Here is a 57,671-nt window from a genome sequence, read left to right as displayed (position 1 = left end):
TGACGCTCGACGATCTGCATCTGGCGGACCTCCCCGACCTCGCGGTGCTGTGCGACCTCATCGCCGGCCTCGGCGGTCGCCCGATCCTCTGGCTGCTCGCCTTCACCCGGGACAGCCGCGCCGCGCCGTACGAGTCGGTGCTGAGCTGCCTCGGCAGGCTGCGCGGCAGGCTCCCGGTGGAGCACCTGCGGGAGCTCGGCCCGCTCTCGGGCGACGCGCTGAGCCTGCTCGTCGCCGACTGCGTCGGAGCGGCCCCCGACGCGGCACTGCTCGCGCTGGCGGAGAGTGTCCACGACACTCCCCGGGCGGTGATCGAGCTGGTGCGCGGCCTCGTGGAGGACGGTGACCTCTGTGTGGTCGACGGCACTTCACGGTTGCAGCCCGCGGCGACCGGCGGCGCCTCGGGCAGGACCGATGTGTGTCTGCCGGCACCGGTACCCAAGCGCTTTTCTGCGCTGCTCCAGAACGATCTCCGGTCGCTCTCCGAGATCACCGCCAGGGCACTCAGGCTGGCGGCCGTGCTCGGTTCGCCGTTCGCTCCGGAGGACCTGTCGGCTCTGCTCGGTGAGGCGCCGGTGGGCCTGCTGGCGGCGGTGGACGAAGCGGTCGACCGGGGGCTCCTCGTCTGCGGCGAGCGCGATCTGGCGTTCCGCAGCGAGCCCGTCTGGCGGGTCCTGCTCGACTCCGTGCCGCCGCCCGTGTGCGCGCTGCTGCGCCGGCAGGCGGCGGAGATGCTGCTGTCACGCCCCGGCGGCATCGAGCGCGCCGCGCTCCAGCTGGTGCACGTCGCCCAGCCGGGCAACGCGGAGGCGCTGCGCGTCATCGCCGAGGGGGCCCAGCGGCTCCTGGCCACCGATCCCTCGCTCGCCGCCGCGCTCGCGACCCGCGGCATGGAGCTGCTGTCTCCCGGCCAGGCCGACCGCGTCCGCCTCGCGAAGACCGCGGTCGACGCGCTCACCAGGGCGGGCAGCCTGGACCGGGCCATCGCCCTGGCCAAGGACACGATCGACGAGGCCGCGCGCCTCGCCCTCCCGCTGCCGGTGGAACTCGCCGCGGACGTCGCCTCGTTGCGGGCCTCCATGTCCGCCGCGCTGCTTCTGCTGGGCAACGCGCCACTGGCCTACCAGGCCGCGCGCGACGCGCTCGCGGTGCAACGGGGCGGCCCCCAGCACCGGGACGCCGTGCTCACCCATCTCGCCGCCTCCTATCTGAACGGCGACAGCACCGCGCCGCAGCGGGCCCGGAACATCCTCAGCGCGCCGGACCGGCACGCCTGGGCCGTGCAGATCGGCGCGATGACCTTCCAGGCCTTCACCCAGTGGCGCGACGGCCACGTCGGCGACGCGGTGGGGATACTTCGCCAGGCCGTCGCGCTCGACCACGGGGGCGAGGACGTGCCGTTCCTCGATCCGCGCTGGTTCCTCGCCTTCACCCTCACCAGGATCGACGAGTACGAGGAGGCCACGGCCGTCGTCGAGTCCTTCGCCCGGACGGTCGTCCCGGGGGCGAGGACGCTGGCCGCCACGCTCCCGGCGGTGCTCCGGGCGCCGTTGCACCTCGCCCAGGGCCGGCTGGACGAGGCCGAGGCGGCGGCGAGGGCCGGAGTGAGCCTGGACGGCCCGAGTGTGCCGATGCTCGCCCCGCAGGCCTGGCTGGTGCTGGCCGACGCCGCCCTGCGCCGCGGGGAACTCGCCCAGGCCCAGGGGCACATCGCGACGCTGGAGAAGGACTTCCCGCAGCATCCGCACAGCCCGTGGTGGGCCGCATGCCTGCTGCTGAACGCGCAGGTGGCCGAGGCGCAGGCGGACTCCGCGGTGGCCGCGGACGTCCTGGCCGAGATCGGGGCGCAGCCCGGCGCGTTCCGCGAACTCGTGCTGGAGGACTCGGCCGCCGCGGCGTGGTGCGTGCGCTGTGCGCTGGCGGCGGACCTGCCGGAGTTGGTGCGGACGGTGGTCGAGACGACGGAGTACCTGCGCGCGCACAACCCGCGGGTGCCCTCGGTGGTCGCCGCGGCCACCCATGCCCGCGCCCTCGCCGAGCGCGACGCGGAGGCCCTGGCCCGGGCGGCCCGGCTGCACCGCAGTCCATGGGCGCGCGCCGCCGCGGCCGAGGACCACGCGGGCGTGCTGCTCGATCGCGGCGACCACGAGAGCGCGATCGGCGAGCTGAACCGGGCGATGAGCGCGTACGACGGCCTCGGCGGCGAGCGGGACGCCGCGCGGGTGCGGGCCGGACTGCGCCGGCTCGGCGTCCGGCGCCGCCACTGGACGCAGGCGAAGCGTCCGGTGTCCGGCTGGGAGAGTCTCACCAACACGGAGCGGAAGGTGGCGGAACTGGTGGCCGGCGGCCTCACCAACCGGCAGGCCGCGCGCCATCTGTTCATCTCCCCGCACACGGTCGGCTTCCATCTCCGGCAGATCTACCGCAAGTTGGGGATCCGCTCCCGTACGGCCCTGGTCCAGTTCAAGGAATAGCGGCCCAGGTCAGGACTCCTTGAGCGGTTCCCACCACGCGCGGTGCGTGGCGTACCAGTCGACGGTCTCGGCCAGGCCCCGTTCGAACTCGATCCGGGGTGCGTAGCCGAGGGCCCGCAGCTTGCCGTCGGCCAGGGAGTAGCGGCGGTCATGGCCCTTGCGGTCCGGCACCCGCGCGACGCGCGGCCAGTCGGCTTCGAGGGCGTCGAGCAGCCGGGCGGTCAGTTCGAGGTTGGTCAGCTCGGCGGTTCCGGCGACGTGGTAGACCTCGCCGGGCTCGCCGCGCTCGGCGACCAGCCGCAGGGCCCGGCAGTGGTCGTCGACGTGGAGCCAGTCACGGACGTTGCCGCCGTCACCGTAGAGCGGGACGTCCAGGCCGTCGAGCAGGCGGGTCACGAACAGCGGGACGACCTTCTCCGGGTACTGGTAGGGGCCGTAGTTGTTGCCGCAGCGAGTGATGCTCACCGGGAGTCCGTGGGTGCGTGCGTAGGCGAGGGCGACCAGGTCGCCACCCGCTTTGGCTGCGGCGTACGGGGAGTTGGGGCCGAGCGGGGCCGTCTCGTCCCAGGAGCCTTTCTCGATGCTGCCGTACACCTCGTCGGTGGAGACCTGGACGATCCTCGGGGTGCCCGCGTCCAGGCAGGCCCGCATGAGCGTCTGGACGCCGAGGACATTGGTGCGGACGAACGCGTCGGCGTCGGCGATGGAGCGGTCGACGTGCGACTCGGCGGCGAAGTTGACGACGAGGTCGTGGCCGGGCACCACCTCGGCGAGCAGTCCGGGGTCGCAGATGTCGCCGTGGACGAAGGTGCAACGGCCCCTGACCGGCTCCAGGTTCGCCGGGTTCCCGGCGTAGGTCAGCTTGTCGAGCACGGTCAGCTCGGCCTCTTCGGCATGGGTCCGCACGAAGTGCGAGCCGATGAAGCCGGCGCCGCCGGTCACGAGGATCCTCATGAGGTGACCCGCACCGTGCTGTGGTCGCCGAGGACGAGGCGGTGGGCCCGCAGGATCCGGGGGGTCGAGGTGACCTCGACCTCGCGTCCGATCAGCGAGCGTTCGACGCGCCGCACCCCGACGATGGACGCCCCGCGCAGCACGATGGAGTACTCGACCTCGCTGTCGAGCACCGCGCAGTCCCGGTCGATGGAGGTGAACGGGCCGACGTAGGAGTCACGTATCCGCGCTCCGGCGCCGACGACCGCCGGGCCGACGATCCGCGACCCGGTGACGGTCGCGCCCCGCTCGATCACCACCCGGCCGATCAGCTCGCTGGAGTGGACCTCACCGGCGCACTCGGCCGTGACACCGTCGAGGACGAGGCGGTTGACCTCCAGCATGTCGTCGACGTTGCCGGTGTCCTTCCAGTATCCGGAGACGACGGTGGAGTCGACCCGGCAGCCCGAGTCGATCAGCTCCTGGATGGCGTCGGTGATCTCCAGCTCGCCCCGCCACGACGGCTTGAGCACGGACACCGCGTCGTGCACGCGGGGCGTGAACAGGTAGACGCCGACCAGCGCGAGGTCGCTCTTCGGCTGCTCCGGCTTCTCCTCCAGCCGGACGGCCCGGCCGTGCCGGTCCAGTTCGACCACGCCGAAGGCGCGCGGGTCCGACACCCGGGTCAGCATGATCTGGGCGTCCGGGCGGCGCGCCCGGAACCGGTCCACGATCGCGCTGATGCCGCCGACGATGAAGTTGTCGCCGAGGTACATCACGAAGTCGTCGTCGCCGAGATAGTCGCGGGCGGTGTGCACCGCGTGGGCCAGGCCCAGCGGTGCCTCCTGCGGCAGGTAGGTGACGTCGAGGCCGAAGCGCGAGCCGTCACCGACCGCGGACCCGATCTCGGCGGCCGTGTCGCCGACGACGATGCCGACGTCCCGGATCCCCGTCTCGGCGATCGATTCGAGGCCGTAGAAGAGGACCGGTTTGTTCGCGACCGGTACGAGCTGTTTGGCCGAGGTGTGTGTGATCGGCCGGAGCCGGCGGCCGGACCCGCCGGCGAGCACGAGGGCTTTCATCGGCATCCCGTCATCCGTGGGCGTCCCGTCGTCCGCACTGCGGCGTCCTCACCGCAGCGTCGCGGGCAGGGCGCTGAGCCGGCGGATCATCCACTCCGACTCCCACTCGACGGCCGTGGTGGTGCTGAGGCGCGCCCGCGGGAAGCGGCGCAGGAAGCCGCCCACCGCGATCTTCGCCTCCAGGCGGACCAGCGGAGCACCGATGCAGTAGTGCATGCCGAGGCCGAAGCTGAGGTGCCCCTTGCCCTGCCGGTCCTGCGCGAAGCAGTCGGCCCCCTCGTCCGGTTCGCGGTTGGCCGCCGCGATGCTGACCTGCACGGGCGCGCCCTTGGGGATCAGATAGCCGCCTAGGTCGATGTCGGTGAGCGGGAAGCGCCAGGTGGGGTGCGGGAACGGCGGGTGCACCCGGAGGGTCTCCTCGACCCATGCCCTGATCTCGTCCTCGGTACGCGGGCGTTCCTCGGGCGGCCGGCGCAGTGCCTCGTACAGCGAGGCCGAGATGAGACTCCCGGTCGTCTCGTAGCCGGTGATGATCATCCCCAGCGTCCAGACGACGACCTCGCCCTCGGTGACCGCCGCGTCCACTCCGCCGGAGGAGGCCAGCAGGCCCGTGATGACGCCCTCGTCCAGCGGCTCGGGGTCGCGCACCCAGCCCTCGACCGCCCCGTAGAGCGCCCCGACCGCCTCTTTGCGGGCCGGGTAGTCGGAGGAGTAGAGCATGATGTCGGTGATGCCGCGCAGTTGCCGCTGGGCCTGCGGCGGCAGGCCGAGCATCTCGGAGATGAAGGCCAGCGGGATCCGGTGCGTGTAGTCCGTGACGACGTCGACCTCGGCGTCGGTCCCGGGGGCGGACCGCTCCAGTTCGTCGAGGAAGCCGTCGACCTTGACGGCGACCCGCTCGCCCCACCTCTCGGTGTTGCGCGGGCTCAGCACCGGCGCGTGCATCCGCCGGATCCGGGCGTGGTTCTCGCCGTCGCTCATGATCATGGCACGGGCGTAGTCCGGGTCCGGCTGGGAGCCCACCATCAGGCCGGGCCGGCGCATGAAGTCGGGGACCAGGGTGACGTCCTTGCCCATCTGGGGGTGGGTCAGCGCGACCTTCACCAGCTCCGGGTCGCACACCACCCACGCGTGTTCGCCCAGGTAGGGGATCCGGACGACCGGTGCCACCTTCGCGGCGGCCAGCAGCTCCGGCATGCAGTCGAAGGGTCCCGGGTCCACGGGCATGTTGGTCTCGGGGGCCTCTTTCAGGCCCGCTTTCGTCGTGGTGTTCAACGTGTGACTCCTCCGGTGGAAACCTGGCCCGCGGAATCGGCCAGGGACTCGACAAGGTCGGCGGCCCCGCGCGGGGCGTCGCAGCTGCGGTACTCCTCGGCCAGTTCACGGGCCCGGCGCCGGTATCGGTCGTCGTTCAGTACGGTGGTCACGGCGTCGCGCAGGCCGGTCTCGGAAACGGCCCGCCGGCCGAGCACCACCCCGGTCCCGGCCCACTTGACCCGTGCCGCGACGTCGGGCTTCTCCTCCGAGCCCGGCACGACGACGAGCGGTACTCCTTCGGCGAGAGCCGCGTTGATGCCGTTGTAGCCGCCGTTGCTGACCATCACGTCCACGTGCGGCAGCAGGTGGTGGTAGGGCACGAAGCGCTCCAGGCGGACGTTGTCCGGCAGCGGACCGAGCCGTGCGCGGTCCACGGTGCTGCCGGTGGTGACCACGACCAGGAGGTCCTGGCCGCCCAGTGCGCGCAGGGTGGGCACGAGCAGCCGGTCGACGTCATTGGCCGTGGTGCCCTGCGTGACCAGCACCACCGGCCGCTTGTCGTGCAGTTCCGCCCACCAGCCGGGCGGATCGAAGCGCTCCGGGGGCAGTCCGAGCAGACCGCCCACGAAGTGGGTGCCGGGGTGCAGGTCGCTGCGGGGGAACTCGAAGGACCGTACGGTGCCGAGGAGATAGAGGGCCGGCGGGCGGGCGATGTTCTCCATGGCGCCGGTCCGCAGCCGGGGCAGTTTCACCCGGTCCCGGGTCCGGTCGGCCTCCTTGCGCATGTCCCGCATCACCACGTGGTCGCCGACGAACCTGAGCAGTGCGTTGCGCGCCCGGCCGAGCGGTGACGCACTCGGCAGCAGTCCGCGGCCGAGTGGGGCGGTGTCCCGGCTGCCCAGGATGTAGACGGAATTGCTCAGCCAGGCCAGCGGGATGCCGGTGCGCTCGCAGGCGAAGCAGGCGCCGTAGCACATGTCGTCGGAGAGCAGGCAGTCGGCCGGGAACCGTTCGAGGACCGCAAGCAGGTCGTCCATCTGGGCCGGCGCGGTCCGGTAGAAGATGTCCCGGACACCGATCTTGAAGCTGGCGGTGCCGGTCAGTCCGGCGTGCTCGGGGTAGGCCTCCTCCCGGCTCTTTCCGCTGAAGTCCAGCTGTACTCTCATGGGTTCGAAACGGGCCCCGGCCTGCTCGACCTGTCCTTGGAAGGCCCGCCCGGTGTACCAGCGCACCTCGTGGCCGCGCCGCGCCAGTTCGCGGGCGACCTCGAGAATGCCGACGACGTGTCCTGGTGCCGGGGTGGTAGCGATCAACACACGCATCGACGTCGCCTCCGTGGGGGGTGTGTCTCGGTGCCCGCCGGACGGCCGGGCCTCCCGTGGGCCCGGCCGTCCGGCGACGCCCGCCAGTTTTCCCCCGCCCTGCGCGCACTACTGCGGCGCGGGACAAACCCCGCGCGATCGCGCAGGGTGACGGCTGTCCCGCCGCCCCGAGTGGGTGGGCGCGGTCCTGTCAAACCATCCGTGTCCAGGGCCTGTTGGGGGATATGGGAGCGCTACCACCCCGCAAAGAATGGCCGTTGAGAAATTCCCGGCATGGCCGTTCCGGAACAGGGAAAGGCACCGGATTCATCCAGGACATGCTTCCGGGCCAGGACTTCGCGCACTGGAGAGGAAACCTGTGACGAGACCCTTTCAGGACGTTGCCGGACCGAACGGTGCCATCGGTGGACCGAAGAACATCACTGTCATCGGCGCCGGTATCTCCGGTCTGGTGGCGGCCTATGAACTGGAGCGGCTCGGACATCACGTCCAGGTCATCGAGGGCAGTCAGGAGATCGGCGGCCGTATTCACACCCACCGCTTTCCCGGCGCCGGTCGGATTTCGGGCGACGGCCGGGTTTCCGTCGGCGGTCCGGGCGGGCCGTTCGCGGAGCTGGGGGCGATGCGAATCCCGGCCGGACACCGGCTGACCATGCACTACATCGCCGAAATGGGTTTGCAGAAGCAGGTTTCCGAGTTCCAGACGCTGTTCTCCGACGAGGCCGCATATCTGCCCGGTGCTGCTGGATATCTTCGGGTGCGGGACGCGCATGAGACGCTGGTCGACGAGTTCGCCGCCGGGCTGCCGAGCCGTGATTACCAGGAGAACACCCTGCTGTTCGGCGCCTGGCTGGACGCCAGCCTGCGTGCCGTGGCCCCGCGTGAGTTCTACAGCGCGCTGGGCACCGAAATGGGCGTGGAACTGCTGAACTGCATCGACCACATCGACCTGACGCCCTACCGGTTCGGCAGCACGAAGAACCGCATCGACCTGCACGCCTTCTTCGCCGACCATCCCGAGGTTCGCACGTTCTGCCCGCCGCACCTGGAGCGCTTTCTCGACGACGTGCTGGACGAGACCAGCTCCACCATCGTGCGGCTGCGGGGCGGAATGGACGTACTCCCCCGCCGGCTCGCCGCGCGCGTCCGGGGCCCGATCTCGACCGGCCTGGAGGTCACCGGCATCGACGTCCGCGACGACGCGGTGATTCTGCGCATCCGGCAGGGCGCCGGCACCCTCACCAGGATCTGCGACTACGTGGTGTGCACGATCCCGTTCACGGTGCTGCGGGGGATGCAACTGAGCGGCTTCGACCGGGAGAAGCTCGACATCGTCCGGCAGACGAAGTACTGGGCGGGGACGAAGATAGCCTTCCACTGCCGGGAGGCCTTCTGGGAGAAGGACGGGATCAGCGGGGGAGCCTCCTTCACCGGCGGGCATGTGCGGCAGACCTACTACCCGCCCGTGGACGGCGATCCGGCGCTCGGCGCGGTGCTGCTCGCGAGCTACACCATCGGCCCGGACGCCGAGGCCCTCGCCCGGCTGGGCGAGGCGGAGCGCAACGCGGTCGTCGCCCGCGAACTGACCGCGATGCACCCGGAGTTGTGCGAGCCGGGCATGGTGCTGGGCGTGGCCGCCCGGGCCTGGGGCACGCACCGCTGGTCCAGGGGAGCGGCGACGGTCCGCTGGGGTCAGGCGGCCGCCGTCCGCGAGGCGGAGCGCCGGGAGGCCGCCCGGCCGCAGAAGGGGCTCTTCTTCGCCGGGGAGCACTGCTCGTCCAAGCCCGCATGGATCGAGGGCGCCATCGAGTCGGCGATCGACACCGCCCACGAGATCGAGTGGTACGAGCCGCGGGCCAGCCGGGTGTTCGCCGCCTCTCGGCCGAGCCGCTCGGAGGAGTCGGCGTGAGAGTCCCAAGCCGCTTTGCCCGTAAACCCGTTCGTGATGCGGAAGAGAGGGTGTGCGCATGAGCGTCTTCGACCTGCCCCGACTGCACTTCCGCGGAGTGGCGACGACCCGGCTGCCCACCGGTGCCGGGAGCGGTCTCGTCGATCTGGCGACGAACACGGCTCTGACCGGCGACGGGCGGCCCTTCCCGGCGCACCGTCCGCCCGCCGAGTACCACGCTCATCTGGACCGGCTGGGACCGCGGTTCGACGCGACGGGCCGCCCGGACCCCGCCGGGCCCTTCAGCGCGGCCAAGGGCGTGGACTTCGCGGGCAACGGGCACTTCTCGGTCGACGCCCGCGTCGCCGGTGTCGAGACCGGCGCCGGCGACCTCGACACCGCCGACCCGGTGGTGGGGCGCACGGTCGACATGTGGGGCCACTACAACGAGTACCTCGCCACCACCGTCAACCGCGCCCGTGTCTTCGACGTCGATCCGGCGTCCGACCGGACGACGACGCTCATGGTCGGCCGGTTCTGCTTCGGGCGCGACGGCCGCTCCCACGACGTCGGCTCCATGGTCACCGGCACCGTCCGGGGTTTCCATCCCCCGAGATGGCACAACGCCGGGCATGTCAGCGGCGCCGGCGAGCACGTCCTGGCGGGCCGGCTGCGCCGGTCCGTGCTCCACCAGTTCGTGGTGCCCGAGGACGACGAGCTGACCTGGCTCGGCGAGGCGACCGTGTCCCCGGCCGTACGACGGCTGCGCGCGGTCGTGGCCGCCGAGGAGGCCGGCGGGCTGGTGGTGCAGTTCGCGCTCAGTCACCTGTCCCCGCCGCAGGCCCCCGACCGGCCGAGCCGGTGGCTGCTGCGCGGGACGATCGCGCCCTGGCGCCCGCACGAGCCGCGCACCTATCCGGCCGGCCGTCTGCTCGTCCCGGCCCGCCGCGCACCCGGCCGGGCCCCGAGTCCCCTGCACAACCTCACGGTCGAGCTGACGGACGACCATGTCACCCTCAACATGATCACCGCAATCCCCGCCCACACCGCGGCGTCCTCCGCCGCACCGGCGCCACTCGACGTCGGCGACCTGGAGCTGCGCACGGCGGACAGCGACCGGCTGGTCGCGCGGGTGCCCCGGCAGGCCTACCTCGGCACGCGGTACGCGCTGGGCGGCGGACTGGTGACGGTGCCCGGCGAGATACCGGCGCACGCCGCGGCCGACGAGGCGCTGTGTCTGGTCTCGGCGGGCGCCGGTGCTCCGGTGGTGCACCTGCGCGAGAAGGAGGTCAACGTCCAGGTCGACGACGCCTGCCTCTTCCTGGAGCATCCCCGGGCGCCGGACGACGCGGACCACGACGTCGAGGTGCTCGTGCGGTCCTTCGTGCGCGGGCGGCCGCACGCTGTCGCAGGGATCGGGGTACGGCAGTTCTTCAACCCCCGGGCCCTGCCCCGCGATCCGGCCGCCCGCTCTCCCGAGGCACGCTGCCGCGACCGCGACATCGTCCGGCTGCGCGCGGGCCGGCGGGGCGGGTCCGGCCCCTGGTCGAGCATGTGTGTCCTGGACACCGACGACACGGGCCGCGGCTGGTTCTCCCTGCGGGGCGCCGCGGCCGGCACCGCCCGGATCCTGCTGTCGACCGGCGCCGAGGACCTGCCGTGCGACCCGGACCTGCCCGGGTCCGCGGCCCTCGGGCACGACGCCGACGACGCGCTCGGCTACTGGTCCGGCGCCGGCTACGTGTCCGTACGCGTGCTCCCCGACGACTGGCGGCTGACCGGCACCACCGAGGACGAGGCGACCTTCGAGCTGGTGTACCAGGAGGTCCTCGCGTACTACGAGCACCTCTACTCGTTCATGAAGGCGGAGGTCTTCAGCCTCGCGGACCGGTGCCGGGTGGAGACGTACGCGAAGCTGATCTGGCAGATGTGCGACCCGCGCAACAAGGCGAAGACCTACTACATGCCGCCGACCCGGGACCTGTCCGAACCCAAGGCGCGGCTTCTGCTGACGTTCCTGCGGGCCCGGCAGGCGCCGGACGCGGTTCCCCTCACCGTGCCCGTGGCCCACCGCGCCAGGGCGGGCGTCACCACCCGGGGCCGGCTCCTTCACCTGCTGCGCGAGGCCGCCACGCTCGAACTGGCCGTCATGCTCCAGTACTTGTACGCCGCCTACTCGGTACCCACCCACGGCACCGGCCTGGAGTACGTGCGGCGGGGCCGGTGGACGGACGAGCAGCTCCGGCTCGCCTGCGGCGACGGCGGGCGGAGCGTCGACGAGGGCATCCGCGGCACGCTCGTGACCGTGGCACGCGAGGAGATGATCCACTTCCTCCTCGTCAACAACATCATCACCGCGCTGGGCGAGCCGTTCCACGTGCCCCGGATCGACTTCGCCACCCTCAACCACGCACTTCCGGTCCCGCTCGACCTCTGTCTCGAACGGCTGAGCCCCGGCAGCGTCGAGCGGTTCGCGCTGATCGAGCGCCCGGACGGCCTCGGCGGCGAGGCACGGCGCGGCGGCACCGCCCCGGCTCCCGAGCCGTACGACGCCGGCCGCCCCGCCCGCCGCCCCACCCCCTACGCCTCGCTGAGCGAGCTGTACGCCGACATCCGCGAGGGCCTGGAACGCGTCCCGGATCTCTTCCTCGTGGCGAAGGGCAGGGGAGGCGGGGAGCACCACCTGTTTCTGCGCGAGTCCGTCAACCGGCACCATCCGGACTACCAGTTGGAGGTCGACGACCTCTCCAGCGCGTTGTTCGCGATCGACATCATCACCGAGCAGGGCGAGGGCGGCGTCCTCGGCCCGCGGACCGGGGCGGGGACCGAGAGCGGCGAGGAGTCGCACCACGCCTCGTTCCTGCGGATCGCCGATCTGCTGTCCGGGGCTCCGGGTGCGGTCCATGCGGGCGGCGGGCGCTGGGACCCGGCCCATCCCGTCGTGCGGAACCCGACACTCGCGGGGGGAGATCCGGCCATGGAGACCGTCACGGACCCCGACGCCCGGTCGGTCATGCGGCTGTTCAACCGCTCGTACTTCATGGCGTTGCAGCTCATGGCCCAGCACTTCGGTGAACGCCCGGACGGGAGCCTGCGGCGGTCCGACCTGATGAACGCGGCGATCGATGTGATGGCGGGCATGATGCGCCCCTTGGCGGAGCTGCTGGTGACGCTGCCGTCGGGGCGCCGGGGCAGGACCGCGGGACCGTCCTTCGAGCTGGACGGGCAGCCGGCCCCGGTCTCCCGCCCGGACGTGGCACGGCGCGGCATCGCGCTACGCCTGGACCACCTTGCGGAGGCGTGCGGAAAACACCCCCAAGTGCCGTGCCGAATAGGTGAGTTGAGCCTGTTCTGGGCGGACCACTTCCGGCCACGCCCCTAGCCGACGCCTACGACCGCACCGCCGGCCACCACACCACCGCACCCGTCGCACCGCCGACCCAAGGAGACCGCATGCCCTCGCCCACGCTGCCGCGGTTCGACCTGCAGGGCTGGGACAGCAAGGACATAGCCCACCCGTACCCGGTGTACCGGCGCTACCGGGAGGCCGCGCCCGTCCATCGCCGCCCGTCGGGCACGGGCCGGCCGGACACCTTCCACGTCTTCTCCTACGACGACTGCGTCCGGGTGCTGACCAGCCGGCTCTTCGGCCGGAGCGCGCGCGTGGCGTCCGGCGACGCGTCCACGGTGTCCGTCCCGATTCCCGCCGAGTACCGGGTGCTGCGGACCCTCGTCGAGAACTGGCTGGTGTTCCTGGACCCGCCCCGCCACACCCAGTTGCGCTCCCTGCTCACCACGGAGTTCTCGCCCTCGGTCGTCGCCGGTCTGCGGCCCCGCGTCACCCGCATCGCACAGCAACTGCTGGAGCGGCTGGGGCCGCGGCGTCCGACCGATCTGGTCGAGGCCTTCGCGGCGCCGTTCCCCATCCTCGTCATCTCCGAACTGCTCGGCATCCCGCCGGAGCACCAGAGCTGGCTGCGAGCCAACGCCGTGGCACTCCAGGAGGCGAGCAGCAGCAGATCGGGCGGCGGGACGGACGGTTACGTCCAGGCTCAGGCGGCCGCCCGGGAGTTCGCCCGCTACTTCCGGCGGGAGGTGGAGCGGCGGCGCGGGACGGACCGGGGGGATCTGCTCACGCTCCTCGTCCGGGCCCGGGAGGCCGGCGCCCCGCTGAGCGTGGACGGGATCGTGGGTACGTGTGTCCACCTGCTCACCGCCGGACACGAGACCACCACCAACTTCCTCGCGAAGGCGGTGCTGTCGCTGCGGGCGCATCCGCCGGTGCTCGACGAGCTGTGCGCCCGGCCCGAGTTGACGCCGAGCGCGGTCGAGGAGCTGATGCGCTACGACTCGCCGGTGCAGGCCGTGACCCGGTGGGCGTACGAGGACACCCGGCTCGGGGGGCACGAGGTGCCGTGCGGCAGCCGCGTGGTGGCCCTGCTGGGCTCGGCGAACCGGGACCCGGCGCGCTTCGCGCACCCCGATGCGCTGGACGTGCACCGGACCGCCGACCGGCACCTGGGCTTCGGGCTCGGCATCCACTACTGCCTCGGCGCGACGCTGGCCCGCGCCGAGGCCGAGATCGGCCTGCGGACGCTGCTGGACGGCGTGCCCGGGCTGAGCCGCGGCGGTCAACAGGTCGACTACGCCGACGACATGGTCTTCCACGGCCCGCGGCGGCTGGTCCTGACTCTGGCGTGACCTGCGTCGCGCCGTGCCGACACTCGACGAAAGGAAGGCAACCGTGCCCGAGCAGACCGACACCACCCCCGAGTCCGTGGGCGAGACGTACGACGCGTTCGCCGAGGCGGGCACCACGAACGCCCTGGGCGGCAACATCCACGTGGGCTACTGGAAGGAGGGCCAGGACATCCCGATCACCGAGGCCACCGACCAGCTCACCGACCTCGTGGCCGGCCGTCTCGCCCTCCGGCCGGGGCAGCAGCTGCTCGACGTGGGCTGCGGCAACGGCGTCCCGGCCCTGCGCATCGCGTCGGCGCACGGGGTGCGGGTGACCGGAGTCACCGTCAGCAGCCAACAGGTGGTGCAGGCGACGAGGTCGGCGGAGGACTCCGAGGCGCATGGCCAGGTCTCCTTCCGGCTCGCGGACGCCATGAAGCTCCCGTTCGAGGACGCCTCCTTCGACGGCGCCTTCGCGATCGAGTCGCTGCTGCACATGCCCGACCAGACGGCCGCCCTGACCGAGCTCCACCGGGTCGTCCGCCCCGGGGGCCGGCTGGTGGTCGCCGACCTGTGCCGGCGGCTGCCGTTCACCGGCGACGACAAGGCCGTACTGGACGGCATGCTGGACGTGTACGAGATCGCCAGGATCAGCACGCCCGACGAGCAGCGCGCACAACTGGCCGACTCCGGCTGGCAGTTGCTGGAACTGACGGACATCGGCGAGCAGGTCCGCGCGAGTTACGGGCACGGCGCGGCCGCCTTCCGGGACATCGCCGCGATGCTCGCCGCGCCCGCCGCCGCGCGGCTCGGCGCGGCAGCGGAGCTGCTGGAGGCGTTCGGGAAGCACCCGCACGCCGGTTACCTCCTGATCACCGCGCAGCGGCTCTGACGCGCCGCCGGCCTCTGTCGCCCACACCTGTTCCCCAACCCTGTTGCCCACCTCCATCGCCCGCCTCCATTGCCCGCCTCCGTCGTCCGCAGACTGGGAGTTCTTCGATGTCGTCTTGTCTCGGCCCCCCTGTGGCCTCCCCGGCCGCCGTACGTCCGCGCGAGGACCCGGGGCTCGCCGACCGCATCGCCGCGTCGGCGGCGGCCCACCACGGGGCTCAGCTGCGGACGGACGAGGTGCATGCCTGGCTCGCCGAGCGCCGGACGGCGGGCGAATTCCGGGTGGAGCGGATCCCGTTCGGCGAGCTGGGCGAGTGGCGGTTCGAGCCGGGCACGGGCAATCTCGTGCATCGCAGCGGACGGTTCTTCACCGTCGAGGGCCTGCACGTGGTGGAGCACGACGGGCCCTACGGCGACGGGCCCCGCCGGGAGTGGCAGCAGCCGGTCATCAGACAGCCCGAGGTGGGCATCCTGGGCATCCTCGCCAAGGAGTTCGACGGGGTGCTGCACTTCCTGATGCAGGCCAAGATGGAGCCGGGCAACCGCAATCTGCTCCAGCTGTCCCCCACCGTGCAGGCCACCCGCAGCAACTACACCAGGGCGCACCGGGGCACCGACGTCCGGCTCCTCGACCACTTCGTGCGGCCCGACCCCGACCGGGTCATCGTCGACGTCCTCCAGTCCGAGCAGGGCTCTTGGTTCTTCCACAAGTGCAACCGCAACATGGTCGTGGAGACCACCGGCGAGGTCGCCGAGTCGGCCGACTTTCGCTGGCTCACCCTCGGTCAGATCGCCGCGCTGCTGCACGAGGACGACCTGATCAACATGAACGCCCGGAGCGTGCTGTCCTGCGTCCCGTACCCGGACACAGCGCCCGGTGCGCTGCACTCCGACGGGCAGTTGCTGTCCTGGTTCACCGGCGAGCGCTCCCGGCACGACGTGCACGCGCAGCGCATTCCACTCGCCGCCGTGCGCGGCTGGAAGCACGGGGTGGAGGCGATCGAGCACGAGCACGGCCGCCACTTCAGGGTGGTCGCCGTCTCCGTGCGGGGCAGCAACCGCGAAAACGTCAGCTGGACCCAGCCGTTGCTCGAACCCGTGGGCCTGGGCATCGCGGCGTTCCTCGTCCGCGAGTTCGGCGGGGTGCCGCACGTGCTGGTCAACGCCCGTGCGGAGGGCGGGTTCCTGGACACGGTCGAGCTGGCCCCGACCGTGCAGTGCACGCCGGGCAACTACGCCCACCTGCCGGTGGCGGACCGGCCGCCGTTCCTCGACGCGGTCCTGGGCGCCAACCCGTCGCGCATCCGCTACCAGGCGATCCAGTCGGAGGAGGGCGGCCGTTTCCTGTGCGCCCGCAGCCGCTATCTCGCCGTGGACGCGGGCTCGGCCGAGGCCCCGCTCGTCCCTCCCCCCGGCTTCGTCTGGGCCACCCCCGCCCAGCTCCGGGCGCTGACCCGGCACGGGCACTACCTCAACGTGCAGGCCCGCACCCTGCTGGCCTGCCTCAACGCGGTCGCGGCGCGACCCCGGGAAGGGATGTGACATGACGGGCACCGCACCGGCCCCCGCCCCGCTGATCACCGTGCTCGGCGCCTCGGGCTTCGTGGGTTCCGCCGTCCTGCGCGCGCTAGCGTCGCGCCCGGTCCGGCTGCGGGCCGTGGCGCGCAGACCGAGCCCCGCCGTCCCCGGCCCGGCCGAGCTCACCGTCGTCACCGCCGACCTCACCGACCGCACGGAACTCGCCGGGGCGGTGGCGGGTGCGGACGTGGTGGTGCATCTGCTGCTGGGGGACGGGGGCTGGCGGGCGGCGGAGTCGGATCCGGCGGCCGAACGCGTCAACGTGGTCGTGATGCGGGACCTCGTCGACGTGCTCGGCGTGCGGGGCCCGGGGCGCGCGGGCGGGCCGCCCGCGCTGGTGCTGTACGGCGGTGCCGCCTCACAGGTCGGTGTGCCGCCGCGGGAGCCGCTCGACGGCAGCGAGCCCGATCGTCCGCGGACCGCCTACGACCGGCAGAAGCTGGCCGCCGAGCAGATCCTGCTGAAGGCGACGGCCGAGGGCCGGGTGCGCGGCATCGGGCTGCGGCTGCCCACGGTGTTCGGGGAGGGCACGGCGGGCGGTGCCGGCGACCGCGGCGTCGTGTCGGCCATGGTGCGCCAGGCGCTCGCCGGCCGGCCGCTGACCATGTGGCACGACGGCACGGTCCGGCGCGATCTGGTCCATGTCGAGGATGTCGCCGACGCGTTCACGGCCGCGCTCGACCACCCGGAGACGCTGGTGGGCGGCCACCATCTGATCGGCGCGGGCCGCGGCGACGCACTCGGCGACACGTTCCGGCTCATCGCGCGGACCGTGGCCGAGCGCACCGGGCGGCACGCGGTCGCCGTGGAGTGCGTGGAGCCGCCCGCGCACGCGCCCGTGACGGACTTCCGCAGCGTGACCATCGACTCCACCCCGTTCCGCGCGGCCACCGGCTGGCACCCGCGCATCTCCCTGCCCGAAGGGGTGCGCCGCACGGTCGACGCCCTGGCCCGGCAGCGGGACGAGCAGCACTGACATCCCTCTCCGGAAAGGCTGGCAGGACATGACCACGCGTGTATGGGACTACCTGGCGGAGTACGAGAGCGAGCATCCGGACATCCTCGACGCCGTACGGACGGTCTTCGCCTCCGGGCAGCTCGTGCTCGGCGCGAGCGTGCGCGGCTTCGAGGAGGAGTACGCCGCCTACCACGGGGTGGGCCACTGCGTCGGTGTCGACAACGGCACGAACGCGATCAAGCTCGGGCTCCAGGCGCTGGGCGTCGGACCGGGCGACGAGGTGATCACGGTCTCGAACACGGCGGCGCCGACCGTGGTGGCCATCGACGCCACGGGCGCCACTCCCGTCTTCGTCGACGTCCGCGAGGACGACTTCCTCATGGACACCGCCCAGGTGGCGGACGCGATCACCGAACGCACCCGCTGTCTGCTGCCGGTGCACCTTTACGGCCAGTGCGCCGACCTGGCACCGCTGACGCAGCTCGCCGACCGGCACGGGCTGGCCCTGCTGGAGGACTGCGCCCAGGCCCACGGCGCCCGGCAGGGCGGCACCCTGGCGGGCACGACGGGCACCGTGGCGGCCTTCTCCTTCTATCCGACCAAGGTCCTCGGCGCGTACGGCGACGGCGGCGCGGTGATCACCTCGGACGAGGACGTGGCGGCGCGGCTGCGGCGGCTGCGCCACTACGGCATGGAGGACCGCTACTACACACTGGAGACGCCCGCCCACAACAGCCGCCTGGACGAGGTCCAGGCGGAGATCCTGCGCCGCAAACTGCGTCGGCTCGACTCCTACGTCGCCGGCCGCCGGGCGGTCGCCCGGCGCTACGCCGACGGCCTCGCCGGCACCGGGCTCCGGCTCCCCCGCACCGCCCCGGGCAACGACCACGTGTACTACGTGTACGTCGTGCGGCACCCCCGGCGCGACGACATCGTCGAACGCCTCAAGGCCTACGACATCCACCTCAACATCAGCTATCCGTGGCCGGTGCACACCATGACCGGGTTCGCCCACCTCGGCTACGCCACCGGCTCGCTCCCGGTCACCGAGGCGCTGGCCGGTGAGATCTTCTCGCTGCCGATGTACCCGGCGCTCCCCCAGGACCTCCAGGACAAGGTCATCCACGCGCTGCGCGAGGTGCTGAGCACGCTGTGACTCCCCGCTGAACTCCCCTACTCCGCCGAGCCGTTCACCGATCCGTTCGCCGAGCCATGAGAGAGCGCACATGAAATCACGCGAACTCGCCGTCCAGGGAGCCCTTGAATTCACCCCGCGGGTCTTTCCCGACGACCGGGGGCTGTTCCTCTCGCCGTTCCAGCAGCAGGCGTTCACCGAGGCGCGCGGGGGTCCGCTGTTCCGCGTCGCGCAGTCCAACCACAGTGTGTCCCGGCGCGGTGTGGTGCGCGGGATCCACTACACCGCGACCCCGCCCGGCAGCGCCAAGTACGTCTACTGCGCCCGTGGCCGGGCCCTGGACATCGTGGTCGACATCAGGGTGGGTTCGCCCACGTTCGGCCGCTGGGACGCGGTGCTGATGGACCAGCGCGACCACCGGGCCTCGTATCTGCCCCTGGGTGTGGGGCACGCGTTCGTGGCGCTGGAGGACGACACCGTCATGTCGTACCTGCTCTCCGAGAGCTACGTACCGGAGCACGAACTCGCCCTGTCCGTGCGGGACCCGGCCCTCGCACTGCCCCTGACCGGGGCCGCCGAACCGGTCCTGTCCGACCGGGACCGGGTGGCGCCCACGCTCGCCGAGGCGCACGAGCGGGGCCTGCTGCCGGACTACGCCCGGTGCGCACAGATCGAGGACGCCTGGTCCCACCCGCACGCGGATCACATCCCCCAACCCTCCCGAGCACGCATGGGGTGAGCGAGGTCCGGCTCACCCGGTCGTGGTGGAGCCGGCCCGCGCCCACCGCGTGAATGAGCGGGTTTTCCTCCGCCGTGCCGCCCGGCCGCCCGCGCGGCCCGATGCTGGCGGAGCGCCGATCTCGTGGATCCCGACCAGACCCGACCAGAAAGGCCACTGCCATGACCGATTCCGCCCAGACACTGCCGGTGCCGGGAGCCGTCGGCAAGCTGTACGACCAGCTGACGCTGAACGCGATGAAGGACGGCACCTTCAACACCAATGTGCACATCGGCTACTGGGACTCCCCGGACTCCGACGCCACGATCGAGGAGGCGATGGACCGGCTCACCGACGTGTTCATCGAGCACCTGAAGGTGGACGGCACCTCCCATGTGCTCGACCTGGGCTGCGGGGTGGGCGGCCCCGGTCTGCGGGTGGTGGACCGCACCGGTGCGCGGGTGACCGGTATCAGCATCAGCGAGGAGCAGATCAAGACCGCCAACCGGCTGGCAGCCGAGGCCGGGGTGGCCGACCGGGCCGTGTTCCAGCACGGGGACGCGATGCGACTGCCCTTCCCCGACCGGTCGTTCGACGCCGTGATGGCCCTGGAGTCGCTCTGCCACATGCCCGACCGGCAGCGGGTGCTCACCGAGATCGGCCGCGTGCTGGTCCCCGGCGGCCGGCTCGTCCTGACCGATGTGTTCGACCGCGGCCCGCGCGGACAGGCGCGGCACCCGGGCGTCGAGAAGTTCTGCCGCGACCTCATGGCGACCATGGCGGACCTGGACGACTACATCGGGCTGCTGCGCCGGTCCGGCCTGCGTCCGCGCGCCGTCCTCGACGTCACGGAGCAGACCACCCTGCGCACCGGCCACGAACTGGTGAAGACGGCGCATCCCGACGAGCGTCCCGAGGCCATGGTCGAGAGCAACTTCGCCTTCTCCGAGGACGCGTTCCACCCCGCCGACCTGGCCGGTGTCGACACCTTCGGCTGCCTGCTGGTCAGCGCGGAACGGCCCTGATCCGGGGTGTCGGGTGGCCGGCCCCGGGCCACCCGACGCGCCCGCCCCACCGGGAACGGACCCACGCACGAAAGGCAGGCAGGACATGACGCGTTCCGACGAGCGGACCGACGTGCTGATCGTGGGCGGCGGCCCCGTCGGAATGGCCCTCGCGCTGGACCTGGCGTACCGCGGGATCGACTGCCTGGTCATCGACGCCGGTGACGGACAGGTCCGGCACCCCAAGGTGAGCACGATCGGCCCGCGCTCGATGGAGCTGTTCCGCCGCTGGGGTGTCGCGGACGCCGTCCGGGGCGCCGGCTGGCCGGCCGACCATCCCTTGGATATCGCCTGGGTCACCCGGGTCGGCGGCCACGAGGTCTACCGCTACCGCCGGGGCACCGCCGGGAACCGGCCCGCCTTCACGCACACCCCCGAGCCCGACCAGATGTGCCCGGCCCACTGGCTGAACCCGGTGCTGACAAAGGCCGTGGGCGTCCATCCGGACGGTCCCCTGCGGCTGCGCACGACGGTCGACCGCGTCCGGCAGACCGACGACCACGTGGAGGCCGACCTCACCGACCACGCCACCGGCTCGACCGGCACGGTCCGGGCGCGCTATCTGGTCGCCTGCGACGGCGCCTCCTCCCCGATCCGCCGCGCCTGCGGCATCGACGCACCGGCGCGCCACCGCACCCAGGTGTTCCGCAACATCCTCTTCCGCGCCCCCGAGCTCAACGAGCGGCTCGGCGACCGGGCCGCGCTCGTCTACTTCCTGATGCTGTCGTCCACACTGCGCTTCCCCATGCGCTCGCTCAACGGCAGCGACCTGTACAACCTGGTGGTGGCCGCGGACGGCACCGCCGACCGGGGCGACCCGGTGACACTGATCCGCGATGTCCTCGCCTTCGACACTCCGGTGGAACTGCTGAGCGACGGCGAGTGGCAGCTCACGCACCGCGTCGCCGACCGGTACCGGGCCGGGCGCGTCTTCCTCGCCGGCGACGCCGCGCACACGCTGTCGCCCTCCGGCGGTTTCGGCCTCAACACCGGCATCGGCGACGCCGCCGACCTCGGCTGGAAACTCGCCGCCGCCCTGAACGGCTGGGCCGGACAACTGCTCCTCGACACCTACGACGCCGAACGCCGGCCGATCGCCGTGGCGAGCCTGGCGGAGGCCCACGTCAATCTGCAGCGCACCCTGCGCAGGCAGGTGCCGCCGGAGATCCACCTGGACGGGCCCGAGGGCGAGCTGGCCCGCAGCCATGCGGCCAGGGTGCTCGAAGACAGCGGTGCACAGCGGGAGTTCGACGCCCCGGAGATCCACTTCGGACTGCGCTACCGCTCGCCCGCCATCATCGAGGACCCCCGGGTGCCGGTACGCCGCGGAAAGCCGGGCCCGGACTGGCGCCCCGGCAGCGAGCCCGGCTACCGCGCCGCGCACACCTGGTGGGACGCCACCACCTCCACGCTCGACCTGTTCGGACGCGGCTTCGCCCTGCTGTGCTTCGCGGGGGCCGGCCGACTCCCGGACGTGGAGCGTGCGTTCGCGGGCCGGGGCGTTCCGCTGACGGTCCACGCCGGGGCGGGCGGAGCCGCCGCCGCGCTCTACGAACGGTCCTTCGTGCTGGTCCGCCCGGACGGCCACGTGGCCTGGCGCGGCGACCGGCTCCCGGACGATCCGGCGGCGTTCGTCGACACGGTGCGCGGCGACCGGGCCGAGGCCGTGCTCGCCGGTCAGGGGAGTTAGGGCCGCGCCGTCACGCCTCCAGGCCGTAGAAGCCCATCGGCGAGTTCGGCCGGAAGCCGATGCGGGGGTACACGGGCGCGCCGGCCGCCGTCGCGTGCAGGATGGCCCGGGTCAGTCCGGTCGCCCTGGCCCCCTCGTACAGGGCCTTGCGCGTCACCGCCTCGCCGTAGCCGCGTCGTTCCCACTCCGGGGCGGTGGCGACGAGAGCGACGAAGAGCCGGCCGTCGGCCTCCACGGTGCCGGCGCAGGTCACCGGGGCGCCGTCGCGCAGGCCCAGGTAGGCGTGCACCCGGCTCGTCCACAGCGTGGAGCCGAGGAGTCCGTCACGGCCGTGCTCCAGGGGGAAGCCGTACGCGCGGGAGTTCAGGTCCGCGTACGCCCGGAGCTGTTCCTCGGTGGTGACGCGTTCGAAGGTCAGGTCGGGGTGGGACGGTTCAGGGACGGGGAGGAGGTCTCCGGCCATGCCGGTGCCGGGGAAGCCGTAGGCGAGGCCCGCCTGCTCGGCCGCCGCCCGCACTCCCGCGCGCGCCTCGTCACCGAGGAGGTCGTCGAAGAGCCACAGGAACCCGGGCTGCTTCTTGGCGCGCATGATGTCCGCCGCCTGGACCAGACGCCGGCCGAGCAGCGCCGGGTCCGCGTCGACCTCGGTGAGCGTGACGCAGTTCCAGAACGCGAACCGGGAGTCGGCCCAGCGCACGGCGATGCCCGGCAGGTCCCGCACATCGGCGTGCGGGTCCCGGTCGAGCACCATCGCGCGCCAGACCAGCGCGAGTTGCTCCATGGATTCGATGGCTTCCGCACGATCCGTCATCAGGCCTCCTCGGTGACATCACGGTCACCGGGCCCAACGACATGACCGGCCCGTCCGTGCCGGGCACGGACGCCACCGACCACGTATTCGCTCTAGGCGTAGACCCGCTGCACGAACTCCGCGCGCTGTCCCTCGCTGAGGTTGCGGGCGATGTCGGCCTCGCTGATCATGCCGACCACGCGCTTGTTCTCGACGACCGGCAGGCGCTTGATCTGGTGGCCCGCCATCTCCCGCAGGGCGTCCGCGATGTCCGAGGCGGCGTCGATCCAGCGCGGTGTGCCCTCGCAGATCTCCGCGCACGTCACCTTCGCGGGGTCGTGGCCGGCGGCCACGCACTTCACCACGATGTCGCGGTCGGTGATGATGCCGCACATACGGTCACCGTTCTCGGGGTCGCTGACCGGAAGTGCGCCCACGCCGTGGTCCCGCATCAGCTGTGCCGCGCGGTCCAGCGTCTCGTACCGGGGTATCCACTGGGCGCCCGGGTGCATGATGTCCTTCGCAGTAGTCATCGCTGTTCCCTCCATCCCCAGCCAGCGTGCACCCGCGTACGTCGTGATGTCCTGTTGGGCATTCAATCGGTAGCCGGACGCGCATCGGGGTACGTGAGAGGTGCAGGAAGTCGCAGGAGACGGCCGAGGACCGTCGTAGCCCCTGGGGAAGTCGATGACCAATGACCATGATGTCCGAGACGGTTGTGGTGCCCGCCGACGGCGCCGCGCTCCCTGGTGATCTGGTGGTGCCGCAGGACGCACCGGCCGTGGTGCTGTTCGCGCACGGCAGCGGCAGTTCGCGGCACAGTCCGCGCAACCAGGCCGTGGCCGCCGCGCTGCGCGAGTCCGGGCTGGGCACCTTACTGATCGATCTGCTCACCGCCGAGGAGGAACAGCGGGACGTCGTGACCGGCGAGCACCGCTTCGACATCGCGCTGCTGGGACGCCGCCTGGTGGCCGCGATGGAGTGGCTGGGGGCCCGGCCCGGCACCCGTGGCCTGCCCGTCGTCCTCTTCGGCGCCAGCACGGGCGCGGCCGCCGCCCTCCAGGCCGCCGCCGAGCGCCCCGCGGGCGTTCTGACCGTCGTCTCGCGGGGCGGGCGCCCCGATCTGGCGGGCGCCGCGCTGCCCGCCGTACGCGCACCCGTCCTGCTCGTCGTCGGCGGCGAGGACCACGAGGTGCTGCGGCTCAACGAGGAGGCCGCGCAGCTGCTCCGGGTCCCGCACGCCGTGCGCGTCGTCCCTGGCGCGACCCACCTGTTCGAGGAACCCGGCGCGCTGGAGCAGGTCGCCGACGCGGTCCGCGAGTGGTGCGCGGAGCTCCTGCGCGCTACGCCACCGCAGTGAGGGTCACCGGGCGGCCGGACGGAGTACGAGGGCGAGCGTGCCGTCGGGCCGCGCGGCGACGTGGACGCCGTGGCTGATCCGGGTGAGGGTCGCGCGCAGCCATGCGCGGTCCGCGTCCCCGGCGCGCTCCAGCCGCATCCGCCGGGCCCGCAGGGGGAACATCCGCGCCCCGGCAAGGGCCCCGGTGTCCGCGTCCACCGAGACGAGGTGGCCGAGGCGGAGGTCGTCGCGGTACCGCTCGTAGCCGCGGATGCCCTCGTAGTCGTCGATGAAGTCGCCGCAGCCGTAGAGGATCAGCCGGTCCCGGTACACCTCGACGGAGCGGGGGTGGTGCGAGGAGTGCCCGTGGACGAGGTCGACGCCGCCGTCGATCAGGGCGTGCGCGAAGCGTCTCTGTTCAGCGGGGACGTGGTAGCCCCAGTTGGCGCCCCAGTGCACCGACACGACGACGATGTCGCCCGGTCGCCGCGCGGCCCGCACCCGCTGCACGACGGTCCCGGCGGCCGCCGCCGACAGCTCGCGGACATGGGCGACGCCCGGCCGGCCGGTGGTCGCGGCCCAGTCGGGCGGGATGCCGCTGGACTGCGCGCCGAGGGCGAGGACCAGGACGCGGCGGCCGGGCCCGACGGGGACCGCGGCGGGCGTGCGGGCCTCCTCGGCGTCGCGCCCGGCGCCCGCGGCCCGCAGGCCCGCACCGGTCAGCGAGTCCAGCGTCTCCTCCAGACCCGGCCGGCCGAAGTCCAGGACGTGGTTGTTGGCCAGGACACACACGTCGGGCCGGGCCGCGGTCAGCGCGGGGAGGTTGGCCGGATGCATCCGGTAGTGGATCGCCTTGCCGGGGGCGAACGCGTCGCTGCGCGTGACGGCCGTCTCCAGATTCACGATCCGGACGTGCGGGGCGGCCCGCTCCAGCAGCGGCAGCGCCTCGCCCCACGGCCAGGCGGGGCCGACCGGTGCGGGGATCGGCCCGCTGACCGCCTCGGCCAGCTCGACGTACGACCGGGCGTCCGTGACGTAGTCCTCGCGCAGCTCCGGGTCTCCGGGGTGCGGGAGGATCTGGTCGACGCCGCGCCCGAGCATCACGTCACCGCACAGGAACAGCGTCACCGTGCCGCCGCCCATACCTCCACCCTAGGACGCCGACCGAGGCCACCACGGTGCCGTCGGGGCGCGCGGTCATGACGCCCCCGGGCACCGTCGCGCGTGCGGCTGAGCGGGCTCAGAGGTAACTGAGAGTCGGCTGTGCCAGGCTGACGCGCCTTGTCCCCCCTCAGGAGCGCCTTGATGACTCTGATCAACGGTCTGCCCGCACATGTCCTGTTCGTGCATGTGGTCGTCGTGCTGATCCCGCTCACCGCGCTTGCCCTGGTCACGGCTGCGCTGTGGCCGCGCGCCGCCCGCCGGCTGGGCATGGTGCTGCCGCTGGTGGCCCTCGTCGCCCTGGTGAGCGTGCCGCTGACGACGCATGCCGGTGAGTGGCTCGAACGGCACGTGGACTCCGACCCCCTCGTGCGCCGGCACACCGAGCTGGGCGACGGGCTGCTGCCGTGGGCCCTGGGCCTGTTCGTGCTGGCGGCGGTCGTGTGGTGGGCCGGCCGGCGCACCGAGGCGGAGCCCCGCCAGGGCGGTGGCGCCCTGCGCTGGTCGGCCCTGCCCGTGCGGATCGTCCTGGGCGTGCTCTCGCTGGCCGTCGCGGTGGGCGCGGTGGTCGACGTCTACCGGATCGGCGACTCCGGCGCGAAGGCCGCCTGGCACGACGCCTACTCGAAGACGGCCACCAAGTCGGCGGACGGCTCCTGACGCACAGCGCGCACGCCCGGCCCTGAGCGGCCCGGCGACCTGTCGAGAGGCCCGGCACGGCAGCTCCGTGCCGGGCCTCTCGCTGTCCGCACGAGGTGCCCGGCACAGCAACCGTCGACAGCAGGACAGCGCCCGCCCGGCCCCCTCGGGTCTCCCGCCGCACGCAGCGCCGCGGCCACCCTGCCGGCCGGCTACGACGGGGGATGAGGAAACCGGACGAGCAGCAGGCCCGCCGTTCCTCGGGGCGGCCGCGTACGGGGAGGATGCGTCCCGCGCGGACCGTCTTGCCGGCCATGGACTTCCAGAACGGCGTCGTCCCCCTCGCCCCCGAGTCCGACGCGCCGGTCGAGCGGGGCGAGGGCGCCATCGCGGACGTATGCGCCGCCGACGGCACCGTCGGTTGCGTCCGGGTCGCCGTCACCGAGGCCGACCGGTCGGCCGTGCCCGAGACCGACACGTCCTTCACCGCCGTGGCCACGGCGAAGATGCTCCACCACGAGGACCCGGCCGCGCGGATCGACGAGCGGATCGCACCGGCGGACGGCGACATCGTCGTACGGAAGATCCGCTTCGGCGCGGGCTCCGCGACCGATCTCCACGCGCAGTGGGGCGAGCGCGACCACCGCGTCCATGTCCTCTCCGACGGCGTCGCCGACCCCGGCCCCGAGACCCACCGGGTGCTCGTCGACACCGCCGGCCGGCGAGCGCTCTTCCAGACCGCCTGACGGGTCTACTCCTGCGGGAAGAAGTCGAGCACGGCCTGCCCGTCGTGGACGTTCTCCACCCGGAAGACCAGTCCGTTCAGGCTGCCCGTTCCTCCCTCGCCGACCGACGAGGTCATGAACTGCCCGTTCCCGGAGGCCTGTACGGCCACCGAGTGTGCGGTGATGCCGGTGACCTCCAGCGAGCCGACCCCGAACCGGGCGTCGACGGGAATGCGCGTGGGCTGCTCCGTCACGCGGATCCGGCAGCGCCCCTCGAAGCAGGCGGCGACATCGGCGGTCGGGGAAACCACCGGTGCGGGCGGCGACTTGCTCCCCTCCCCCGAGCCGTCGCCGCCCGCTCCGGCCCCCGATCCACAGCCCGCGAGAGCCACCGCCAGGCCCAGCCCCGCCAGGGCCGCCCGCACACTACGCCGCGTGCTCATCGTCCCGCCCATCGCCCCGCCCCTCGCCACTCACCCCGCGCCGGTACCGCACGGGTCCGTCACGCTGTGTCCGTTCCACGGCCGTTGCGGGGACACACCGCCGCGGCGGGTCCCGAACACAAGAGCGCGCGGGGGAAGGGGGCGGGCCGCCGGGGGAAGCACGGTTCAGACGGCCGTACGGCCGCCGTCCACCGGCAGGACCGCGCCCTGTACGAAGCTGGCCGCGTCGCCGGCCAGGTAGGCGATCGCCTCGGCGATCTCGCGGGCCTCGGCGGGCCGCCCGGCCGGTGCCTGGGCGGCGAGGGCGTCGAGGTCCTCGCCCATGCCGGACGTACCGCCCGTGCGGGTGGGGCCGGGCTCCACGGCGTTGACCCGTACCCCGTGCGGACCGAACTCGGCGGCCCACGCCCTGGTCAGCAGGTTCAGCGCCGCCTTGCTGGAGCCGTACAGCGCCATCCCCTCGACGGCGAACTCGGCGACCATGGAGCTGACGTTCACGATCGCGCCGGACCCGCGCTCGGCCATCGCCGGGGCGAGCCGCGCGACCAGGTGGAACGGCGCCTTCACGTTCACGTCGTAGACGGCGTCCACGTCGGCGGGCGACGTCTGTGCCGTCGGCCCGAACGGGAAGATGCCCGCGTTGTTCACCAGGATGTCCACGCGCCCTCCGCCCAGCTCGGTGGCCTTCTGCGCCAGCCGCCGGGCCGACTCGGCGTCCGCCAGCTCGGCGGCGACGAAGTCCGCCCTGCCGCCGCGCTCCCGGATCCGGGCGACGACGGTCTCGCCGCGTGCCGCGTCGCGTCCGGCGACCAGCACGTACGCACCGCGCTCGGCGAGCAGCTCGGCCGTCGCCGCGCCGATGCCGCTGGTCGCTCCGGTCACCAGAGCCACGCGCCCGGCCAGATCAACAGAACCCATCGCAACCGTCCTTCGTGTCGTGGTGTGCGTCGTGACGTGCATCCTCAAGTGCCGGTGCCGTCCGCGGATTCCGGCCCGGCCACCGGCACTCCTTATGGCCGTTCTTCGTGAGCCGTATGGCCGAGCGGCGAGGAGCGACGCGAGCCCCGGGGTTACATGACCCGTACGGCGCAGGGACGCGATGGCGACGACAGATCCCCTGCGGCACGACCACGAGGCGAGGAAGACGATGAGCGAACAGGCACCCCGGGAAGCCGCCGTCCACGACGTGATCGTGCTGGGCGCCGGGCCGGTCGGGCAGAACGCCGCCGACCGCGCCCGCGCCGCCGGTCTCTCGGTGGCCGTCGTGGAGCGGGAGCTCGTCGGCGGTGAATGCTCGTACTGGGCCTGTGTCCCCAGCAAGGCGCTGCTGCGGCCGGTCCTCGTGGTCGCCGACGCCCGCCGGGTGGACGGGGCACGGCAGGCCGTCACCGGCCGCCTCGACACCGGCGGTGTGTTCGCCCGCCGCAACCGCTACGTCAGCGACTGGGACGACTCGGGGCAGGCCCGGTGGGTCAAGTCCATCGGCGCCGATCTGTTCCGCGGGCACGGCCGGCTCGACGGGCCCCGTCGGGTCACCGTCACCGGGGACGACGGCGCGCGGCAGACCCTCACGGCCCGGCACGCGGTGGCCGTCGCCACCGGCAGCCTGCCGGTGCTGCCGGACCTGCCGGGCATCGAGGAGGCCCGGCCCTGGACGAACCGGCAGGGCACCGACTCCGGCACGGTGCCGGCCCGGCTCGTGGTCGTCGGTGGCGGCGGTGTCGGCGTGGAGATGGCCACGCTGTGGCAGGGTCTCGGCTCGCAGGTCACCCTGCTGGTCCGGCGTCGGCTGCTGCCGAGGATGGAGCCCTTCGCCGGTGAGCTGGTCGCGGACGGACTGCGCGAGGCGGGGGTGGACGTACGGATCGGAACACAGGTGACGGCCCTGCGCCGCCCGGACCCCGCCGGTCCCGTCACGCTCACCCTGCACGACGGGAGCGAACTGGAGGCGGACGAGGTGCTGTTCGCCACCGGTCGCACCCCCGCCACGCACGACATCGGGCTGGACACGGTCGGCCTCACCCCCGGCTCCTGGCTGGACGTGGACACGACCTGCCTGGTCCAGGGCGTCGAGGGCGAGTGGCTGTACGCCCTCGGTGACGTCAACCACCGCGCGCTGCTCACGCACCAGGGCAAGTACCAGGGCCGTACCGCCGGGGACGCGATCGGTGCCCGCGCGGCCGGCCGGCCGCTGGACGACGGCGCGTGGGGCGACCACGCGACCACCGCCGACCAGCACGCCGTGGCCCAGGTGTTCTTCACCGACCCCGAGGCGGGCGCGGTGGGCCTGACCGCGGAGCAGGCGGCCGCCGCGGGCCACCGCGTCCGGACCGTCGACCTGGACTTCAACGCCGCCCAGGGCGCCAACCTGTACGCCGACGGCTACCGGGGCCATGCCCGGCTGGTCATCGACCGGGACCGGGAGGTGCTGCTGGGCGTGACCTTCGTCGGCTCCGGCGTCAGCGAGCTGCTGCACTCCGCGACGATCGCGGTGGCGGGCGAGGTCCCGCTCAAGCGGCTCCGGCACGCCATCGCCCCCTTCCCGACCGTCAGCGAGATCTGGCTGTTCCTGCTGGCCGCGTACGAGCGGGAGAAGGCGATGTCCTGACCACCGCACGGCAGTTGGACGACGGCGAGGCCGCGAGGTGACCGGCGTCATATCGCGGGGATCGAACTTCGGCGCCCCCCCCCGCGCATCCAGTCGGCGTCGCGTCACGGACGGCCTCGGACCACCACGGCTCCACGGCCGTCCGCTTCATTTCACCGAGGAACTGTCAACGGGTTGTCTGCGCGGATTCACCCCTGGATCGTCTCCGGCGTCGTCTCGTCCTCCGACTGGTGCTGGGGCGCCGTCGGGAGCCTCTCCTCGGGGCTGCTGCTCCTGCTCCAGGACCGCCGTCGCGGGGTCGGCCTCGACGCGCCAGTCCTGGAGATCAGCACCGTCGTCCACTTCGCCGCGGTCGCACTGTCCGACCCGCACGCGCCCCAGTCCCACCACACCGACGCCGTCTCGTTCGCGTGGCCGGCCGTCACCGCCTGGGGAAGCCCGGCCGCCCGCCGCCCGTTCGCACGGGGCATCGCCAAGGGCCGGACACCCCGCGCGTACGGGGACATGCGGGAGTTCGTCCGGATCAACACCCACGTCACCAGCGCCTGGGCGCCGGACTCACATTCCTCGGCTTCAGCCTGGCCGTCCGTGGTCCGGTCGGGGCCCCGAACCGGGCGGGCAGCGCCGCTCCCGTCAGCAGGCTCGCCGGCCGCGGTCACACCGGCCAGTACCGGCTCACCGCAAGCCCGGGTCGCACCCCGTCCGGCAAGGTCCCCCCTCCGTCTCCGGGGCCGTTTCGCCCCGGTCCCTGACGAGCGCGACGTATCCGCACTCCCCGAGGAGAGCACGCACGAGGCCGTGGCCACGCCGGCGGAGGGCGAGGTGGTCGGCCGGTTCGGCACGCCCGAGAGGCGGATCCATCCCGGCCCCGTCATGCGCCGGGTCCTGGACAAGGGAGTACGCCATGGGGTGACCGGCCGAGACAGTGCCGATCCGTGCCCACCAACCTGGCCTGGCTCATGTTCCGCCGCGACCGGCGGGTGCGCAGCGTGCGGGTGGTGTTCGCGGGGGCGGCGGTGTGAGGTCCGGGCGCCGCCCCCGGCCGGGCGGTGTCACCGGCCGTGCCTCACCGGCGCGGGTCGAAGCGGAGCGGCAGGACGGCCGGGCCGCTGATGCCCATGGGAGGCCGCCAGGTGATGCGGTCGGTGACGACGGGCGGGCCGAAGCGGGCGGTGAGCGCGCGCAGGGCTTCGCCGAGTTCGGCGCGCGCCAGCACCGCGCCGAGGCAGTGGTGCGGTCCGGCGCCGAACTGGAGCAGCGGGGCCTCGCGCGGAGCGGTGATGTCGAAGCGATGCCCGTCGCGGAAGACGGCGGGATCGCGTTGGGCCGGTACGACCGCGACGGTGACGGCCGTGCCGGCGGTCAGGCGCACGGAGCGGAAGTCGAAGTCCGCCGTGGCGAACCGGTGCACGGTCGTGGTCGTCGGGGCCCAGCGCATCACCTCCTCGACCGCCTTGTCCAACAGCTGGGGCCGGCGCGCGAGCACGGTCCACTGCTCGGGGTGCTCGGCGAAGGCGACCATGGCGTGGGCGAGCTGCCGGAGCGTGGCGTCATGGGCCGCGAACACCAGGGCGACGATGAAGTTGCGCAGCTCCGCCAGGCTCAGATGCTCGTCGTCCGGCTCCATGGCGACCAGCGCGGACACGAGATCGCTGCCCGGATGCGCCCGCTTGTCGGCCATCAGGCCGTCGACATATGCGTGGAGTTCGGTCACCGCGGTCTCGACCCTGGCGCGGATGTCCCCGCCGTGCGCGAGGCTGAACACCAGGCCGATGTCGGTGCTCCGGCGGCGGAAGATCTCGTGGTCCTCCGCGGGGATGCCGAGCAGTTCGGACATCACGGCGAGCGGGAGGCGATCGGCGTACTCCTCGACGAAGTCCCAGGCGCCCGCGGCCGCGAGCCGGTCCGCCAGCCGCTCCGCGGCCGCCCGCACGCCGGGCCGCAGATTGTTGACCATCCGGAGGGTGAAGGCCTTGCTCACCAGGCCGCGCAGGCGGCGGTGGTCCTCGCCGTCCTGATTGATGATCATCGGCAGGTACCAGTCGTACAGTGGCCCGTCGATCACTCCGTTCATCGCGAGATAGTTCTCTCCGGACTGCCTCAGGCGAGGGTCGCGCAGCAGTTCCTGCGCCTCCGCGTAGCGCAGGACCACGAGCCCGATCGGGCTTTCGGCGCGCCAGTCGCCCGCCTGCGCCGCGGCCACCTCCGGCCCGCGGAAATCGAATTCGGGGTCGGTCACTTTGAGGAACGGGACAGTACTCGAGAGCGTTGCCGAAACCGGGTTCATTGACAAGTCGCCTCCTGCCGAATTTTCTCGGAAATTCCCAGAACATTCAATTCGGTCGCATCTGCGGCAATACGCGAGAAAGTAAATTGGGGACGAATATCGGGCCCGAATGTAGCAGCACCGGACGCCTGACACGGCATCTTCCCTCGATCACCTTTCATCATATAAAAATCTCTCATTATCGCGTGCGGTCGATTTTGCCGCTTTGACAAATCGAGATCCCGTCCCGGATCATGGAATCCGTCATATAAAGTGGGACAGGGCCGATAATGAAAAACATGCGACAAGCCGACCGGGCGGTGGCCGACTGGCGGGCCGTACTCGGCACCACGGCGGTCTCGACCGATGCGCAGGTCCTCGCCGCCTATCAGATGAATACGTCGGAGTACCGTCCCCGTGCGCTGATTGCCCTGCTGCGGCCTACGACACCGGATGACGTACGGCACATCATCGACGTGGCCCGCTCGACCGGAGTGCCGCTCCATCCCCTCAGTACCGGCCGCAACTGGGGATTCGGATCGGCGCTGCCACCCCGTGGGCCGGTGGCCCTGGTCGACCTCGGCCGGATGAATCGCATCATCGAGGTCAATACGCAGTACCGCTACGCCGTCTTCGAGCCCGGCACGACCCAGGGACAGCTCGCCGACCACCTCACGGGGCTGGGCTGCGCCCTGAAACTCAATGTGACCGGGGCCGGCCGGGAGACGAGCATCGTGGGCAACGTCCTCGACCACGGCGGCGGCCATCTCGGCGCGCGCTTCGACGACCTGCTCGGCGTCGAAGTGGCCCTGGGAAACGGCGAGACGGTACGCACCGGGCTGTGGCACCTGCGGGAGTCCGGCGACCTGATCCAGCACTATCCGCCGGGTCTGGGACCGGACCTGCGCGGCCTGTTCGTCCAGTCCAGCTTCGGCATCGTCACGAAGATGGTGCTGCGTCTGCACCCGGCCCGGCCCTTCCGGGAGCTGACGCTCGAAGCCGCCGAGGCCAGGCTGCCCCGCGTCGTCGACGCGCTGCGCCAGGCCCGTGAGGACGGTGTCATCACGGGGTACGTCCGCGTCACCGACGGCATCGACCCCCACATCCGGTTCTTCCGGCGCGACACCGGGGCCACCTGGAAGGCACAGATCACGCTCTACGGCACCAGCGCGATCCGGGCCGAGGCCGGCCGGGAGTTGCGACGCCGCATGAACGCCCTGGTGCTCCGCACGGACGGCTTCGACACCGAGCACGACGATCCCCGGGCCCGCGACGGCGAGGACCGCGCCCTGCTGGAAGCCCGGCTGCGCCTCGCCCAGGGCATCCCCTCGGACCGTTCGCTGGAGAACATCGCCCGGTCCGCCGGAAAGTCCTTCCCGCCCGGGACGGCCGGCCTGGACCATGACCGCGACCTGCCCGGCTTCCTGTGCGCCAACGTGACGCTGCCGTTCTCCGGAGCGCACGTGGCCGCCTGCGTCGCGGAGGTCCGGGCCGCCGCCGACGAGGCCGGCATCACGGCCGCGTGTCTGTTCGGCATGATCGGCCCCACCGCCCTGTCCGGCTTCTTCCCCTTCTACTTCGACCGGCGCAGCCCCGATGCGGTGTCGCGCGCCCACGCCCTGCGGAACGAACTGCACCGACGGCTGGAGGCTCACGGCATCTATCCGATGCGGCTGGACGTCGACTCGGCCGGCCCGTTCATCGAGCGCACCGACGACGGCTTCTGGCGCACCGTCTCCGCGCTCAAGCAGGCGCTGGATCCGGACGGCGTCATCACCGGCCGCTACACCCCGCCCCCGCGGACCCGCGCGCGCCGACCGGTCACGCATGACACAGGAAAGGCTCCATGACCACCACGCCGACCGACACGACCGAGGCCCGGGCCTGGTCCGATCTGCGCGCCCTGACCGCACGTCTGCTGGCCCGGGAACCCGCGGAGATCCACGCCCTGCGCACCGGCGCACTCCCCCACCGGCCGGGCTCGTACGGCCAGTACTTCACCGCCTGGGACCTGGCCAACGGGATCCTGCGCGACTACTCCATGAACCTCTACCAGGCGCTGCGTATGGTGGCCCACCGGGAGATCGGCGTGCACAGCGCGCTGGCGGTACTGCGCAGCTGGGTCCCCATGTACGGCGAGTTCCTCCGGTACAGCGGTTTCGAGCAGCTGGCCGATCACGCCCGGCTCATGGTCGAGTCAGGTGTCCGCGACCACCGCGGGCTCGTCACGGCGCTGTCCGCGTTCGTCGCGTACGTCAACCGCCTCACGGCCTGGTCCCATCACTACTTCCCGTGGCACGTCGGCGAGGCGTACCGCTACGACGCCGCGCCGCCCGACGTCATGGCGCAGCCGCTGCCTGCCGCGTGCGACGAGGGCTCCTCGGTGCGCACACCGGTACGGCTGCGATGGGAGCCCCTGGGCGTCGAGGTGGTCGCGGAGGTCTGCCGCGACCTCAACGAGCGCCTGTGCGACGACTTCCTCGCCGCTCTGCCGTTCACGGTGCTGCAGGACCACGCGGTCGTGACCGGCGAGTCCATGTACGCCTGGACGCCGTTGGTGAGCGTGGCCCCGACGCCGGTGACGGAGCGCATCCGCGACGCCCCCGTGGGCAGGCTCCGCTTCTCCCAGGCCACCGGCAACAAGCTGGTCGTCCAGTACGGGCCCACCACCGAGACACTGCACGCTCCGGTGCTCGGCCGGGTCGTCGCCGAGGACGTCGACGCGCTGAGACAGGTCGGCCGGGCCGCCTGGGACAGCAACTTCCGTACCAAAGAGCACATGTGGCTCACCGTCGAGCGCATCTGAACCAGGAGGAACGCCATGACCGTAGACGGTGCGTTGGTCGATGTCGGGGACACCGCACTCCATGTCGCGGAACGGGGCAGCGGACCGGCGGTGTTCGTGCTGCACGGTGCCGGCCTCGACCACGGGTCCTTCGGTGACTATCTGGACCCGCTCGCCGACAGCCACCGCCTGCTGTTCATCGACCAGCGCGGCCACGGGCGTTCGCCCTCGTCCGCCGAGAACAGCTGGACGCTCGGACGGCTGGCGGCGGACGTGGGCGCGGTGGCGCGGGCCCTCGGACTGCGTGAGTACGCCGTGCTCGGCCACTCGTTGGGGGCGTTCGTCGCGCTCCAGCACGCCGTCGACGAGCCGACCACGGACGTCGCGAGCATCCTGTGCGCCGCCGTACCGTCCGTCGCCCACTTCGCACATGCCGACACGTCGCTGGAGACGTTCCGGCCGGCCGAGCTGCGGGACCAGGTGGGTGCGGCGATGGAACGCTCCGTCCGGGTGCGCACCCCCGCGCAGGCACGGGACGCCCTGGACACGCAGCTGCCCTTCCTGTTCTCCGACCCCGCCGACCCGCGCATCACGGAGTACCGGGAGCGCACGAAGGACACCCGGTACGCACCTGCCGTGCTGCGGCACTTCGTGGCCAACGGCTACGGCGGCATCGACGTGCAGGACCGTCTCGACCAGGTCAAAGGCCCGATGCTGCTGTTCGCCGGCCGGGACGACCGGGTCTGCTCGGTCGAGGCGGCGCAGGCGATCGCCGCCGGTGTGCCGCAGGCGGAACTGATCGTCTGCGAACACAGCGGTCACTTCGCCTTCGTCGAGGAGAGGGAACTGTTCCTGGCGGCGGTCCGGCGCTTCCTGGCCGGGCACTTCACCGCTCTCGCGTGAGCGGCGAGGGCGGGCTGGCCCGGTACGTGCTCGGCGCCGTGCCGCACGGGCGGACCGCGATCGTCGCCGCCGACGGAACCGGACCGCTCACCGGCCGCGCGCTCGCGGACCGCGCGCGGCGCGGGGCGGCCGGGCTGGCCGCCCTGGGCGTCGGGCGGGGCGACGTGGTCGCACTGCACCTGCCCAATGTCCCGGACTTCGCGCCCGCGCTGTGCGCCGTGCTGCGGGCGGGCGCCGCGGCGATGCTGTGCAGCCCGCTGGCGACCGAGGAGGAACTCGCCGGCCAGCTCGCGCTCGGCCGTGCCGCCGTGCTCGTCACGGCGCCGGCACTCCGGGCGCCGGCCCGCGCCGCGGCCGTCCGGGCGGGCGTCGGAGCTGTGCTCGACCTCCTGCCGGACCGCCGGGCCGCGCGATCCGCCGCGGTATCCGTCGTCGTGCGTGCCGGCGATCCTGCGGTCCTCGCCCTGTCCAGCGGCACGACGGGCCTGCCGAAGTGCGCCGTGCTCACCCACGGCGGCCTGATCGCCAACCTGCGTCAGGCGGCGGGTCCGCTGCCGCTCTGCACCGACGACGTCCTCCTGGCGCTGGCCCCGTTCGCGCATGTGATGGGGGTCTGCGGAGTGCTGCTGAGAGGGCTCGCGGCCGGGGCCACCGTGGTCACGCTGGACCGTTTCACGCCCGCCGCGTTCCTCGGTGCGCTGAGCCGGCACCGGGTGACGCAGACGATCGTCCCGCCACCGCTCGTCGACCTGCTCGCCACCGGTGCGCTGGTGGACCGGTACGACCTGAGCGCGCTGCGTGTCGTGTACGTGGGCGGTGCCGGCGCCGGCGCAGAACTCGAACGCGCCTGTGCACAGCGGCTCGGCTGCGTCGTCGCGCAGGGGTACGGCATGACCGAGGGCGGGCCGATGATCACGGTCAACCCGGTGGACGGCCGGGCCCGGCCCGGCTCGGCGGGGCTGCCCCTGCCCGGCGTGCGGATCCGGATCGTGCGGAACGGCCACGAGGTGCCCGCCGGTTCGTCGGGCGAGGTGCACGTCACCGGCCCGGGGCTGATGGCCGGCTACCTCGGCGATCCGCAGGCCACGCGGCGGGTTCTCGGCGCGGACGGCTGGCTGCGCACCGGCGACGTCGGTCATGTGGACGGCGAGGGCTACCTCTGGATCACCGACCGGCTCAAGGACCTCATCAAGTGCAAGGGGCACCAGGTGTCCCCGGCGGAGGTGGAGGCGGTGCTCACCCGGCATCCCGCCGTGGCCGAGGCCGCCGTCGTCGGACGGCCGGACGCCCGCGCCGGTGAGGTGCCGGTCGCCTTCGTCACCCTGCGCGCCCCGGCGAGTCCGGAGGAGCTCGTCCTCTTCGTGGCGGCCCGGGTGTCCGCGCCCAAACGGATCCATGAGGCACGCATCGTCAGCGCCCTTCCGCGCGGTCCGACGGGCAAGGTCCTGCGCCGGGAGCTCCGGCGTCCGCATCCGCCCGGGTGACATGAGGACCGTGCCACCGTCGCACCCTGAATTTCGAGGAGATCACATGGCCGGCCTGCCGGTTGTCGACATCAGCGGTTTCGCCACCGGGGCGGCGCCGGATCCCGGACGGGACGCGGTGGCGGCCGAGGTGGACCGCATCTGCCGGGACACCGGTTTCTTCCTCGCCGCCGGTCACGGGGTGCGGCCCGAGACCCGTGCGGCGATGTTCGCGGCCTCCAGGGAGTTCTTCGCGCTGCCTGCCGCCGCCAAGAACGCGCTCGCGATCAGCCGCTCGACCTGCCATCGCGGGTACTTCGGCATCGCCGCCGAGACCCTGGACGAAAGGACCACCGGTGATCTGAAGGAGGGGCTGGACACCGGTGGGGAGCACGGTCCCGATCACCCCGAAGTGCTCGCGGGCACCCCGACCTTCGGCCCGAACCAGCTTCCGGATCTGCCCGGCTTCCGGCAGGCCTGGAGCGCCTACCGGGCCGAGGCGGTCGAGGCCGCCGAGCGGGTCCAGCGCGCCCTCGCCCGTTCCCTCGGGCTGCCGGACGACCATCTGCTCACGATGGCGGGCGGCGAGGTGATGTACCACCTCAGGCTGCTGCACTATCCGCCGCAGCGGCACGCGCGGCCCGCCCCTGGTCAGCTCGGCTGCGGGGAGCACACCGACTACGGCACGGTGACCCTGCTGGCCGACGACGGGGTGGGCGGACTGGAGGTCATGCGGCGCGACGGCACCTGGATCCGAGTGGCCGTACCGGAGGACCTGTTGGTGGTGAACCTCGGTGATCTGATGGCGATCTGGACCAACGACCGCTGGGTCTCCAACCCGCACCGGGTGGTCAACCCCGCGGACACCGACCGGTACTCGATCCCGCTGTTCGTCACCCCGCCCTACCGGGCCCGCATCACCTGTCTCCCCAGTTGCCTCGCCCCGGGCGCCGAACCCCGCTACGCCCCCCAGGTGGCCGGCGAGTACCTGACGTCCCGGCTCGACGCGACGCACCCGTACCGGAACCCGCTGCTCGCGGCGCGGCAGGCGGCAACTCCCCCGAACGACGGGTGAGTTCCCGGAAACATCGCGTTCACGAGGGCGGGAAGCGGGGGTAACAACGGCTTTCTAGCGTGACCGGCCACGGATCAGGTCGTATACACGGCCGTACGCAGCACCGGGAGGCGCGACATGAGCACCACGGAGTCACGGCCGCCGGCACCGGCCACGGCGGAGCCGGCCACGCCGCAGGGCGCCGCCGGACAGGCGGCGCAGGAGACGCTGGAGGACTACACCCTCCGTTTCGCTCCGCGCAGTTACCGGCGCTGGACCCCCATGGTCGTGGCGACGACCGCGCTCGGCGGCATCGCGTACATGGCCGACTTCTCCATCGGCGCCGGCATCGGCCTGGCCCACGGCACCGGCAACGCGCTCGTGGCCATCGCGGTGGCCGCCGTCGTCATCTTCGTCACCGGTCTCCCGCTCGCGTACTACGGCGCCCGCTACAACATCGACCTCGACCTGATCACCCGCGGCTCCGGCTTCGGCTACTACGGCTCGGTCCTCACCAGCGTCATCTTCGCCAGCTTCACCTTCATCTTCTTCGCCCTCGAAGGCTCGATCATGGCCCAGGGCCTGAAGCTGGGCCTCGGACTGCCGCTGTGGCTGGGCTACTTGACCGCCACGCTGATGGTCATCCCCCTGGTGATCTACGGCATGAAGGCGCTCAGCAAGCTCCAGGTGTGGACGACCCCGATCTGGCTGCTCCTGATGGTCGGCCCACTGGCCTACCTGATCGCCACCGACCCCGGCACGGTCGACCGCTTCCTCTCCTACGCCGGCACCGACGGCCACGGCGGCATCGACACCGCGTCCGTGCTGCTCGGCGCCGGTGTGTGTCTGTCCCTGATCGCGCAGATCGGCGAGCAGATCGACTACCTGCGCTTCATGCCGCCGCGGACCGAGGCGAACAAGCGCACGTGGTGGACCGCCGTCGTCATGGCGGGCCCGGGCTGGGTGGTGCTGGGGGCGCTGAAGCAGGCCATCGGCGTCTTCCTCGCCGTCTACATCCTCGCCAAGGTCGGACCGGCCGCCGCGACCGAGCCGATCCAGCAGTTCCGGGGCGCCTTCGACACGATGATGCCGTCCTGGTTGGTCGTCCCGCTGGCCGTGGTGCTGGTGGTGATCAGCCAGATCAAGATCAACGTGACGAACGCCTACTCCGGTTCGCTGGCGTGGACGAACTCCTTCACCCGGATCACCAGGCACTATCCCGGCCGCATGATCTTCGTGCTGGTCAACCTCGGCTTCGCGCTGGCGCTGATGGAGGCGGACATGTTCAGCTTCCTCAACAGCGTCCTGGGTTTCTACTCGAACTGCGCGATCGCCTGGGTGGTCACCGTCGCCACGGACATCGGCGTCAACAAGTACGTGCTGAAGCTGTCCCCGCTGATCCCCGAGTTCCGGCGCGGCATGCTGTACGCCGTCAACCCGGTGGGCGTCGTCGCCTTCGTGGCGGCCTCCGGCCTGTCGATCGCGATGTACTTCCATCTGCTGGGCGACACCCTCCAGCCGTACTCCCCGGTCGCCGCGGCCGTGCTCGCCTTCGTCCTCACCCCCGTGACGGCCGTCGTCACCAGGGGGAAGTACTACCTGCGCCGCACCGACGACGGCCTGACCGAGCCGCTGCTCGACGCGGACGGCAACCCGAGCGCGGTCACCCTCGACTGCCACGTGTGCCACCAGCCGTACGAACGCCCGGACCTGACGGCGTGCGCCGCCCACGGTGCGGTCGTGTGCTCGCTGTGCCTGAGCACGGACAAGGCGGGCGACCACGTGCTGCCGGCCGGCGCGTAGGCCGGCCGGGGGTCACCGCCTGAACGGGTGTCAGGCCCCCGGATCGTTCTGATTTGGTCTAGTCCTCTTGACGGGTGCACTCTCGGGCTGTTTGGTATGTACCAACTCCCCATCACTCGAACGCCCGAGGGGCATCCCCGAAAGGGGCACTGTCATGCACCTGGCAAGATTCGCGGCCTCCGCCTGCGCGCTCGCACTGGCGGCCACCGGCGCCGCCACCGCCCTGGCGCCGGCCAGCAGTGCCGCGTCCACGGCGGGCAGCGTGTACTCCGTGGCTCCCTATGTCGACATGTCGAACGGTCAGGAGGGCCTGCTCGACACGGCCGTCACCGGACACGGCCTCAAGGCCTACACCGCGGCCTTCGTGCTCGGCACGGGCTGCAACCAGATCTGGGGCGACACGCTCCCCATCGGCAACGACTCCTACACCGACCCCGAGATCGCCAAGGCGAAGTCCGAGGGCGCGTCGGTCATCATCTCCTCCGGCGGGGCGAGCGGTGAGCCGCTGGCCTGGACCTGCTCCACACAGAGCAGCATCGACGCCGGATACCAGGCCATCATCGATGACTACGGCGTCACCCAGCTGGACTTCGACGTCGAGGGCGCCGCGGTCGCGGACACCGCGGCGGCGGCCCGGCAGATGCAGGCGATGAAGGACCTCAAGGCGGCCAACCCGAACCTCCGGTTCTCCATGACCCTGCCGGTGCTGACCAGCGGCCTCACGGGCGACGGGGTCAACATCCTCAAGGCCGCCAAGAACGCCGGCATCAAGATCGACGTGGTCAACATCATGGCCATGGACTACTACGCGGGCACCGGCACCGAGATGGGTCAGGGCGCCGTCGACGCGGCCAAGGCCACGCTGGCCCAGATGCAGTCCGTCGACTCCGGCTACACATACGCCAATCTCGGCATCACCCCGATGATCGGCAAGAACGACGACGGCTCCACCTTCACCCGGGATGACGCGCAGACGGTGGAGAACTTCGCCGCGCAGAACGGCGTCGGACGCCTCGCGTTCTGGGCGGTCACCCGCGACCAGCCGTGCAGTGGAAGCGCCAACTCCCTGCCCGCGTGCAGCGAGATCAGTCAGAACAGCCTCGCCTTCACGGACGCGTTCGTGCCGTACGAGGGCAGTTCGGGCGGTGGGGGCGGCAACACGGGCAGCGACTTCTCGCTCTCGCTGTCGCCGGGTTCCGCCTCGGCCGCCCAGGGCGGTTCGGCCACCGCGACCGTGAACACCGCCGTGACCTCCGGCAGCGCCGAGTCCGTCGGCCTCTCCGCCACCGGCGTACCCTCCGGCGTCAGCGTCTCCTTCAGTCCGGCATCGGTCACCTCCGGCGGCACGTCGACTCTGACGGCGTCGGTCAACTCATCCGCGGCAGCGGGCAGTTACCCCATCACCGTCACCGGTACGGCCGCCAGTGGCAGCCGCAGCGCGACGTACACGCTCACCGTCACCGCCAGCGGAGGCGGGGGCGGGGGCGGCGGTGGCTCGCTGGCCAACGCCGGGTTCGAGACCGGCGGCCTGGGCCCCTGGACCTGCACGGGCGGGAGTTCCGTGGTCACCGCCCCGGTCCACTCCGGCAGCCACGGCCTCCAGGTCACCCCGAGCGCGAGCAGCACCGGCGAGTGCGACCAGACCGTCACCCTGTCCCCCGACCACAGCTACACGCTGAGCGGCTGGACCCAGGGCCCGTACGCCTACATCGGGGTCGGCGGCGGCGCCACCGCCAGCACCTGGTCGAACAGCTCCACGTGGAACCGGCAGTCGGTCACCTTCACCACCGGCAGCAGCGGAACCGTCACCGTCTACGTCCACGGCTGGTACGGCCAGTCCGACATCTACGCCGACGACTTCAGCCTGAGCTAGTCTCCGACGCCCCCTGCACGCGTGCGGCGCACCTCTCCCCCCACAAGAGATGCGCCGCACGTTTTCGTGGTTCGGGGCTGGGTCAGCCGTCGTTCTCGGCGGACGGGATGTACGCGCCGGGTACGTCGTTCGGAGCGAAGATCTTCTTCTCGCCGGGGTACGGCGTGCTCCAGTTGTGGGTCTCGTACCAGGTGAGGTGGTTCATCTGCTCGGGGTTCGCGTAGTCGGGCACGGCGTTCGGGCCGGTCAGCCGCTGCTTCGACTTCCAGGTGTTCCACGCGGACACGAGGGACTTCTTGTCCGCCGGGACCTTCGTCGCCGGGACGAGCGCCGCCTTGGTGTTCTGCGCGGCCGGGGTGTCCACACCGCAGGACGGCGGGGTGCTCAGACCGTCGGTCAGCGAGGTCCGGTTGGGCAGCGCCGTGAACGGCGTGTCGTCCGGGTGGCTGGTGAAGGCGCCGCGCATGGGGGTGGCCGCGCTGTCCTTCTGGTTCATCGGGTGGATCCCGAGGATCTGCTCGATGGTGCGGATCATGGTGATCTGCGAGTAGTAGTGACTGTCAACCGTGTCGTGCTGGGCCCAGGGGCTGATGATCTGGATCGGCGCACGGTGGCCGTCGACATGGTCGAGGCCGGCCTGGGAGTCGTCCTCGACGACGAAGATCGCCGAGTCCTTCCAGTACTTGCTGTGCGAGATCTCGTCGACGATCTTGCCGGTCGCGAGGTCGTTGTCCGCGACCTGGGCCGCGGGGCTCGCCGGACCGCCGGTGTGGTCGCTGGAGAGCCAGAACATGTTCAGGTTCGCCGGACCGTTCTTCTCGAAGTCCTGTTTCCAGATCTGCTCCCGGTAGACGTCCGGGACGCTGGTGTCGAACTTCGGGAAGCCGGGGACCGACACGCTGTTGAGTGACGGGATCGGCGAGGACGAGTTCAACGGGTAGGCGGTGCCCTGCCCGGTCGCGGCCATGTTCTTGGCGTCGCAGTACAGGTTCTGCCAGCTCGCGCCCGACGGCTTGGTCAGGAACTGCTGGAACTCACCGAAGTCCCGGACGGACTTGCCGGCCGCCTGCGCACCGGACCACAGGAAGCCCGACTTCTGATGGCCGAGCGCGTCGTCCTCGGTGTCGTAGCTGCGCAGGTACTCACCGGCCGAGGACTCGGTGTACTCGGGATTGTCGGCCTGCATCAGCCAGTTGTGGCCCTCGGCCGAGTTCGTGCCGATGTCGTACGTGTTGTCGTAGAGCCCGAACTGCTCGGCCAGCGCGTGCTGGTTGGGCGTCACGTTCTCGCCGAACTGGGTCAGCGACGGGTCGCCGTTGCCTTTCGCGATGTCGCCGTAGACCTGGTCGTAGGTCCGGTTCTCCTTGACGATCAGGAAGACGTGCTTGATCGTCGAGGGGTCGCCGAGGCGCGCCGGGACCGGCACCGCCCTGGCCTTGCTGTGCTTGTTCGCCGTCTGCACCGCGCCCGCGGTCCAGCCGTTCTGCTGGAAGACCTTGCGGGTCTCGGAGCGGATGGTGCGGTCGCTGGGCAGCGCGAACTGGGTCAGGCTGGACGTGGTGTCGTGGGTGCCGTGGCCGGCGCTGTCGGGGCGGCGGGCGTCGATGCCACGGGTGTTGGAGACGACGACCGTCCTGCCGACGGTGGTGATCTCGGAGGGGAAGTAGTCCGTCGGGAGCAGACCGACGTAGGAGACCGGCTCCTGTGCGGAGGTGTAGCGGTAGACGGCGACCGCGTTGGCGCGGCCGAGCGTCACGAGCAGGTGGCCGTCGTCGGTGAGGGTGACCGCGTTGGGCTCGTAGCCGACCGAGGCCTCCGGCCACGGCTGGGTGGAGATGGTCTGTACGACCTTGTCGTTCCTGGTGTTGATGACCGACACGTTGTTGTCGGCGGTGTTGGTGACGAACACCGCGCCGCGCTTGGCATACACGGCGGTCGGGTGCAGACCGACCTCGATGGTGCCGACGGCGGCGGAGGCGTCCTTCAGGTCGATGACGCTGACCGTGCCGGTCGTGGTGGCACCGGTCTTCGGATTGGCCGGGACCTGGGTGCCGTAGGAGTTGATCGTGGTGTCGCCGGCCTTCGCCGGACGGCCGCCCTCGTTGCTGACGTAGAGCTTGTCGCCGACCTGGACCATGCCGCGCGGGGCGTTGCCCACCGACCAGCTCTGCTTGACGGCGCCGGTCGCCGCGTCGATGGCCACCACCCGGTTCTGGCCGTTGACCGCGGAGTACACGGTGGAGCCGTCGGCGGAGAACACCGCCGCGCTCGCCAGGGCGTGCTTGGCGCCGTCGGCCGGGATGGAGACCGTCACCGGGTCGGCGAGGGTGCCGTCGGCGCTCACCGTGAACTTGGTGTAGCCGTCGGTCTGGCCGAGCCACAGCTGCTTGCCGTCGGGCGAGTACGTCGGGCCCTCCTGGCCGACGGAGCCGTCCTTGATCCGCAGGTCGTCCGCCGCGTTGGTGCCGACTTTCTGCTTCACCTTCCCGGTCTTCAGGTCCACGACCACCAGGGCCGCGTCGCCGTCGGTGACCGCGGCGGCGAGGTGGCTGCCGTCCGGGCTGACCGTCGAGGACATGATCTTGCCGTCGTTGATGACGAGGCGGCTGCCGTACGGGTTGAGGTACTGGTCGCTGGAGATGACCTGGCCCTTGCCGGTGACCTGGCCGACCTGCTCCTTGCCGAACTGCTGTGTCGAGGCCACTGCGGTGCCGGTGGCCAGGGCCGCCGTGGTGATGCATGCCGTGAGCAGCGTCGCCCGGCGGCCGACATGTCTGCCGAGCAGGACGAAGTACTCCTTCTCGGCTTGCCGGCGTCGGCGCGTTATCTGCATGACGTCATCCCTTCGGGGAGGTGGAGAGCAGATCGACGTTGCCGTCGAACTGCCAGAGCGGGTTCGGCGCGTCTCCGGTCGAGGTGCGCACGAGGAAGTAGCCGTTCACTTCCTTCGGTCCGTCGCCGTCGGCCACGAACCGCCCGTCGGCGGTGATGTCGAGCTGGTAGACGGCCTGCCCCACGGTCCGGGTGCCGGGCAGGTGCCAGGAGACGACGCAGCGCCAGTCGTTGCCGGCGCCCTGTGCGTCGTCCGCGACGTCGCCCTTGGTGCAGGCGGCCGAGGACGTGAGCTGTGCCTCGGTGACAGGGGGCCGGTTGAGCTGTGCGGTCTGCATCCGGTAGAGGTGCGCGAAGGCCGTGGCCAGTGAGCGCTGCACCTTGTCCTGCCGGATCCCGGAACCGGTGGTCGCACCGGTCAGCGCGGCGACGACCGCGACCGTGACGGCGATCAGCCCGGCGAGCGGCAGGAGCCCGGCGGTGACCGCACGGCGCGCCGATCCGTCGTCGGTGGAGTTGGTGAAGTCGCGCCGCAGGAAGAGCAGATAGGCGATCGCCGTCGCCGTGACCGCCCACACCAGGCTGACGACGACGCCGATGACCAGCGGTCCGAGCTGGCCCGGGTCGGCGAACAGGCCGTTCCAGGCGATGAACGCCCAGCTGGGCAGGGCGAGTCGGACGGCGACGGGCAGCGGCAGCATCTGGGCGAGCTGCATCGCGAGGGCGACGACCGCGGGCAGCAGCAGTCCCATCGGGGAGCGCCCCAGCACGACCGACCCGAGGAGTCCGATGCCGGCCAGCGCGAGGGTGGGGGCCAGCACGCTCAGCCAGGCGAGCAGCACCCTGCCGGCCGCGTCCCCGGGGGCGAGCAGATGGTCGTCGAGCCCGACCAGCGGATGATTGCCGACGGCGAGAAGCCCGCCCACCGTGCTGGAGGCGGCCAGCCCGGCCACGAGGAGCACGATGACGGTCAGGCTGGCCAGCGCCTTGGCCACGAAGATCCGGCGGGGTGAGCGGACGGCGACCAGCAGATGCCGCCAGGTGCCGAGCCGGTCCTCGGAGGCGAACACGTCACCGGCGACCACGGAGGTCAGCAGCGGCAGCGCCCAGGTGCCCGAGAAGCCCAGGATCACCAGGGGGCCGGCCCAGCCGGTGGCGAGCATCCAGCGGCCGAACAGGGTGTCGGAGGGCAGTGTGCTCTGCTGCCCGACTCCGGCGACGAAGAGCCCGGGCGCGATCCAGCAGGCGAGGACGAGCAGCCGGACACGCCACTGCGAGACGAGTTTGACCAGTTCGAAGCGGTAGCCACGGGCCACGGTGACGCGGGTGGCGGCCGCAACGGGCCCAGGGGGGACGGCAGTCGCGGTCATCTGTCGGCCTCCTGCCGGTCGGCGTGGGCGGTCTGCCGTGCGGTGTCGGCGGTGTGCCGGGTGATGTCGGTGTCCCGCTGTCCCATGGCCGGTTCCTGCTGCTCGGTGAGGGCGAGGAACGCGGCCTCCAGCGGGGACACCACGGGGGCGAGTTCGCGCAGCGCGATGCCCTCCCGTACCAGCCGTGTCACGAGTTGGTCCAGGTCGGGCACGAGGGCGCGGACGACGAGTGCCTCGGCGCCCTGGCGCGCGCCGACGCCGTCGACGGTACGGATCCCGGGCGCGTCCGCCGCGAGCCGGCGGGCGGCCTGCGGGTCGGAGGTGACGAGCCGGTAGTCGAGTTCGCGGTTCTCGGCGGCCAGCTTGCTCAGCGGGCCGGAGAAGACCACCCGTCCGGTGGCGAGGATGGTGACCTCGGAGCACAGCGCCTCCAGGTCGTCCATCCGGTGACTGGAGAGCACGACGCTGGTTCCCTGCGCGGCGAGCCGGTTGAGGACGCCGTGCACGTGCTTCTTTCCGGCCGGGTCCAGGCCGTTGGACGGCTCGTCCAGCACGAGCAGCCGGGGCCGGGTGAGGAGGGCGGCGGCCAGTCCGAGCCGCTGGCGCATGCCCAGGGAGAATCCCCGGGCCTTGTCGTCGGCGACGTCCGTGAGCCCGACCTGGGCGAGTACGTCGTCGATGCCGGCCGCCCGCGCGTCCTGGCCGCGCAGTGCGGCCAGCGCGGCGAGGTTCTGGCGTGCGGTGAGCGAGGGGTACAGGCCCGGTCCGTCCACGAAGCCGGCGACGCCGTCGGGTGCGGCGAACGTCCGCCCGGCCGGTGTGCCGAGGATGTCGAGGCCGCCGCTGTCGGCGACGGCGAGGCCGAGCAGCAGCCCGAGCAGCGTCGTCTTGCCGGCCCCGTTCGGGCCGACCAGACCGTGGATCTGACCTTGTGCCACGTCCAGGTCGACGCCGTCGAGTGCGACGACCTCGCCGAAACACTTCGTGATGCCGCGTGCCCGGATCGCGAGCAGAGTGTCCATGAGCCCCTTCCTTCACAAGCCTCAAGGAGGTTAGGGAGGGCACACAACGGTGGCAGGGGGCGCCAGTTGAACGCTAGGGGAACGGAAGCCAACCGGCGCGCTCGCTCCGGGTGGCGCTTCGTGGGTGGTCCTGTGCTTCAACTGTCCTATGTATGAGGGTTGTTGTATCGGCTCCGGGTCGGGTGGGCGGTGAGCCGGATGCCCTGGTCCCGCTTGAGGCGGGCCATCTCGAACAGCGCGATGGCGGTGACCGTCACCGGGGCGCCGAGGACGAACAGGATCCCGAGTCTGAGTCCGAGGCCGTGCAGGTCTCCGGTGAACAGGTCGGGCAGGGCCATCAGCCAGGTCGTGACGATGACGAGCAGGGGCGGCAGACAACGGTGCACCGCGGCCGTGCCGAAGAAGTTCCCCGTGACCCGCAGGGCTCCGGCGCCCACGAACCAGACCAGCCACAGCGTCAGGAGGCCCCGCGGGATGATCAGCAGGCCGCCGCCCAGCGTGGTGCCGTTCTAAAGCAGCAGGACGGTCACGACGACGGACGCGACGAAGGTGAGCAGCAGCCCCAGTGCCCGCAGCAGCGCGGGACGCAGGGGTCGCAGGCTGCCGTCGCGTTGCCATATCCAGAGCATGACCCCGACCGTGAGCGGGGTGATGAACAGCAGGACTCCCGATGCGATCAGCAGGTTCTGCGCCATCTCCCCGAAGGCGAAGCCGCCCTCGACGAAGGTGTAGACACCGACGGCGGCGACGGTTCCGGCAGCCACGCGGACCCGCTTGAGCCACTCGACGGAGGGGTCGAGCGGTTCGGGTATCCAGTCGGGATGGAACACCGCCCAGGCGGCGTGATGGGCCTTCAGACAGTTCCGCCGCCTCGGCCCGTCCCCCGCGCGATTCCGCCACGCACCCGCCATCGCGCACTCCCCCGAGTCGCCGCTCACTTGATCATCGAGGAGTCTGCGGGAGGCCTGTGACAGTCCACTCCGAGGTTCACGTATCCGAACTCGGCTTACATGGGTGTCCGCAGGTTCGGCCGCCGTGCCAGACTCGCTCAACGTCCCTGCCGGACGGCCGAGTTGGAGGACCTTCATGAGCATCTCCCGGCGCACCGTGCTCACCGTGGCCGCCGTCGCCCCGGCGGCGAGGACTGGAGCCGCGTCCACCGGACCCACCCCGGCCTCCGTCGTCCGCACCCTCTCCGAGGCCGCCGACCACGCGGTGCGGAAGCTGCGGTCCGTCGCCCCGGGGATGAACGGCTTTCCGGTCGGTACGAAATTCGAGAAGTGGGTCTTCTCGCAGAACGGCGACTGGGTCGGCGGATTCTGGCCGGGGACGCTCTGGATGGCGTACCTGCGCACCCGGGACGACATGTTCCGCACGCCGGCGCTCGACTGGGCCCGCGGACTCGCTCCCCGCCGGTACGACACCACGAGCCACGACCTCGGCTTCCTCTTCTACCCGTCCTGGGTCACCGCGTGGCGGCTGACGGGCGACGAGACCTGGAGCGCGGGCGCCGTACAGGCGGCCGACTCGCTGATCCAGCGGTACAACCCGCGCGGCCGCTTCATCCGGGCCTGGGGAGCACTGGACACCCGGCAGGACGCGGGGCGGGTGATCATGGACACCCTGATGAACCTCGACCTGCCGGCCTTCGCCGGCCGGCGGACGGGGGACCAGAAGTACCTGGACGTCGCCGTGGAGCACGCCAGGACGGCGCAGCGGTACTTCCCCCGGCCGGACGGCCCGACGCCCCACGTCTTCGACTTCGACCCCGACACCGACGCACCGATCGGACCGGACACGGTCCAGGGCTACAGCCCTTCCTCCTGCTGGTCGCGCGGGCAGGCCTGGGGAATCTACGGCTTCACGACCATGTACCGCCGCACCGGTCACCGGCCGTTCCTGTGCACGGCGCGGCGCCTGGCCGACTACGCGACGGGAGCACTGACGGCCGACCACGTGCCGGTGTGGGACTACCGCGCGCCGCAGCAGCCCCATGACATCAAGGACGCGTCGGCCGGGGCGGTCATGGCCTGCGGACTGCTCGACCTGTCCGCGGCGACCGGCAGACCGGAGTACCGCGACACCGCGCTGCGGATGCTCACCGCCCTCTGCGGGACCTGTCTGACGGCGCGATCCACGCGCGCACAGGCCGTGGTCGCCCGCTGCACCCGCAACCGCCCGGCCGGGGACGGGACAGAGATCTCGCTGCCCTACGCGGACTACTACCTGCTGGAGGGCATTCTGCGCGAGCTCCAGCCGAAGGACGTCGACCGGGCCGTCGACCTGTCGACGACGGCGGCCGGAGTCAGTGGCTGAACGGGTCGTCGGCGGGGTGTTCCGACGCACCGGCCTGGCGCAGCAGCAGCCGGGCCAGACCGCGCGCCTCGTCCGGGGTGAGCGAGGCCCACGCGCCGGGTACGCCGCCGCGGTCCTCGCCCACGTCCAGGGCGATCCGGCTGACGGGCCGGTCCGCACGGCCGAGCCTGAGGCGCCGCACCTCGATCCGGCGGCCGCACATGGTCACGAGACGGGGCTCGGCCACGGGGCTCCGCTCGATGCCGTCGTGCCGTTCGTTCGCTGACGTCGTCATCGGTCCCGCACTCCCTCCGCCGGTCGGTTCCGGCCCCGGCCATCGTCACCGGGTGCAGCGCGCGCCGCGCCGGGATTGTTCCCGGACGCGCCGGCTGGGTCGGCGGCCGTGACAGAACGGCGCCGGACAGCGGGCGTCGGAAGCGGAGGCCTACGCGGTCTCCAGGGCCACACCGGGCCCGGCGAGGCCCAGTTCGCGGGAGCCGAGCGGGGCGAAGAAGCGGTCCACGTCGGCGTCGGTGACCTCCGCGAGGGTCGCCGGGGACCAGCGGGGGTCGCGGTCCTTGTCGATCACCCGGGCGCGGATGCCCTCCACCAGGTCGTGGGTGCTCAGGCAGGCGCAGGAGACCCGGTACTCCTGGTCGAGCACCCGCTCCAGCAGGCCGAGCCGCCGCGCGCGGCGCACCGCGGTCAGGGTGACCTTCAGGGAGGTGGGTGACGTGGCGAGCAGGGTTTCGGCCGCCTCCTTGGCCGCCGGGTCGCCGTGGTCGAGCAGCCGGTCCACGATCTCCTCGACCGTGCCGGCCCGGTAGCAGGCGTCGATCCACTCCCGCCGCTCGGCCAACTCCCCCTGAGGTGCGGGCCGTACGTGACGGTCGAGGGCGTCGTGCACGGACAGCCCGGCGAGGTCGGCCACGAACTCCCCGAGTGCCGCGGAGGGTACGTAGTGGTCGGCGAGTCCGCACAGCAGGGCGTCACCGGCGCCGATCCCGTCCCCGGTCAGGGCGAGGTGGGTGCCCAGCTCGCCGGGGGCGAGGCCGAGCAGGTGGGTGCCGCCGACGTCCGGGACGAAGCCGATGCCGGTCTCCGGCATGGCGACCCGCGAGCGCTCGGTGACGATCCGGACGCCGCCGTGTGCGGACAGGCCGACCCCGCCGCCCATGACGATGCCGTCCATGAGGGCGACGTACGGCTTGGGGTAGTGGGCGATGCGGGCGTTGAGGCGGTACTCGTCGCGCCAGAACGCGGCCGATGCGGTGCCGTCTCCGTCGCGGGCGTCGTCGTGGATGGCGCGGATGTCGCCGCCCGCGCACAGGCCGCGCTCCCCCGCGCCGGTGAGGACCACGGTCCGCACCGCCGGGTCGTGCTCCCAGGCGGTCAGGGCGGCGTCGATACGGCGCACCATCTCGTGGTCGAGGGCGTTGAGGGCCTTCGGCCGGTTGAGGGTGATGTGGGCGGCCCGACCGGCGGTGTGGAACAGGACGGTGTCGTCGCCGTGCGGCAGCCCGGCTCCCGTGGCGCCGGTCATCCGGACACCTCCGTCTGGTCATGGGCCACGGTGACGCGCATGATCTCGTTGGTTCCTTCCCGAATCCGGTGCACCCGCTGGTCGCGGACGATCCTCTCAGGGCCGTGCGCGCCGGGTTCCCGCACCCCCGCGGCGGGCCACGGCAGGGGCGGCGGGCCGGTCACACCGCGCGGCGGCCCGGGGGCGTGACGGCGTACAGGTCGAGGATGTCCGGCTGGACGGCCAGGCCCGGGCCGCCCGCGCGGACCCAGGCGATGATGTCCTCGGTCGCGTCCGGATCGTTCACCAGGCCCAGCCAGACCGGCCGCGCGCCGCCGGCCCGGGCGGCGGCGGAGGGCTGCACGACGATGACATTGGCCTGGTCGCACGCGTCGAGGCAGTCGGAGACGCGCACGGGCACCGCGGCGCGCAGCCGCGCGGTCTGGGCGGCGTGGTCGAGGCCGGGCACCTTGGGGGTGCCGCAGCAGCAGTCCCGGCACACGACGACCCGGCACGGTGCCGCTGCCCGACCGCTCCCGGGTTCTGCTTCCGTCCACCGCTCGGGCATGCCGTCCGCTCCCCTCCCGGGGAGGTCCGCCCCGGTGTCCGTGAGCGGCCATCTTTTCATCTCTCAGGCCGGCGCCCCCGCGAGCCGTTGCCGCCGGCCTGCCGGTGTGCGCCGTAGGCTCGTCAACAGGCCTACATGGAGCGGGTGTTGGTGCGAGGGAGAAGCCTGGTGGGTGTGGCGGAGGTGTTCGAGGTGCGGCCTGTCCCCGAGTTGCTCGCGGACAACGCCAGGCGTCACGGCGGCAGGCTCGCGTTCGCCGACGACCGGCGCCGGGTGGGCTGGGCCGAACTGGAGCGCAGGACGGCCGGGTTGGCGGCCCGGCTGGGGGTGGACCGGGGTGCCAGGGTGGCGTTCTGCCTCGACAACTGCGTGGAACTGGTCGAGGGGCTGCTCGCCACGGTGCGGGCGGCCGCGGTGGGGGTCCCGCTGGGTTCGCGCGGCACCGTTGCCGAACTCGCGGGGCTGCTGGCCGACTGCGATCCGGCCGTGCTGGTCACCGACCGGCGGAACCTGCCACGGCTGGCCCCGCTGACGGCCGGGCGCCCGGTCCGGCTGGTGGTGACCGGCGAGGGGCCGCTGCCGCCCGGAGCCGTGGGCTTCGAGGACCTGGCCGCCGTCGTACCGGCCGCGGCACCCGGCGCGGAGGCGGCCGCCGCGGTGCCGCCCGCGCCGCGCGACGACCTCGGCCTCGACGAGCCGGCCTGGCTCCTCTACACGTCCGGCACCTCCGGCACCGCCAGGGCCGCCGTGTCCAGCCAGCGGTCCGCACTGTGGTCGTCGGTCGCCTGCTATCTGCCGCGGCTCGGGCTGTCGGCGGCGGACCGGCTGCTGTGGCCGCTGCCGCTCGCGCACACCTACGCGCACTCGCTCTGTGTCCTCGGCACCACCGCGGCCGGCGCGAGCGCGCGGATCACCTCGGTGTCCGAACCGGCCGTGCTGGCAGAGCTGGTGCGGGAGTTCGCGCCCACCGTCCTCGGCGGAGTGCCCCTCACCTACCGGCAGTTGCTGGACGCGGGCGTGGGCGCGGTGCCCTCGCTGCGGTGGTGTGTCACCGCCGGTGCGCCGAGCGATCCGGAGCTGCGGGAGCAGGTGGCGGCGGGCCTGGGTGCGCCGCTCCTGGACGGCTACGGCAGCACCGAGACCTGCGGCAAGATCGCGATGGAGGCGCCGGACGGGCCGCGGGTGCCCGGCGGCAGCGGGGCGCCGCTGCCCGGCACGGACGTCCGGATCGTCGATCCGCGCACCGGGCGGGACACCGGCGAGGGGGAGATCTGGGTGCGCGGGCCCGGCGTCATGCTCGGCTATCACCGCCGGCCCGAGGAGACCGCCCGTGCGCTGCGCGGCGGCTGGTATCGCACCGGCGATCTGGGCCGGTGCGGCGAGCACGGCGCTCTGATCGTCACCGGCCGGGTGAACGACCGTATCGTGCGCGGCGGTGAGAACGTGGACCCGGCCGAGGTCGAGCGCGTGCTGTGCGCCCTGCCCGGGGTGCGGGACGCGGCGGTGGTGGCGCGGGCCCATCCGTTGCTCGGCGAGGTGCCGGTGGCGTTCGTGGTGCCCGAGCGTCCCGCCCTCGACACGGCGGCGCTCCTGCGGGCCTGCGCCACGGTGCTGTCGGCGCACAAGGTGCCCGAGGAGGTCCTGTTCACACCGGCCGTGCCGCGCACCGCCGCGGGCAAGCCGCGCCGGGCGCTGCTGCGCGAGGCGCTGGCCGGCCGGCCGGCCGAGCCGACGCTCACGCGGCTGGGCGAGCACACGCCCGGCGAACGGCGGGCCGCCCTGACCGATCTGGTGTGTGCGGAGATCGCGGCGATGCGGGGTGCGCCGGCCGCGCCCGGCACCGCGTTCGCCGACCTCGGTCTGACCTCGATGGACGCGATGACCCTGTGGCACCGGCTCAGCGTGCGCACGGGGCTGCGGCTGGCGGCGACGCTGGTCTGGGACCATCCGGACCCGGCCGCCGTGGCGGCCCACCTGGACGCCCGGCTGCACAGCGCGCCGGAGCCCGAGCCCGCCGGTGCGGTCGCGCGGCGCGGCCCGCAGGCCGAGCCGGTCGCGATCGTGGCCGTCGGCTGCCGCTACCCGGGCGGGGTGACCTCCCCCGAGGACCTCTGGCGGCTGGCGGCCGAAGGAGTCGACGCCACCGGCGACTTCCCCGCCGACCGGGGCTGGGACCTCGCCTCGCTGTACCACCCCGACCCCGACCGGCTGGGGACGACGTACGTCCGCCGGGGCGGGTTCCTCGACGACGTGGCGGACTTCGACCCGCTCTTCTTCGGCATGTCTCCCCGTGAGGCCCTGGCCACCGATCCGCAGCAGCGTCTGTTGCTGGAGGTCGCCTGGGAGACGCTGGAGCGGGCGGGCATTCCGGCGCCGGCGCTGCGCGGCAGCGGCACCGGGGTCTTCGTCGGGCTGATGCACATCGGCTACGGCACCGGCGTCTCCCCGCACGAGCTGGAGTCGCACATCGGCATCGGCTCGTCGGGGAGTGTGGCCTCCGGCCGGATCGCGTACGCCCTCGGGCTGCACGGGCCGGTGCTGACCCTGGACACCGCCTGTTCGTCCTCGCTGGTCGCGCTGGACCTGGCCGCCGCGTCGCTGCGGGCCGGGGAGTGCACGCTCGCGCTGGCGGGCGGGGTGACGGTGCTGTCGAGTCCGCAGCCGTTCATCGCGTTCAGCCGGCAGCGCGGGCTGTCGCCGGACGGGCGGTGCCGGTCGTTCGCCGCGGGCGCGGACGGTACGGCGTGGGGCGAGGGCGTCGGTCTGGTGCTGCTGGAAAGACTGTCGGACGCCCGGCGCCACGGTCATCCGGTGCTGGCGGTGCTGCGCGGTTCCGCCGTGAACTCGGACGGCGCGTCCAACGGTCTGACCGCCCCGAGCGGTGCGGCCCAGCGGGAGCTGATCCGGCTGGCCCTTGCGGACGCGGGGCTGCGGGCGGCCGACGTCGACGCCGTCGAGGGGCACGGCACGGGGACCGCCCTGGGCGACCCGATCGAGGCCGGCGCGCTCCTCGCCACCTACGGCCGGGGACGGGATCCCGCCGACCCGGTGTGGCTGGGCTCGGTCAAGTCGAACCTCGGACACACCCAGGCCGCGGCGGGGATCGCGGGCCTGATCAAGATGATCGAGGCGATGCGCCACGGCCTGCTGCCGGCCTCGCTGTACGCGGACCGGCCGTCCCCCCACGTCGACTGGTCGGCCGGGGCGGTCCGGCTGCTCGACCGGGCGCGCCCCTGGCCGCGCCGTGGGCGGCCGCGCCGGGCGGCCGTGTCGTCGTTCGGCATCGGCGGGACGAACGCCCACGTGATCATCGAGGAGGCGGCGGACGGGAGTTCGCGGACCTCCGCGCCGACGCCCGGAAGGCGGCTGCCGGTCACGCCCTGGCTGGTCGGCGGCGGTGACGAGGCCGGGCTGCGGGCCCATGCCGCCCGGCTGGCGGCCGCGTCGGCCGACGTGACGAGCGAGGCCGCCGCGCTGGACGTGGCGTACTCGCTCGCGACCACCAGGGCGCCGCTCTCCCACCGGGCCGCCGTCCTGGCCGACAGTCCCGCGGGCCTGCTCGCCGGGCTGCGGGATCTCGCGGACGGCGTCGACGGTCCTGCGCTGCTGCGGGGCACCGCGCGGACCCGGCCGAAGGTGGCGCTGCTCTGCGCGGGCCAGGGCGCCCAACGGCCTGGAATGGGACGGGAGTTGCGTGCCGCGTTTCCCGTCTTCGACGCGGCGTTCGGCGAACTGTGCGACGCGTTCACGCCGTTCCTCGACCGGCCGCTGTCGGCGGTGACCGACGCCCCGGACGACGGTCTGCTGCACCGCACCGACTACGCGCAACCCGCCCTGTTCGCCTTCGAGGTCGCCCTGCACACCCTGCTGGCCGACGTCGGCGTACGGCCGGACCGGCTGGTCGGCCACTCCGTCGGCGAGCTGGCCGCCGCGCACCTCGCCGGTGTGTTCTCGCGCGCCGACGCGGTCCGCCTCGTCGCCGCCCGCGGCCGGCTGATGGGCGCTCTGCCGCCCGGCGGGCTGATGGTCGCGGTGCGTGCGCCGCTCGCCGAGGTGACGCCCCTGCTCGACGAGGTGACCGGCCGGGTCGCGGTCGCGGCGGTCAACGGACCGGCGTCGGTCGTGCTCTCCGGCGACGAGCACGCGGTGACGGCGCTGACCGCCGCCCTCGGCCGGCCGGCCCGACGGCTGGCGGTGAGCCACGCCTTCCACTCGCCGCTGCTGGACCCGATGCTGGCCGAGTACCGCGCGGTCGCCGAGTCCGTGACCTACCATCGCCCGTCCGTCCCGGTGGTGTCCACGCTCACCGGCCGTCCCGAGCCGGACGCGCTCACCACCCCCGAGTACTGGGTACGGCAGGCACGCGAGACCGTCCGGTTCGCCGACGCGGTCGGCCGGCTGGCGGACGACGGCGTCACGGCGTTCGTCGAAGCCGGGCCGTCCGCGGCGCTCAGCGCGGCGGCCGAGGAGTGTGTGGCAGCGGGCACGGGTGCGGTGTTCGCGTCATGTGCCGACGCGCGTACGGCACTTGAGGCCCTGGCCGCCCTGCATGTGCACGGGGTCGCCGTCGACTGGCCGTCGGTGTACGCGGACAGCGGCGCCCGGCGTCGCCCGCTGCCCACCTATCCCTTCCAGCGGCAGCGCTACTGGCTGAACGCCGTCCGGCAGCCGGTCCCGGCCGGGCATCCACTGCTCGGGCGGCCGCAGCCCGACGCCGACGGACCCGGCATCCGGCACACCGCCACGCTGTCCACCAGCCGCCACCCCTGGCTCGCCGACCATGTGATCGGCGGCCGGGTGCTGGCGCCCGCGACCCTCTTCGCCGAGCTGGCCTCGCGGGCGGCCGGTGCGTCCGGCGCCGTCCGGCTCGCCGAACTGGCCTTCCACGAGCCGCTCGTGCTGTCCCCGGCGGAGCCGACGCAGGTGCAGGTGGTGGCCGGGGCGGAGAACGGGACGGGTGGCCGCCCGGTCACCGTCTGGGCCCGTACGGACGGTACGCCCGGACCGTGGACCCGGCACGCGACCGCGACGCTCACCGCCGCGGATCCGACGCCTGCGGGCACGGCGCCCGCGGGTCCGCCCATCGGGGCGGCCCCGGAGGCCTGGCCGCCCCCGGGCGCCGTGCCGGTCCCGGTCGACTACCCGCGTCTCGCGTCGCACGGCCTGCGCTACGGACCCGCGTTCCGTGCCGTGACCGCGCTGTGGCGCCGGGACGAGGAGGTCTTCGCCGAACTGGCCCTGCCGCCCGGGGACGCGGCGACCGCCGGCGCGTACACGCTGCACCCCGCCCTCCTCGACGCGGCGCTGCACTCCGCGCTGCTGGCCGCGGAGCCGGGCGGGCCGGCGAGCGGGCCGCGGGTGCCGATGGCCTGCACCGGCGTGTCGGTGCACCTGCCCGGCGCCCACGCCGCTCGTGCCGTGCTACGGCGGCTGGGCCCGGACGAGTTCCGGGTCGCCCTCGCCGACCCGGCCGGCCGGCCCGTCGCCGCCGTGGAGTCCGTGGTCACCCGCGCGCTGCCGGCGCTGCCCCGGTCCGCCGCCGGGACCTACCGACTCGCCTGGCGGCCCACGGCCCCGGTCCACGACACCGCTCCCGCACACGAGGTGCTCGACGTGCCGGCGGCGGCCGCGGCGCTGCCGGCCGGCCTGCCCGTCCCGGACCGGGTGCGCGGCCTGCTCACCGCCGTACTGGAACGGCTGCGCGACTGGACCTCCGATGTCCGGCCGGGCCGTCTGCTGGTGCTCACGCGCGCCGCGACCGGTGACGATCCCGACCTGGCGGAGGCCGCCGTCGCCGGGCTCGTGCGCAGCGCGCAGTCCGAGCACCCGGGCCGGATCGTGCTGGCCGACGGACTGGGAACTCCGCCCGCCCCGGCGGCGGTTGAGGCCGCGCTGCGCTGCGGTGAACCCCAGGTCGCCCTGCGCGACGGAGCCCTGTGCGCACCCCGGCTCGCCCTCGCGGACCCGCCCGCCGCCGAGCCACCCGCTCCGGATCCCGCGGGCACCGTGCTCGTCACCGGCGGCACCGGGGCGCTCGGCGCGAGCCTGGCCCGGTATCTGGTCGCCGAACGCGGTGTCCGCCGGCTGCTGCTGGTCAGCCGCGACGGCCGGGTCCCGGACTGGGCGGACGGCCTGGCGGCCACGGTGCGCGGGGCGGCCTGCGATGTGAGCGACCGCGCGGCCGTCGCCGCCCTGGTCGCGTCCTGCCGGCCGGCACCGACCGCGGTCTTCCATCTGGCCGGGGTGGTGGACGACGGCGTGCTGGACGCCATGACCGGTGAACGGCTCGCGGCCGTGCTCGGTCCGAAGGCGGACGGTGCCTGGTATCTGCACGAGGCGACGCGGGACCTCGCCCTGTCCGCGTTCGTACTGTACTCCTCGGCCGCCGGTGTGCTCGGCCGGCCGGGTCAGTCCAACTACGCGGCCGCGAACGGGTTCCTCGACGCCCTCGCCCGGCACCGGGTGGCCCAGGGGCTGCCCGCGCAGGCGCTGGCCTGGGGCCCCTGGTCGCTTGCGGGCGACGTGGGCATGGCGGGCCGT

General features: G+C 72.7%; 42 protein-coding genes (2 of these 42 running past the window's edge). 24 read left to right on the top strand and 18 right to left on the bottom strand.

The window, feature by feature from the left end; all coding sequences use genetic code 11:
* Positions 1 to 2,474, top strand: partial view of a LuxR C-terminal-related transcriptional regulator gene (locus BIV25_RS06605; protein WP_256255638.1) — the 3' portion only. It extends 331 nt beyond the left edge of the window; the window shows 2,474 of its 2,805 coding nt (coding positions 332–2,805); its start codon lies off the left edge, out of view; it ends in the stop codon at positions 2,472 to 2,474.
* A gap of 9 nt (positions 2,475 to 2,483) precedes the next feature.
* Here BIV25_RS06605 and rfbB read toward each other — a convergent pair whose 3' ends face one another.
* The 4 genes from rfbB to BIV25_RS06585 are packed head-to-tail and all read right to left on the bottom strand — an operon-like array spanning position 2,484 to position 7,068.
* Positions 2,484 to 3,428: a dTDP-glucose 4,6-dehydratase gene (rfbB, locus tag BIV25_RS06600; protein ID WP_071371204.1), complete on the bottom strand. Its 945-nt coding sequence runs from the start codon at positions 3,426 to 3,428 to the stop codon at positions 2,484 to 2,486.
* Complete coding sequence (locus BIV25_RS06595) at positions 3,425 to 4,489, bottom strand: glucose-1-phosphate thymidylyltransferase (protein WP_071371203.1); 1,065 nt, start codon at positions 4,487 to 4,489, stop codon at positions 3,425 to 3,427. Before BIV25_RS06595 ends, rfbB begins: the two co-directional genes overlap by 4 nt.
* 48 nt (positions 4,490 to 4,537) lie before the next feature.
* Positions 4,538 to 5,764 carry a cytochrome P450 gene (locus BIV25_RS06590; RefSeq protein WP_107485952.1) on the bottom strand — a complete coding sequence of 409 codons (1,227 nt, stop codon included), beginning with the start codon at positions 5,762 to 5,764 and terminating at the stop codon, positions 4,538 to 4,540.
* A complete protein-coding gene (locus BIV25_RS06585; RefSeq protein WP_071371202.1) occupies positions 5,761 to 7,068 on the bottom strand; it encodes a glycosyltransferase in 1,308 nt (435 codons plus the stop codon). The genes BIV25_RS06590 and BIV25_RS06585 overlap by 4 nt, the downstream gene beginning before the upstream one ends.
* A 358-nt stretch (positions 7,069 to 7,426) precedes the next feature.
* On the opposite strand from BIV25_RS06585, the gene BIV25_RS06580 reads away from it, so the two are divergent.
* The 10 genes from BIV25_RS06580 (at position 7,427) to BIV25_RS06535 (ending at position 21,670) form a co-directional block, all read left to right on the top strand.
* Complete coding sequence (locus BIV25_RS06580) at positions 7,427 to 8,977, top strand: NAD(P)/FAD-dependent oxidoreductase (RefSeq protein WP_071371201.1); 1,551 nt, start codon at positions 7,427 to 7,429, stop codon at positions 8,975 to 8,977.
* 58 nt (positions 8,978 to 9,035) lie between these two features.
* On the top strand, positions 9,036 to 12,338 hold the full coding sequence (locus tag BIV25_RS06575; RefSeq protein ID WP_071371200.1) for a ferritin-like domain-containing protein: 3,303 nt from the start codon (positions 9,036 to 9,038) through the stop codon (positions 12,336 to 12,338).
* 71 nt (positions 12,339 to 12,409) lie between these two features.
* On the top strand, positions 12,410 to 13,657 hold the full coding sequence (locus BIV25_RS06570) for a cytochrome P450 (protein WP_071371199.1): 1,248 nt from the start codon (positions 12,410 to 12,412) through the stop codon (positions 13,655 to 13,657).
* 43 nt (positions 13,658 to 13,700) lie between these two features.
* Positions 13,701 to 14,528 carry a methyltransferase domain-containing protein gene (locus BIV25_RS06565; protein ID WP_071371198.1) on the top strand — a complete coding sequence of 276 codons (828 nt, stop codon included), beginning with the start codon at positions 13,701 to 13,703 and terminating at the stop codon, positions 14,526 to 14,528.
* Positions 14,529 to 14,635: 107 nt separating this feature from the next.
* Complete coding sequence (locus BIV25_RS06560; RefSeq protein WP_071371197.1) at positions 14,636 to 16,069, top strand: NDP-hexose 2,3-dehydratase family protein; 1,434 nt, start codon at positions 14,636 to 14,638, stop codon at positions 16,067 to 16,069.
* A 1-nt stretch (position 16,070) separates the two neighbouring features.
* A complete protein-coding gene (locus BIV25_RS06555; protein WP_071371196.1) occupies positions 16,071 to 17,081 on the top strand; it encodes an NAD(P)-dependent oxidoreductase in 1,011 nt (336 codons plus the stop codon).
* Positions 17,082 to 17,109: 28 nt separating this feature from the next.
* Entirely contained in the window at positions 17,110 to 18,219 is a 1,110-nt protein-coding gene (locus tag BIV25_RS06550; protein WP_071371195.1) for a DegT/DnrJ/EryC1/StrS aminotransferase family protein, read from the top strand.
* Positions 18,220 to 18,289: 70 nt separating this feature from the next.
* Entirely contained in the window at positions 18,290 to 18,937 is a 648-nt protein-coding gene (locus BIV25_RS06545; RefSeq protein WP_071371194.1) for a dTDP-4-dehydrorhamnose 3,5-epimerase family protein, read from the top strand.
* Positions 18,938 to 19,098: 161 nt separating this feature from the next.
* Positions 19,099 to 19,941 carry a cyclopropane-fatty-acyl-phospholipid synthase family protein gene (locus BIV25_RS06540; protein ID WP_071371193.1) on the top strand — a complete coding sequence of 281 codons (843 nt, stop codon included), beginning with the start codon at positions 19,099 to 19,101 and terminating at the stop codon, positions 19,939 to 19,941.
* Between the two features lie 85 nt (positions 19,942 to 20,026).
* Positions 20,027 to 21,670, top strand: a complete 1,644-nt coding sequence (locus BIV25_RS06535) for an FAD-dependent monooxygenase (RefSeq protein ID WP_071371192.1) — start codon at positions 20,027 to 20,029, stop codon at positions 21,668 to 21,670.
* Between the two features lie 10 nt (positions 21,671 to 21,680).
* Here the strand turns inward: BIV25_RS06535 and BIV25_RS06530 are convergent, their stop codons facing one another.
* Positions 21,681 to 22,481 carry a GNAT family N-acetyltransferase gene (locus BIV25_RS06530; RefSeq protein WP_071371191.1) on the bottom strand — a complete coding sequence of 267 codons (801 nt, stop codon included), beginning with the start codon at positions 22,479 to 22,481 and terminating at the stop codon, positions 21,681 to 21,683.
* Positions 22,482 to 22,573: 92 nt separating this feature from the next.
* Positions 22,574 to 22,993, bottom strand: coding sequence for a CBS domain-containing protein (locus BIV25_RS06525; protein WP_071371190.1), 420 nt, complete (start codon positions 22,991 to 22,993; stop codon positions 22,574 to 22,576).
* 167 nt (positions 22,994 to 23,160) lie between these two features.
* Between BIV25_RS06525 and BIV25_RS06520 the strand changes: the two genes are divergently transcribed.
* Positions 23,161 to 23,820: a dienelactone hydrolase family protein gene (locus BIV25_RS06520; protein WP_071371369.1), complete on the top strand. Its 660-nt coding sequence runs from the start codon at positions 23,161 to 23,163 to the stop codon at positions 23,818 to 23,820.
* 3 nt (positions 23,821 to 23,823) lie between these two features.
* On the opposite strand, the gene BIV25_RS06515 is transcribed toward BIV25_RS06520, so the two are convergent.
* Positions 23,824 to 24,942, bottom strand: a complete 1,119-nt coding sequence (locus BIV25_RS06515) for a CapA family protein (protein WP_071371189.1) — start codon at positions 24,940 to 24,942, stop codon at positions 23,824 to 23,826.
* Between the two features lie 162 nt (positions 24,943 to 25,104).
* On the opposite strand from BIV25_RS06515, the gene BIV25_RS06510 reads away from it, so the two are divergent.
* Positions 25,105 to 25,620: a DUF2231 domain-containing protein gene (locus BIV25_RS06510; protein WP_071371188.1), complete on the top strand. Its 516-nt coding sequence runs from the start codon at positions 25,105 to 25,107 to the stop codon at positions 25,618 to 25,620.
* A gap of 293 nt (positions 25,621 to 25,913) precedes the next feature.
* Positions 25,914 to 26,345, top strand: coding sequence for a hypothetical protein (locus BIV25_RS06505; RefSeq protein ID WP_071371187.1), 432 nt, complete (start codon positions 25,914 to 25,916; stop codon positions 26,343 to 26,345).
* A gap of 5 nt (positions 26,346 to 26,350) precedes the next feature.
* On the opposite strand, the gene BIV25_RS50810 is transcribed toward BIV25_RS06505, so the two are convergent.
* Both BIV25_RS50810 and BIV25_RS06495 read right to left on the bottom strand, forming a co-directional pair.
* Positions 26,351 to 26,767 (bottom strand): hypothetical protein, encoded by a 417-nt coding sequence (locus tag BIV25_RS50810; RefSeq protein WP_177235172.1) that lies wholly within the window; start codon positions 26,765 to 26,767, stop codon positions 26,351 to 26,353.
* A gap of 165 nt (positions 26,768 to 26,932) precedes the next feature.
* The gene (locus BIV25_RS06495; protein ID WP_079176464.1) at positions 26,933 to 27,685 is read right to left on the bottom strand and encodes an SDR family NAD(P)-dependent oxidoreductase; all 753 of its coding nucleotides are present in this window, start codon (positions 27,683 to 27,685) and stop codon (positions 26,933 to 26,935) included.
* A gap of 229 nt (positions 27,686 to 27,914) precedes the next feature.
* On the opposite strand from BIV25_RS06495, the gene BIV25_RS06490 reads away from it, so the two are divergent.
* The gene (locus BIV25_RS06490; protein WP_071371185.1) at positions 27,915 to 29,375 is read left to right on the top strand and encodes an NAD(P)/FAD-dependent oxidoreductase; all 1,461 of its coding nucleotides are present in this window, start codon (positions 27,915 to 27,917) and stop codon (positions 29,373 to 29,375) included.
* Positions 29,376 to 30,441: 1,066 nt separating this feature from the next.
* On the opposite strand, the gene BIV25_RS06475 is transcribed toward BIV25_RS06490, so the two are convergent.
* On the bottom strand, positions 30,442 to 31,614 hold the full coding sequence (locus BIV25_RS06475) for a cytochrome P450 (protein WP_218158442.1): 1,173 nt from the start codon (positions 31,612 to 31,614) through the stop codon (positions 30,442 to 30,444).
* Between the two features lie 326 nt (positions 31,615 to 31,940).
* Between BIV25_RS06475 and BIV25_RS06470 the strand changes: the two genes are divergently transcribed.
* The 7 genes from BIV25_RS06470 (at position 31,941) to BIV25_RS06440 (ending at position 41,522) form a co-directional block, all read left to right on the top strand.
* Positions 31,941 to 33,491: an FAD-binding oxidoreductase gene (locus tag BIV25_RS06470; protein ID WP_071371181.1), complete on the top strand. Its 1,551-nt coding sequence runs from the start codon at positions 31,941 to 31,943 to the stop codon at positions 33,489 to 33,491.
* A complete protein-coding gene (locus BIV25_RS06465) occupies positions 33,488 to 34,447 on the top strand; it encodes a hypothetical protein (RefSeq protein ID WP_071371180.1) in 960 nt (319 codons plus the stop codon). Before BIV25_RS06470 ends, BIV25_RS06465 begins: the two co-directional genes overlap by 4 nt.
* A gap of 15 nt (positions 34,448 to 34,462) precedes the next feature.
* Positions 34,463 to 35,329 carry an alpha/beta fold hydrolase gene (locus BIV25_RS06460; protein ID WP_071371179.1) on the top strand — a complete coding sequence of 289 codons (867 nt, stop codon included), beginning with the start codon at positions 34,463 to 34,465 and terminating at the stop codon, positions 35,327 to 35,329.
* The gene (locus BIV25_RS06455; protein ID WP_071371178.1) at positions 35,326 to 36,813 is read left to right on the top strand and encodes a class I adenylate-forming enzyme family protein; all 1,488 of its coding nucleotides are present in this window, start codon (positions 35,326 to 35,328) and stop codon (positions 36,811 to 36,813) included. The genes BIV25_RS06460 and BIV25_RS06455 overlap by 4 nt, the downstream gene beginning before the upstream one ends.
* A 46-nt stretch (positions 36,814 to 36,859) precedes the next feature.
* On the top strand, positions 36,860 to 37,867 hold the full coding sequence (locus BIV25_RS06450) for an isopenicillin N synthase family oxygenase (RefSeq protein WP_071371177.1): 1,008 nt from the start codon (positions 36,860 to 36,862) through the stop codon (positions 37,865 to 37,867).
* A gap of 117 nt (positions 37,868 to 37,984) precedes the next feature.
* Positions 37,985 to 39,649: an allantoin permease gene (locus BIV25_RS06445; RefSeq protein WP_071371176.1), complete on the top strand. Its 1,665-nt coding sequence runs from the start codon at positions 37,985 to 37,987 to the stop codon at positions 39,647 to 39,649.
* A gap of 154 nt (positions 39,650 to 39,803) precedes the next feature.
* Entirely contained in the window at positions 39,804 to 41,522 is a 1,719-nt protein-coding gene (locus BIV25_RS06440; protein WP_071371175.1) for a carbohydrate binding domain-containing protein, read from the top strand.
* Between the two features lie 82 nt (positions 41,523 to 41,604).
* Here BIV25_RS06440 and BIV25_RS06435 read toward each other — a convergent pair whose 3' ends face one another.
* From BIV25_RS06435 to BIV25_RS54215, 5 genes are all read right to left on the bottom strand, one after another.
* On the bottom strand, positions 41,605 to 44,355 hold the full coding sequence (locus tag BIV25_RS06435; RefSeq protein WP_071371174.1) for a bifunctional YncE family protein/alkaline phosphatase family protein: 2,751 nt from the start codon (positions 44,353 to 44,355) through the stop codon (positions 41,605 to 41,607).
* A 4-nt stretch (positions 44,356 to 44,359) separates the two neighbouring features.
* A complete protein-coding gene (locus BIV25_RS06430) occupies positions 44,360 to 45,724 on the bottom strand; it encodes an ABC transporter permease (RefSeq protein WP_071371173.1) in 1,365 nt (454 codons plus the stop codon).
* Positions 45,721 to 46,746, bottom strand: a complete 1,026-nt coding sequence (locus BIV25_RS06425) for an ABC transporter ATP-binding protein (RefSeq protein WP_079176461.1) — start codon at positions 46,744 to 46,746, stop codon at positions 45,721 to 45,723. Before BIV25_RS06425 ends, BIV25_RS06430 begins: the two co-directional genes overlap by 4 nt.
* 146 nt (positions 46,747 to 46,892) lie before the next feature.
* Positions 46,893 to 47,183: a hypothetical protein gene (locus BIV25_RS54220; RefSeq protein ID WP_071371172.1), complete on the bottom strand. Its 291-nt coding sequence runs from the start codon at positions 47,181 to 47,183 to the stop codon at positions 46,893 to 46,895.
* Between the two features lie 72 nt (positions 47,184 to 47,255).
* A complete protein-coding gene (locus tag BIV25_RS54215; protein WP_143076586.1) occupies positions 47,256 to 47,684 on the bottom strand; it encodes a hypothetical protein in 429 nt (142 codons plus the stop codon).
* A 148-nt stretch (positions 47,685 to 47,832) separates the two neighbouring features.
* Between BIV25_RS54215 and BIV25_RS06410 the strand changes: the two genes are divergently transcribed.
* The gene (locus tag BIV25_RS06410) at positions 47,833 to 49,062 is read left to right on the top strand and encodes a glycoside hydrolase family 88 protein (protein WP_177235171.1); all 1,230 of its coding nucleotides are present in this window, start codon (positions 47,833 to 47,835) and stop codon (positions 49,060 to 49,062) included.
* Here the strand turns inward: BIV25_RS06410 and BIV25_RS06405 are convergent.
* From BIV25_RS06405 to BIV25_RS06395, 3 genes are all read right to left on the bottom strand, one after another.
* Positions 49,052 to 49,336: a hypothetical protein gene (locus BIV25_RS06405; RefSeq protein ID WP_256255634.1), complete on the bottom strand. Its 285-nt coding sequence runs from the start codon at positions 49,334 to 49,336 to the stop codon at positions 49,052 to 49,054. The two genes, BIV25_RS06410 and BIV25_RS06405, sit on opposite strands and share 11 nt — an antisense overlap.
* 150 nt (positions 49,337 to 49,486) lie before the next feature.
* Positions 49,487 to 50,584: an enoyl-CoA hydratase/isomerase family protein gene (locus BIV25_RS06400; protein ID WP_071371170.1), complete on the bottom strand. Its 1,098-nt coding sequence runs from the start codon at positions 50,582 to 50,584 to the stop codon at positions 49,487 to 49,489.
* A gap of 160 nt (positions 50,585 to 50,744) precedes the next feature.
* Positions 50,745 to 51,131 (bottom strand): (2Fe-2S) ferredoxin domain-containing protein, encoded by a 387-nt coding sequence (locus tag BIV25_RS06395; RefSeq protein WP_177235170.1) that lies wholly within the window; start codon positions 51,129 to 51,131, stop codon positions 50,745 to 50,747.
* Between the two features lie 168 nt (positions 51,132 to 51,299).
* Here BIV25_RS06395 and BIV25_RS06390 point away from each other — a divergent pair, with 168 nt between their 5' ends.
* A protein-coding gene (locus BIV25_RS06390) for a type I polyketide synthase (RefSeq protein WP_256255633.1) crosses the window boundary here: on the top strand, positions 51,300 to 57,671 show its 5' portion. The gene runs 1,452 nt beyond the window's last position; only the first 6,372 of its 7,824 coding nucleotides appear in the window; it begins with the start codon at positions 51,300 to 51,302; its stop codon lies beyond the right edge, outside the window.

Origin of the sequence: Streptomyces sp. MUSC 14, assembly GCF_001866675.1 — a bacterium.
GTDB lineage: Bacteria > Actinomycetota > Actinomycetes > Streptomycetales > Streptomycetaceae > Streptomyces.
Note: the sequence above shows the minus strand (reverse complement) of the source record. Positions and strands in the feature narration are given on the sequence as shown.

Excerpts from the sequence above, each read along its gene's own strand:
- BIV25_RS06465 (WP_071371180.1), top strand. The coding sequence starts at position 33,488 with ATGACCACCACGCCGACCGACACGACCGAGGCCCGGGCCTGGTCCGAT.
- BIV25_RS06425 (WP_079176461.1), bottom strand. The coding sequence starts at position 46,746 with ATGGACACTCTGCTCGCGATCCGGGCACGCGGCATCACGAAGTGTTTC.
- BIV25_RS06515 (WP_071371189.1), bottom strand. The coding sequence starts at position 24,942 with ATGGGCGGCGGCACGGTGACGCTGTTCCTGTGCGGTGACGTGATGCTC.
- BIV25_RS06460 (WP_071371179.1), top strand. The coding sequence starts at position 34,463 with ATGACCGTAGACGGTGCGTTGGTCGATGTCGGGGACACCGCACTCCAT.
- rfbB (WP_071371204.1), bottom strand. The coding sequence starts at position 3,428 with ATGAGGATCCTCGTGACCGGCGGCGCCGGCTTCATCGGCTCGCACTTC.
- BIV25_RS06520 (WP_071371369.1), top strand. The coding sequence starts at position 23,161 with ATGATGTCCGAGACGGTTGTGGTGCCCGCCGACGGCGCCGCGCTCCCT.
- BIV25_RS06490 (WP_071371185.1), top strand. The coding sequence starts at position 27,915 with ATGAGCGAACAGGCACCCCGGGAAGCCGCCGTCCACGACGTGATCGTG.
- BIV25_RS50810 (WP_177235172.1), bottom strand. The coding sequence starts at position 26,767 with ATGAGCACGCGGCGTAGTGTGCGGGCGGCCCTGGCGGGGCTGGGCCTG.
- BIV25_RS06510 (WP_071371188.1), top strand. The coding sequence starts at position 25,105 with ATGACTCTGATCAACGGTCTGCCCGCACATGTCCTGTTCGTGCATGTG.
- BIV25_RS06430 (WP_071371173.1), bottom strand. The coding sequence starts at position 45,724 with ATGACCGCGACTGCCGTCCCCCCTGGGCCCGTTGCGGCCGCCACCCGC.
- BIV25_RS06555 (WP_071371196.1), top strand. The coding sequence starts at position 16,071 with ATGACGGGCACCGCACCGGCCCCCGCCCCGCTGATCACCGTGCTCGGC.
- BIV25_RS06470 (WP_071371181.1), top strand. The coding sequence starts at position 31,941 with ATGCGACAAGCCGACCGGGCGGTGGCCGACTGGCGGGCCGTACTCGGC.
- BIV25_RS06530 (WP_071371191.1), bottom strand. The coding sequence starts at position 22,481 with ATGACGGATCGTGCGGAAGCCATCGAATCCATGGAGCAACTCGCGCTG.
- BIV25_RS06560 (WP_071371197.1), top strand. The coding sequence starts at position 14,636 with ATGTCGTCTTGTCTCGGCCCCCCTGTGGCCTCCCCGGCCGCCGTACGT.
- BIV25_RS06410 (WP_177235171.1), top strand. The coding sequence starts at position 47,833 with ATGAGCATCTCCCGGCGCACCGTGCTCACCGTGGCCGCCGTCGCCCCG.
- BIV25_RS06585 (WP_071371202.1), bottom strand. The coding sequence starts at position 7,068 with ATGCGTGTGTTGATCGCTACCACCCCGGCACCAGGACACGTCGTCGGC.
- BIV25_RS06540 (WP_071371193.1), top strand. The coding sequence starts at position 19,099 with ATGACCGATTCCGCCCAGACACTGCCGGTGCCGGGAGCCGTCGGCAAG.
- BIV25_RS06595 (WP_071371203.1), bottom strand. The coding sequence starts at position 4,489 with ATGAAAGCCCTCGTGCTCGCCGGCGGGTCCGGCCGCCGGCTCCGGCCG.
- BIV25_RS06405 (WP_256255634.1), bottom strand. The coding sequence starts at position 49,336 with ATGACGACGTCAGCGAACGAACGGCACGACGGCATCGAGCGGAGCCCC.
- BIV25_RS06445 (WP_071371176.1), top strand. The coding sequence starts at position 37,985 with ATGAGCACCACGGAGTCACGGCCGCCGGCACCGGCCACGGCGGAGCCG.
- BIV25_RS06435 (WP_071371174.1), bottom strand. The coding sequence starts at position 44,355 with ATGCAGATAACGCGCCGACGCCGGCAAGCCGAGAAGGAGTACTTCGTC.
- BIV25_RS06535 (WP_071371192.1), top strand. The coding sequence starts at position 20,027 with ATGACGCGTTCCGACGAGCGGACCGACGTGCTGATCGTGGGCGGCGGC.
- BIV25_RS06395 (WP_177235170.1), bottom strand. The coding sequence starts at position 51,131 with ATGCCCGAGCGGTGGACGGAAGCAGAACCCGGGAGCGGTCGGGCAGCG.
- BIV25_RS06550 (WP_071371195.1), top strand. The coding sequence starts at position 17,110 with ATGACCACGCGTGTATGGGACTACCTGGCGGAGTACGAGAGCGAGCAT.
- BIV25_RS06495 (WP_079176464.1), bottom strand. The coding sequence starts at position 27,685 with ATGGGTTCTGTTGATCTGGCCGGGCGCGTGGCTCTGGTGACCGGAGCG.
- BIV25_RS06575 (WP_071371200.1), top strand. The coding sequence starts at position 9,036 with ATGAGCGTCTTCGACCTGCCCCGACTGCACTTCCGCGGAGTGGCGACG.
- BIV25_RS06440 (WP_071371175.1), top strand. The coding sequence starts at position 39,804 with ATGCACCTGGCAAGATTCGCGGCCTCCGCCTGCGCGCTCGCACTGGCG.
- BIV25_RS06525 (WP_071371190.1), bottom strand. The coding sequence starts at position 22,993 with ATGACTACTGCGAAGGACATCATGCACCCGGGCGCCCAGTGGATACCC.
- BIV25_RS06570 (WP_071371199.1), top strand. The coding sequence starts at position 12,410 with ATGCCCTCGCCCACGCTGCCGCGGTTCGACCTGCAGGGCTGGGACAGC.
- BIV25_RS06400 (WP_071371170.1), bottom strand. The coding sequence starts at position 50,584 with ATGACCGGCGCCACGGGAGCCGGGCTGCCGCACGGCGACGACACCGTC.
- BIV25_RS06545 (WP_071371194.1), top strand. The coding sequence starts at position 18,290 with ATGAAATCACGCGAACTCGCCGTCCAGGGAGCCCTTGAATTCACCCCG.
- BIV25_RS06505 (WP_071371187.1), top strand. The coding sequence starts at position 25,914 with ATGGACTTCCAGAACGGCGTCGTCCCCCTCGCCCCCGAGTCCGACGCG.
- BIV25_RS06450 (WP_071371177.1), top strand. The coding sequence starts at position 36,860 with ATGGCCGGCCTGCCGGTTGTCGACATCAGCGGTTTCGCCACCGGGGCG.